Here is a 57,047-nt window from a genome sequence, read left to right as displayed (position 1 = left end):
GGCCGCGGACCCGGGCCGGTGCTGGCAGTCGCACCAGGATCCGCCACGGCACTCATCGTGGTGGCGCTCGCGGCACGACGGGCAGATCATGTCTCCATTGTCACCCATGAAGGCAAATGCCCGGTTCGCCGAGGTCCAGTGCGGATGATCATGGTCCGGGAAACGTTCTGTGCCGTCATAACGGGTATGGGGCAAGGGATGTGCGGGGAACGGGCGGCGGGCCCGCGGGACGACCGGGCGGGGGAGGCGATCGGCACGCCACGCGCGGAGCGGACCAGTGAAGTGGGCGATGCGGCATGTTCCGGGCGCGCAACCCTCTACGGTGGGGCGGTGTGACCACCGTCTCCGACGCAGCGGGCGCCTCCCGGGCTGGGGATCCGCCCTCCGGGAAGGACCCGGGGGGTCCCCGGCAACGCCGGCGGGACCGCCTGGCCTCACGCGTGCACGCCGACGCGCGGGCCGCCGCGGGGATCGCCTGGACGCTGATCAAGGGCACCGCGATCGGCGGGTTCCGCTACCGCGTCACCGGGCTGGCGGCGGAGGCGGCGTTCTTCGCCCTGCTGTCGATGCCGCCCCTCGTCATCGGGCTCATCGGCACGATGGGCCACCTGCGCGGCCTGTTCGGCTCGGAGACGATCGCCGAGGTGCGCTCCTGGGTGATCGAGCACGCCCAGACGGTGCTGACCGGCCCGACCGTCAAGACGGTCGTCGTCCCGCTCATCGACGACGTGATCCGGGGCGGCAGCCCCGACATCGTGTCGGTCAGCTTCCTGATCTCGCTGTGGGCGGGGTCGCGGGCGACGAACGTCTACGTCGACACGATCACGATCGCCTACGGGCTGTCGGGCGTGCGGGGAGTGATCCGCACCCGGGTGCGCGCGTTCGTGCTCTACCTCATCGGGCTGCTGACCCTGATCGTCGTGGTCCCGATGATCGTGGCCGGGCCCGCGCTGGTCCGCCAGGCGCTGCCGGAGAGCACCGAGGCCGTCCAGGCGCTGTACTGGCCGGTCGTGGTGAGCCTGTCGATCATCTTCCTCTCGCTGCTCTATCACATGAGCGTCCCGGTGCGGACGTCCTGGTGGCGCCAGACGCCCGGCGCGGCGCTCGCGCTGCTGATCTGGATCGTGGGCAGCTTCGTCCTGCGGATCTACCTGGCCGGCTCGCTGAGCGGGGTGTCGGTCTACGGCTCGCTGGCCGCCGCGATCGCGCTGCTGGCCTGGCTGTACGTGGCGGCGCTCGCGGTGCTGATCGGGGCGGCCCTGAACGCCGAGATCGACCGGCTGTGGCCGAGCGGGGACACCGCCCGGATCCGCGCCGCGCTGGAGGCACAGGCCGACCAGGTGCCGCGGGACCAGGGAGCGACGGGTAAAAACCACCCCGAATGAGGTCCTGATAAGGGCAAACATGTCGTAACCTCGCGTGACATGACCCCCCGTGAGGAGCCCGGCCGGCTGCGGACCGTGACCGGCACGATCGCGACGTCCGACATCACCGGGCCTGTGCTCTCCCACGAGCACCTCCAGCTGGACCTGCGCTGGCCGGCGCGCCCCCAGCTCGCCACCTCCGACCCGAACCGGTGGCTGGACGAGGAGAAGGCCGTCCAGCGGGAGCTGAACGCCCTGCGCAAGGACCACGGCCTCGGCCTCGTCGTCGACCTCACCTGCTCGGGCATGGGACGCAACGCCGCCGCGCTCGCCCGCATCAGCGCCGGCGCCCGGGTCGCCGTGGTGGCCGGGACGGGCGTGTTCACCGAGCCGTTCCACCCCGCGTTCGTCCGCGAGGTCCTCGCCGGCGGGGCGTCCCCCGCGGTCCCCGGCTTCGAGACCGGCCGCGAGGGCGGGTGCCCGGGCGATTCGGCGGTCGACCGGCTCGCGGAGCGGCTGCTCGCCGAGGTCGGCTTCGGCATGGACGGCACGAACTCGCTGCCCGGGGTCATCGGCGAGATCGGCGCCTGGGGGGAGGCCCCGACCGAGACCGAGGAGCTGTGCCTGCGCGCCGCCGCCCAGGCCGCCCGCTACTCCGGGCTGCCGGTCGCGACCTACGGGCGCGCGGGCCTCGCCCAACTGGAGATTCTCACCTCCGCGGGGCTGCCTCCCGGGCGCGTGGCGGTGGGGCAGCAGGACCGGGTGGACGACCCCGCCCAGCACCGCAAGATCGCCGAGTCCGGCGGCTACGTCTCGTTCGGCACGCTCGGCCTCGCGGGGGAGGACGCCGCCGCCGTCGGCGCCCGCGTCCGCCGCGTCCTGGACCTGCTGGACGCCGGGCACGCCGACCGGGTGCTGCTGAGCACCGGGGTCGCGCGGATGTCCCAGGTCGCCCGCTACGGCGGCGCCGGGTTCGGGTACCTGTTCGAGACGTTCCTGCCCGCGCTGCGCGCCGCCGGCGCCGACGAGGCGACCCTCCGCGCGATCCTGCACGACAACCCCCTGCGGTGGCTCACCGGTTCCTGAGTGGGTAGGGGACCCCCGGAAGGGGGTGCGCCCGATGCCCTGGAACAGGTTCGCGGGCGGAGGCGCCCGGGGGCGGTCCGGAACCGTCCGGCTCCCCTACACCGACCGCGCCGAGGCGGGCCGGGTGCTCGCGGCACGGCTCGCCACGATGGGGCTGGAGGGGGCCGTGGTCCTCGCGCTGCCGCGCGGCGGCGTCCCCGTCGGCCACGAGATCGCGCGGCACCTCCGGGCGCCGCTCGACGTGCTGGTGACCCGCAAGATCGGATACCCGCCGCAGCCGGAGCTCGGCGTCGGCGCGATCGCCGAGGGCGGCGCCCCGGTGTTCGACGACGGCCTGCTGGCGCGCCTCGGGCTCCGCGAGGACGACCTGGCCCCCACGGTGGAGGCCGAGCGCGCCGAGCTGGACCGCCGGGTGGCGGTCTACCGGAGCGGCCGCCCGCTGCCGCCGGTCGCCGGGAGGCCGGTGATCGTGGTGGACGACGGGCTCGCCACCGGCGGCACCGCCCGCGCGGCCGTGCGGGCGGTGCGCGGGCGCGGACCGTCCCGGCTGGTCCTCGCGGTGCCGGTGGGCGCCGCCGAGACCGTCCGGAGCCTGGAGGCGGAGGTGGACGACCTGGTCGTGCCGGTCGCGCCCTGGGACTTCCACGCCGTGGGGCAGTGGTACCGCGACTTCGAACAGCTCAGCGACGCCGACGTGACGGCCTGGCTGCGGCGTGCCGCGCCGCCGGGCGGCGAGTCCCGGGGCGGGCCCGGGGACCCGGGCCGGGAGTGACGCGTGGAGCCGGGTCCGGGCCGCCGGAGGCCGGGACTGAATGGCGTCCGGGAATTTTCGGGAAATGGCCACATCGGCGGGGCCGGTGCGGTAAAAGGGCGTCCCGCCGGAATGTCGTGAACGACGTGACCGGGTTGTGACGCAGATGTGACGAAGAACCCGGGCCCGGTCGCGATGGACCGGGCCCGGGCAACGCAAACGGCCCCGCGGGGCGGGGCCGTGACGTTTTAGGTGGCGTGCCGGGGATCGCGATGGGAGCGTTTCGGCGGCCTGTGCCTTCGTTCAGGCGGCGTTGGCGCGACGCATGCGGCGACGGCGCTCGGACGCGCGCTCGTCCTCGTTCAGGCCGCCCCAGGTGCCGTACTTCTCGGGCCGGGACACCGCGTAGTCCAGGCAGTCCGTACGGACCGGGCAGCCCATGCAGATCTGCTTGGCCTTGCGCTCGCGGATCTCGCGCTCGGGCTGGCGCTCGCCGTCGGGGCCGAAGAAGAGGACGAGGTCTTCCCCCCGGCACGCCGCGGCGTCCTGCCAGCCCCAGCTGGGACGAGGGAGGTTTGCCTGCCGACGTACCTGAGCCATGGAACACCCACCTTGATTGGTTTCGAACAAATTCAGGACATGGACGCTCGACGTACTTCGGATGACAAGAGTCAGAGAAGCGCCGAATGTTCCAACGTCTGGAGTTGCCGCTCTGTTCCCCGTCCGGTTACTCCGGAAACCTGGGGACGTGCGACAGGGAAGCCCTCGAATGGGGCCTCAGAGAGATTACACGAGGGCCGCCTCGTTGAGAAGGGTGAGTTCCCTAACAACGTAGGTTCTCTGGTTCTCCCCGCAGTCGGTCCCGCACGGGTCGGGTTGCCGGACGGCTTCGACGACCACCCGGTAACGGCTCCGCGTCAGAAGAACAACCGCTTCGTGCCGGGTTGTTCCGGGGATCGCGGTGATCGACGCCACGCTCACCTCGTCCACCCCGAGCCGTCCCGTGTGCGCGCGGACGAAGTGCTCCGCCGCCTGCGCGGGCTCCGGGGCTCCCGCCCGTCCGCGCAGCCTGGGGAGGACGACCTCGCCCCGCAGGTAGGCGTCCGCCGCCGCGTTCGCCTCCGCTTCGCTGAGGTCGCCGTACGAGAATCCGTGGGGAAGACATACCAAATTCGCCGCAAATCGGTCACCGCCGACATGGGTGGTTTCCCAGATGAGGCGATCGAAACGCGTCGCGAGAGAACGGGCCAGCGGTGCCCCGGTGCGGGCGCAGCAGGCGTTGCGGCGCCCGTGCGTGCAGACCAGCAGGACCGGCTCGGCCACCCGCTCCCCGAGGCCCGGCGACCGGCCCCTCGCGAGCGCGTCCAGGTCGAGCGCCGCCAGCTCGGCCGGGTCGGCCAGCTCGCGCCCCTCGATCCAGGCCTCGCCCCCGCGGGAGAACCCGGCGTAGACCTGGACGGGCGGGGTGGCGCGGCGGCGGCCCGGCCGGCGGATCAGCTGCGGCCGGACGCCCGCCTTCTTCGCCGCCCGCACGGCGTCGGCGACCGCTCCCGGGCCGGCGAGGTCCTCGACGCGTTCGGGCCAGGGGCCGGGGTGCTCGACGAGCAGCCAGGCGCCCGCCTTCACGGTGGCGGTCGCCAGGCACGGCCGCTCGCCGGTGTGGCTCCCCGGGCAGTGTCCGCAGCTTCTGCCGCGCGTCACGCAGTCCCCCCGCCGATCGTTCGTCCCCGTCGAGCTGAAATCGATTAGGTAAGGGTAACCTAAGGCGCGACGGTCAAACCAGCGGGGTGGCGAGCACCGCTTCCGCCGCGGGCAGGGCGGCCTCCCGGTCGCTCGCCACGAGCCCGATCCGAGTGCGCCGGTCCAGAAGGTCGCCCGCGTCGAGGGCGCCCTCGTGCAGCACTCCCCAGGCCAGCTCCGCGCCGGTCACCGGCAGCCCGGGGACGACCGGCTCCAGCAGCCCCGCGTCCCGCCCGCCGAGCGCGGCCAGCAGCGGCGCCTCGGCGCCGTACCGCTGGACGAGCCGGGCGGGCGCGTCCAGCGCGTCCAGCCGGGCGCGCGGAGCCGCGCCGACGAGGGGCAGCCGCGAGGTGCGGCAGGGACCGGCGGTGAGGCCGCGGGCGCGCACGACCGCGTCCACGGCGTCCTCGGCCATGCGCCGGTAGGTGGTCAGCTTGCCGCCGACGATCGTCACGACGCCGTCCCGCGACGTCAGGACGGCGTGCCGGCGGGAGATGTCGGCGGTGTCGCCCCCGCCACCGAGGTCGAGCAGGGGACGCAGCCCGGCGTACGCGCCGGCCACGTCGGCGCGCCGCACCGGGACGTCCAGCGCCGAGTCCAGGACGTCGAGCAGGAAGCCGATCTCGCCCTCGGTCGGCTCCGGCACGTCCGGGACGGGCCCGTCCGCCGGCTCGTCGGTGAGACCGACGTAGACGCGGCCGTCGCCCTGCGGGAGCACCAGCACGAACCGGTTGCCCGCCCCGGGGATGGGGACGTGCATCGCGGCGGTGAGCCCGCGCAGCGCCTCGGCCCGCAGCACCAGGTGGGTGCCGCGGGACGGGCGCAGCCGCACCCCGTCCACCAGGCCGCCCGCCCACACCCCGGCCGCGTTCACCACCGCACGCGCCCGCACGGTGGTCTCGTGCCCGGTGAGCTCGTCCCGGACGAGGGCGCCGTCGCCGGTCAGCTCGACCGCGCGGCAGCGGGTGAGGATCCGGGCGCCGTGCCCGGCGGCGGTCCGGGCGAGCGCGGTGACGAGGCGGGCGTCGTCGGCGAGCTGCCCGTCCCACGACAGCAGCCCGCCGCGCAGCCCGTGGGGGCGCAGGGCGGGCGCGAGCCGGAGCGTCTCGACCGCCGACAGCCGCCGGGGGCCGGGCAGGACCGACCGCGGGGTGCGGGCGGCGAGCCGCAGCAGGTCCCCGGCGCGCATGCCGCCGCCGGCCAGCAGCGCCTGCGAGCGGGACACCAGCGGGGTCAGCGGCAGCACGAACGGAAGCGCCCGCACGAGGTGCGGGGCGGTGCGCAGCATCAGCGCGCCGCGTTCGACCGCGCTCTCGTGCGCCACGTCCACCTGGCCGGACGCCAGGTAGCGCAGCCCGCCGTGGATCAGCTTGGAGCTCCAGCGCGACGTGCCGAACGCCAGGTCGCGGGCGTCGACCGCGGCGACGGACAGGCCGCGGGACGCGGCGTCCAGCGCGGCGCCCGCCCCGGTGGCGCCGAGGCCGACGACCAGCACGTCCACCACCTCGCCGGGGAGTTCGGCGAGCTCGCGCTCCCGGCGTGCGGCGTTGAGCGAGGTCCGGGGATCGGGTCCGGCTGCGTTCACGGTGCGAGCGTCCTCTCCAGGATGTGGCGGAGTTCGGCGTCGAGGGCGTCGGCGTCGATTCCGGGCTCCAGCGCGTCGATCATGATCTGCGCGGAGAGCCCGAACGACTGGACGACCAGCAGGAGCGCGCGGGCCTGGAGCGCGGGGACGCCGGCCCGGATCGTGCCGTCGCGCTGGCCGGCGGAGATCGACTCCTCGAACCCCGCGAGGAAGGCCCGCTGGCTGGCGCCGCAGCGGTCCAGCAGGTAGGGCAGCAGCAGCTCGGGGTCGACCTCGATGATCTTGCGGAGCAGCGGGTGGTCGCGGAACGTCCGGACGCCGGTGACCAGGCCGTCCACCAGCCTGGGCCGGACGGGGCGGCCGTCGTCGGGGGGCGACAGCGCGTCGCCGATCGCGGTCCACTCGCGGGTCATCAGGTCGGCGACGATGGTGCGGACGTCCGGCCAGCGCCGGTAGAGCGTCATGCGCGAGACGCCGGCCCGCCGCGCGATGTCGGTCAGCGTCGTGCGCCGCACCCCGACCGCGAGCACGCAGTCGCGGGCGGCGTCCAGCACGGTGTCGTCGGCGGTCCGTGCCGCCGTCCTGTTGTGACGATTCGACGTCATGTGTCACAGTGTAAGCCACCAGACGGGCGGGGCGGCGAGGGAGGCGGGCGTGGAGACGCGCGACATGCTGTGGAGCGGCTGGGGCGACCCGGCGAAGGCGGCGCCGCTGCCCGAGCCGATGGTCGGCCTGCTGCGCGACCTGCTCGGCGTGCGGCCCGCCGCGGGGCCGCCGGCCGAGCCGGCCGGCGTCCGGCTCGCCGAGCCCCGGCTGTCCGGGGACGACCTGACCGCGCTCGCCGCCGTCGTGGGGGAGGGCAACGTGCGCGCCGACACCGAGGCGCGGCTCCGCCACACGCGCGGCAAGTCCACGCCCGACCTGCTGCGCATCCGCGCCGGCGACGCCGCCGACGCGCCGGACGCGGTGGTCCTGCCCGGCGACCACGACGAGGTGCTCGCGGTGCTGGAGGCGTGCGCCGGGCGGCGCGTCGCGGTCGTCCCGTTCGGCGGCGGCACCTCGGTCGTCGGCGGGCTGGCGCCGCGGGGCGCGGACGCCTTCGTCGCCCTCGACCTGCGCCGCATGGACCGGCTCGTCGAGCTCGACGAGGTCTCCCGGACGGCCGTCCTGCAGCCCGGCCTGCGCGCCCCGGCGGCCGAGGCGCTGCTCAACGAGCGCGGCTACACGCTCGGGCACTTCCCGCAGTCCTACGAGTGGGCGTCGATCGGCGGGTTCGCGGCGGCGCGGTCGAGCGGGCAGGCGTCCGCCGGGTACGGGCGGTTCGACGACATGGTCGTCGGCCTCACCGCGGCCACCCCCGAGGGGACGCTCGACCTCGGGCGGGCGCCGAAGTCGGCGGCCGGGCCCGACCTGCGGCAGCTCCTCCTCGGCTCGGAGGGCGCGCTCGGCGTGATCACCTCCGTGCGGGTGCGGGTGCATCCCGTCCCGGAGGCCCGGGAGTACGAGGGCTGGCGGTTCGCCTCCTTCGACGAGGGCGCCGCCGCGCTGCGGCGCCTCGCCCAGGACGGCCCCCTCCCCGCGGTCCTGCGGCTGTCCGACGAGACCGAGACCATGGTCGGGCTGGCCGACCCCGCGGCGATCGGCGAGGGCTCCTCCGCCGCCGGGGCCCTGGCCGTCCTGGGCTTCGAGGGGACGTCCGAGCTCGTCGCCGACCGGCGGGCCGGGGCCGCGCGGGTGCTGCGCGAGGCCGGCGGCGAGCCGCTCGGCGCCGGGCCGGGGGAGAAGTGGGAGCGCGGCCGCTTCGACGCCCCCTACCTGCGCGACTCCCTCCTGGACGCCGGCGCCATCGTCGAGACGCTGGAGACCGCCGCCTTCTGGTCGGACGTCCCCGCGCTGTACGAGGCCGTCCGGCAGGCCCTGATCGGAACGCTGTCGGGCGCCGGGACGCCGCCGCTGGTGATGTGCCACATCTCGCACGTGTATCCGACGGGCGCGTCCCTCTACTTCACGGTCGTGTCCGCGCAGGGCGAGGAGCCCGTCGGGCACTGGGCCGCCGCCAAGCGCGCGGCCTGCGACGCGATCCTCGCCGCCGGCGGGACGATCAGCCACCACCACGGGGTGGGCACCGACCACCGCGACTGGTACGCCCGGGAGATCGGGCCGCTCGGCGCCGCCGTGCTGCGCGCCGTCAAGGAGAGGGTCGATCCCGCCGGGATCCTCAACCCGGGCGTCCTCGTCCCGCCCGCGGAAGGAGAGTGAGCTCCGTGCGCGGGAAGGAAGTGAGCGGCGTGCGCGCGTTCACCGCGATCGTCAACCCGGCGGCGGGCGGCGCGTCCGCCTCCTGCCTGATCCCGCTGGCCCGGCTGCTGCGCGACGCGGGCGCCGAGGTCGACGTCGAGTACAGCCGCGGGATGGAGCACGCCGCCGACGCCGCCCGCGCCGCCGCCGAGGCGGGCCGGGTGGTGCTCGGCGTCGGCGGGGACGGCCTGGTCGGCTGCGTCGGCGGGGCCCTGGCCGGGACGGGGGCCCTGTTCGGGATCGTCCCCGCCGGCCGGGGCAACGACTTCGCGCGCCAGCTCGGCGTCCCGTCCGACCCGGAGCGGCTCGCCCGGCTGCTGCTGGAGGGCGAGCCGCGCGCCGTGGACGCCATCGACGCCAACGGGACGGCCGTGCTCGGCAGCGTCTACGCGGGCGTGGACGCGGTCGCCAACGACAACGCCAACAGGACGCGGCTCCTGCGCGGCTCGGCCGCCTACTACGTCGGGGCGCTGCGCGCGATCGCCTCGTGGCGGCACGCCGACTACCTGATCACCGTGGACGGCGAGCGGTACCGGCGGGAGGGTTACACCGTCGTCGCCGCCAACTCGGGCTACTACGGGTTCGGCAAGCACATCGCCCCCGGCGCGCGCGTCGACGACGGCCTGCTCGACGTCGTGCTGATCCGCAAGGCGCCGAGGACGCTGTTCTTCGCCGTCATGCGGGAGCTGGAGGCCGGGACGCACGTCCGGCGGCCCGAGGTGGAGGTCCTGCGCGGCCGCGAGGTCCGGATCGAGCTCGCCGGCGGGTCCGGCAGGACGCTCCCGTACGGGGCGGACGGCGAACTCCCCGGGATCCTGCCGGTCACCGCGCGGGTGATGCCCGGCGCGCTGCGCGTCCTGGCGCCCTGACCGGCACGCCGCCAGGTTTTGCAGGGCGTTTAGGGCGGTTTACGCCCCCATTACGGCTCTCCGGATAGTGTCGGTTACGTCCCGCTACGGGACCTTGGGGCTGTCTGTGGAGGCATCATGGGAAGGCGACTTCACTGCTCGCCGTTCTGGGGGGACTCATGATGACCGCAGGCCCCCTCGTCGTGGTGGCGCCGGTGTCCTTGGGGGTGGCGCCGGCGCCAACCGCGCTTGCCTGACGAAGTGTCTGCTTCCTGGCGTCGTGTCGCCTTGACGGCGTGACCGCCTCCGGAAAGGCTGTGAGCACCCCCTCACGCCCGGAGGCATTCTGTGTCTGCCGAGGTCCCCCCCGGACCCGACAACTCGCGCACCTCCGAGGAAGGCGCCGGCTGGGCCTGCGGCAGGCGGGGAAGCTTCCACGAGCTGCTCCCGGACCGCGTCCCCGACTTCTCCTGGCGCCGCCCCTCGGTGCTCTGGCGATCGCGCAACGACGTGCTGGCGCGCCTGTTCGGCGACCCGGCGAACGCGATCCGCCGTCGCTGCGTGGCGTCCCTGCGCGAGCGCGGCACCCCGGCCGCGTTCACCGTGCACCGCCCGGCGCCGGAGTTCTCCTTCGCGCTGGTCGGCGACACCGGCGAGGGGGACCGGTCGCAGTACGCGGTGGTCCCGCCGCTGCTGCACGCGGCCGCGGGCACCGACTTCATGGTCATCGCCAGCGACGTGATCTACCCGACGGGCGACGCGGGGGACTACCCCGACAAGTTCTTCCGCCCCTACAAGGACTACCCCGCGCCCATCTACGCGGTGCCCGGCAACCACGACTGGTACGACGGCCTGCGCGGCTTCCTGCACGTCTTCTGCGGCCTGGACGAGAACTGCTCGCCGCCCCCGTGGCGCGGCCCGCTCGCCTTCATCCCGCGCCGCCTGTGGCGCCACTCCGGAGCCGTCGACGCGGAGGCGCTCGCCGAGGCCCGCCGGCTGTACCGGGGCGCGCCCGGCCAGCAGGGCGCGCAACCGGGGCCGTACTGGGCGATCGACACCCCCGCGCTGCGCATCATCGGCATCGACACCGGGATCACGGGCCGGCTCGACCGCGACCAGGGGCGCTGGCTCCGGGAGGTCTCCGGGGGGCCGAAACCAAAGTTGCTGGTGACCGGAAAGCCGCTCTACGTGGACGACGACCACCGTCCCGGGGCGATCGAGGGCGGCGGGACGGTCGACGAGATCGTCCAGGACCCGGCGCACCACTACGTGGCCGCGATCGGCGGCGACATCCACAACTACCAGCGCTACCCGGTGCGGACCGGCGACGGCCGGACGATCCAGTACATCGTCTCGGGCGGCGGCGGCGCCTTCATGCACGCGACCCACGTCATCCCGCGGACCCGGGTGGTGGAGGAGGACGAGTTCCGCTGCTACCCGCTGCGCGGCGACTCCCTGTCGCGCTACAGCAAGCTGTACGGCCGGTGGCTGCGGCTCCCGGGGCTCTTCGAGCTCACCCCCGAGGAGGCCACCGCCGCCGTCGAGCACCGGCTCGGGATCAAGCCGGGGCGAGGGTACGACGGCCCCGCGGCGTCGCGCCGCGCGCGCTTCGTCGCCGCCGTCCTCGGCGTGCCGCGGGGCGGCCGCGGCCGCCCCCGCTTCCTGCGGCTCCCCGTCCGCAGGCTGCCGCAGCGGTTCCGGTCGGAGCTGGCCGACTGGGACCGGCCGCCGTTCTTCAAGAGCTTCCTCCGCCTGGACGTGACGGAGTCGCAGCTGCGCATCCGTTGCTTCGCGGCGACGGGGTGCGGCGACCACGAGACGTCGCCGCCGTGCGAGGACGAGGTGACGATCCCGCTGCGCTGACCGGCCGGTTTGGATGATCTGCCAGTCATGGGGCGAAAGTAGGCGATCTTGCCTCGCGGCGTGCCCGGCTGCCGTTACAGTCGTGGCTCACCACACCGGTGAACGGTAACGGACGGTCGGCCGGAAAACGACCGCGTCCTTCAGGAGAGCTTTTCCATGAGTCACCCCCAGCAGGGTCAGGGCCAACAGCAGGCATACCAGGGCGGCTACGCGCCCGCCCACGCGCAGCACCAGGCGCCCGCAGCCGCGGGCACCGGCCTCAACATGAAGCGCCGCAACCCCGTCGGCGCCTGGCTCGGGCTGCCGATCATCACGTTCGGCATCTACGGGCTCGTCTGGTTCTTCAAGGTCCACGACGAGCTGCACCAGTACGACCGGCGCATCGACAACGCCGCCACCAACGCGCTGCTGTCCATGCTGTTCGGCGGCATCACCCTCGGCATCTGGCCGCTCGTCATGTGGGTCAAGCTCGGCGGGCGCATCGCCCAGGCCCAGCGCTCGGCCGGCCTCCAGCCGAGCTGCAGCGGCGGCATGGGCTTCCTGCTCGGCATCTTCGGCTTCGGCGTGCTGTACTACCAGCTCCAGCTGAACAAGGTCATCGACCGCTACGGAGACACCCCCGCCGGCCAGCAGGTGTCGATCCTCTAGGCCTTTTCTCGGCCTTCTCTCCTCCTTCGGGCCTGGCGGCCCTCCATCGTCGATGAAGGCGGGCGATCGCTGGCATCGCTTCGTCTCGCCTTGGCGGCTCGCTTCGCGATCAGATTCTTGCTTCGCTCGAATCTGCCTTCGGACGCGATCGCATGGGGGAGGTCGTCGCCAGCCGAGCTTCAGACGCTGCCTTGAGCAGCGGGCCACGGCCCTGGCCTGCTGATTCGGATCGCGCTCGACCCCCCGTGACCTTGTCACGGGGGGTCTTCGCTTTGTGCAGGAGCTGGATTGTCGGTGGGCGGGGTCAGAATGGGCGGGTGAGGATCGCGGTCGCGGCCGGGGGCGGGCGTGGGGGTGCGTTGCGGGCGGTGGCCGAGGACGGCACGCCCGCGGGGCCCGTCGAGGAGGTTCCCGACCTGGTCCCGGCCATCGCCGAGCGGGAACGCGAGTCGGCGCCGCGCTGGGTGTGGCCGTCCACCGCGCGGCTCTACCCCCGGCTGCTGGAGGCGGGCGTGCGGGTCGCGCGCTGCCACGACCTCGAACTCGTCGAAAGCCTGCTGCTCGGCCATGCCGGGCGGTACGGGGAGCCGCGCTCGGTCCGGGCAGCGTGGGCGCGGCTGCGCGGCGAGCCCGTCCCGGCCGATCCGCCGCCGCCCCGGGAAGACGCCGCGCAGCCGTCGCTGTTCGACGACGACGCCGGGCGGGAGGAGTCCGCCGACGACCTCGGCCAGATCGTCGCGGTGCACGCCGAGCAGCAGCGCGGCATCGCCGGGCTTGACGGGTTCGCGCTGCTCGCGGCGGCCGAGTCGGCCGGTTCGCTGGTGGCCGCCGAGATGGCGCACGACGGGCTGCCCTGGTCGGCGGACGAGCACGACGCGCTGCTCACCGAGATGCTCGGGCCGCGGCCCACGGGCGGTCTGCGGCCCCGCAGGCTGCAGGAGCTCGCCGACCGGATCAGCGCCGCGTTCGGGCCGCGCGTGCACGTCAACCCCGACTCCCCGGCGCAGATCATCCGGGCGTTCGCCTCGGCGGGGCTGCCGATCGCGTCCACGCGGGCGTACGTCCTCCGGCAGGTCGACCACCCCGCCGTGCCCCTGCTGCTGGAGTACAAGGAGCTGTCGCGGCTGCACGCCGCGCACGGCTGGACGTGGCTCGACACGTGGGTGAGCGGCGGCCGGTTCCGTCCCGAGTACGTCGTCGGCGGCGTCGTGTCCGGGCGGTGGGCGACGAGCGGCGGAGGCGCCCTGCAGATCCCGCGCGTGCTGCGCAAGGCCGTCGTCGCCGACCCGGGCTGGGCCCTGGTCGTCGCCGACGCCGCGCAGCTCGAACCCCGGGTGCTGGCGGCGCTCGCCGGCGACCGCGCGTTCTCCGAGGCCGCCGCGCACGGCGACCTCTACGCGGCCCTGTCCGACGCCTTCCGCGACGACGCCGACGGCGCGCGGACCGCGCGCGACAAGGCCAAGATCGCCCTGCTGTCCGCCATGTACGGGGGCGGGACGGCGGACGCGGTGCAGCTCCTCGCCGTCCTGAAGAGCCGGTTCCCGCAGGCGTTCGAGTACGTCGAGACCGCCGCGCGGGCGGGGGAGCGCGGGCTGCTCGTGCGGTCCCGCCTCGGCCGCACGTGCCCGCCGCCCTCGGCCGGGTGGCGCGAGCTGACGTCGGCGGGCGACGACGACGCCGCCCCGGGGCCCCGGGGCGGCACGGCGGCCCAGGCGCTGCGCGGGCGGGGCCGCTTCACCCGCAACTTCGTCGTCCAGGCCACCGCCGCCGACTGGGCGCTCGCGCTCCTCGGCTCCCTGCGCCGCCGCCTCGCCGGGATCGGCCCGCCCCGCCTGGTGTTCTTCCAGCACGACGAGGTCATCGTGCACACCCCCGCCGACCTGGCCGCCGAGGTCGCCGACGCGGTCCGCGCGGCCGCGCGGGAGGCGCGCGGCCTCCTGTTCGGCGACACCCCGGTCGTCTTCCCGATGGAGATCGCGGTCGTCGACCGCTACGCCGACGCCAAGTGAGCGGCCGGCGCGCGGACCGGCTCAGGGCCTCGGCGGGCGGACGGTGAGGAGCAGGCCGGCGGCGGCCGTGCCCGCGGCGGCGATCGTGCAGAACAGGTAGACGGAGGCGTAGTCGCCGAGCGCGGCCCGCTCCGGCAGCAGCGCGGCGAGGACGGCGATGCCGAGCGCGCCGCCGAGCTGCCGCGCCGTGGTGTTGAGCCCGGTGGCGCCGGCGAACCGCAGCGGCCCGGCCGACAGCGCGGCGGCCGAGGCGGTGCCGGTGCTGATCATTCCCATGCCCGTCCCGACCAGGAGGCCGAGCGGGAGCCAGAACGTCGCGAAGTGCGGTTCCGCGGGCAGGGTCGCGATGACCCACGCCCCGGACACGACCATGATCAGCGCGCCGCCGGTCACGGCCGGGCGGACGCCGACGCGGGCGGCGAGGCGGCCCGCCGCGACCGCCGCCGCGGTGGCGGTGAACGCGCCCGGCGTCGAGGCGAACCCCGCCTTCAGGATCGAGTAGTGCCACTCGCCCGTCAGGTAGAGCACGCCGGCGAGCAGCCACGCGTACAGTGCCGTCCCGTACAGGAACGAGGCGGCGTTCGCGGCGGCGAACCGGCGGTCGCGCCACAGCGAGATCTCCAGCGCGGGCACCGGGTGCCGCGCCGACCGCCACAGCGCCAGGGCGACCAGGGCGGCGCCGCCGAGCGGCAGCGCGAGGGTCCGGGCGTCCGTCCAGCCCCAGTCCCGGCTCTGCGTGACGCCGAGCGCGGCCCCGCCGACCCCGGCGGCGAGCAGCAGCGTCCCGGCGAGGTCGGGCAGCCGGCCCGCGCCGCCCGCGGCCCGGGGCAGGCGCCGCCCGCCGAGCAGCATCGCCAGCCCTATCGGCACGTTGATGACGAACAGGGACCGCCAGCCGGACAGGTCGACCAGCACCCCGCCGAGGCCGGGGCCGATCGCGGCGGCGAAGGCGCCCGCCGCGCTCCACAGCCCGATGCTGCGGGCGCGCCGCTCGGGAGGCGTGTCATGCAGCAGCAGCGCGAGGGACGCGGGGATCAGCGCCGCCGCGGCGGCGCCCTGCGCGGCGCGCGTCGCCAGCAGGACGGGCAGGTTCGGCGCGACCGCGCAGGCCAGCGACGCCAGCGTGAACAGGCCGGTGCCCCACAGGTACAGCGACCGCCGGCCGACCAGGTCGGCGACGCGGCCGGCGGGCGCGAGCAGCGCCGCGAACAGCACCGCGTACAGGGTGATCACCCAGGTCAGGCCGGACAGGGTGCTGCCCGGGAAGTCGGTGTGCAGGTCGGCGACGGCCAGGTTCGCGGCGGTGGCGTCGAGCATGGCCAGGAACGTCGCGCCGGCGGCCAGCCAGGGGACGTCCCGGCGCGCGGCGACCGGCCGCGGCGGCGCCGCGCCGGTCTGCGTCTCGGTGGGCATGGGGGGACCTCTCAGGAAAGTAAACGAACGGTCGTACACTCTTTTAGAAGGAGGTTCCGAGTCAAGGGGGCGGGCGCATTGACTTTGAACGAACGGTCGTGCAGATTTAAGGGCGTGACCACCGACGGACGGCTTCTCAAGGGCGAGCAGACGCGCGGCGCGATCCTCGGCCGCGCCGCCGACATCGCCTCGGCGGAGGGCCTGGAGGGCCTGTCGATCGGCCGGCTCGCCACCGAGCTGCGGATCAGCAAGAGCGGCGTGTTCACCCACTTCGGCTCCAAGGAGGAGCTCCAGCTGGCGACGATCCGCAAGGCGGCCGAGGTGTTCCGCCTGCACGTGATCGAGCCCGCGCTCGCCGTCCCCGAGGGGATCGGCCGCGTCCGCGCGCTCCTGGACGCGTGGCAGCGCTACCAGCGCGACCCCGTCTTCCCCGGCGGATGCTTCTTCCACTCCGCGATGGCCGAGTTCGACGCCCGCCCCGGACGCGTCCGCGACGCGATCGCCGTGTCGCAGCGCGACTGGCGCGCCTTCCTGGAGCGCTGCCTCCGCGAGGCGCGCGACCTCGGCGAGATCGACGCCGCGACCGACGTCTCCCAGCTCGCCTTCGAGCTGGACGCCCTCTGCCGCGCGGGCGGCGCGCAGGCCCTGCTCCACGACGACGCGTCCCTCTACGAGCGGGCCTCCCGCGCCATGAGCGCCCGGCTGGCCGCCGTCGCCGCCTCCTGAGCGCACGACCGCCTTACGCGCGGAAAGCCGAAGGCGCGGCGAGGCGACCGCCTCACCGCGCCCGTCAACGCGCGCCGGTCCGCGTCGCCGTCAGCCCGCCGCCGAGAAGGAGGGGCGGGAGTTCAGGGCCTCGACGTCGGAGAACGACGTCTGCCGGTACGCGCCGGTGATCGTGTTCAGCTCGTCGGGCGTCAGCACGTCCTCGATCGAGGAGAAACCGTCGGGCGCCCGCTGGCTGACCGTGTGCAGGATGCGGTCGGCGGGCATGTCCCGGCAGGCCTGGACGATGGCGTTGACCGGCTCGCGGCGCGCCTTGTCGTAGGCGAGCAGCCCCTCGGCGGGGTCGTCGGCGCCGGCCAGCTCGTGCGCCAGGACGCGGGCGTCGAGGATGGCCTGGGAGCCCCCGTTGGAGCCGATCGGGTACATCGGGTGGGCGGCGTCGCCGAGCAGCGTGACGCGGCCGAACGTCCAGCGGTCGACGGGGTCCCGGTCGACCATCGGATACTCCAGGATCTCCGCCGCCTGGGACATCAGCGCGGGGAAGTCGAGCCAGTCGTACTTCCAGTCCGCGAAGTAGGGGAGCACGTCCTCCAGGCGGCCGGCCTTGTTCCAGTCGGGGTCCCAGTCCAGCTGATCGTCGGCGAGCCTGACCTCCGCGGCCCAGTTGAGCAGCGCCTTGCCCCGGCGCTCCACGCGCATGGAGATCGGGTAGACGACGATCTTCGAGGTGGCGTTGCTCCCCATGACGACCATGGTCCGCCCGGTCAGGATGGGGTCGGCCTCGGTGATGCCGCGCCACAGCCTGATGCCGTTCCACAGCGGCGCCGGCTCGTCCGGGTACAGCTGCGCGCGGACGGCGGAGTGCAGGCCGTCCGCGCCGACCAGCGCGTCGGCCGTCACCGTCTCGGCGGTGCCCGACGCCCGGTCGAGCAGGCGGGCCCGCACCTGCGTCCCGTCCTGCTCGAAGCCCTCGAAGACGGTCCCGGTGCGGACGGCGTCCTGGCCGAGTCGCGCGCGGACGGCGTCGAGCAGCATCATCTGCAGCTCGCCGCGGTGGATCGAGTACTGGGGCCAGTTGTAGCCGAGCGCGCGCCCGCGCGGCTCCGCCCAGATCCGGCCGCCGTGCCGGTCGAAGTGCACCATCTCGCCTGTCGGGATGCCGGTCTCGGCCAGCTCGTCGGCGAATCCCAGCTCGGTGAGCTCCCGGACGGCGTGCGGCAGCAGGTTGATGCCGACGCCGAGCGGCAGCAGCCGGTTGGCGGAATCGACGACGAGGGCCTCGACTCCGGCCTCGTGCAGGCTCAGCGCGGTGGTGAGCCCGCCGATGCCCGCCCCCACGATGAGTACGCGCATGAATCACCCTCCGTTGGTCTCGGGCGACCGGGCCCAGGCGGCCCGCCCGCGCCGGTCTCGTTCGTGTCGCCGCACGTGGCGGCCGTTCTCATCGGGCCGGCCTGGTCACACCGGCCGGGACCGGGCGCCGCCGGGACCCCGGTCGCCGTCCCTCCGGCTCACCCGGTGCCGGGCGCGGTGCCCGCGGGCGCCGCGCCCGGCACCTTCGCGCCACCGCGGACCAGCCGTCCGACCTCGGCCCGGAGCCGGACGAACTCCGGGGTCCCGCGGGTCTCGATCTGGTCGCGCGCCGAGGGAAGCTCGACCGGCAGGTCGGCGTGGACGCGGGCGGGCGAGCGGTTCAGTACGACCACTCGGTCACCGACGTAGACGCTCTCGTCGATGTCGTGCGTGACCAGGAGGATCGTCATCTCCCGGGTCCGGTGCATCTGCAGGACGAGGTCCTCCAGGTCCTCCCGGGTCTGCGCGTCCACCGACCCGAACGGCTCGTCCATGAGCAGCAGCGACGGGCGGTAGGCCAGAGCCCGCGCGATCGACGCGCGCTGCTGCATGCCCCCCGACAGCTGCCACGGGTACTTGCGTCCGGCGTCCGCGAGGCCCACGGACTCCAGGGCCTCCTGCGCCGCGGCGCGCCGCTCCGAGCGGCCCTTGCCGCGCCGCCGCAGCGGCAGCGCCACGTTGTCGCGGACGGTCAGCCAGGGGAACAGCGACCGGCTGTAGTCCTGGAACACCACGGCGAGGTCGTCGGGCACGCCGTCGATCGGCTCGCCGTTCAGGGTGAGGGTCCCGGCGGTCGGGCGGATCAGCCCGCCGATGCAGCGCAGCAAGGTGGACTTGCCGCAGCCGGACGGGCCGACGATGCTGAGCAGCTGACCGTCCGGGACGGTGAGGTCGAGCCCGTCGATGGCCCGGTGACCGTCGCCGTAGGAATGGCTGAGGCCGGTTATCTGGAGCACCACGGCCGCCTTTGCTGTGTGTATGTCGTCAGGGTCGGCATTGGGGGCATCGTCAGCTCGCGAGCCTTTTCGCGCCAGTGTGCCAGGAGAGCAGGCGCCGCTCCAGGAGCATGAACACCGCGTTGAACAGGAGCCCGAGCAGGCCCAGCATGACGATCCCCGCCCACATCCGGGGCAGTTCGAACGAGCGCTGGGCGCCGATGAGCTCGGATCCGATGCCCGAGGTGCTGCCGAACAGCTCGGAGATGACCATCAGGATCAGCGCGAACGACAGCGCGACCCGCAGCCCCGCGAAGATCTTGGGGGAGGCCGCCGGGAGCGTGACGGTCAGCAGCCTGCGGACCCTGCCGACGCCGAACACCCGGGCCGTCTCCAGCTGCAGGGGATCCACGGTGCGGACCCCGTCGCAGGTGTTGAGCAGCACCGGCCACACCACGCCGAACGCGATCGTGACGACCTGCATGGTCGCGCCGAGCTGGAACACGATGATGAAGAACGGCACCAGGGTGGGCGGGGGTATCGCGCGCAGGAACTCCAGCACCGGGTTCAGCAGGTCGTACAGGACCCGTGACCTGCCGATCGCCGCGCCCGCCAGGACGCCCGCGGCGCCCGCGACCGCCCATCCCACGAACAGGTGGGTGAGGCTGGTGGAGAAGTCGTCCACCGCCTTGTCCGTGAGGAACGCGTGGGAGGCGGGTCCGGAGAACCACAGCTCGTGCAGCGCGTCGAAGATCGTCGTGGGCGGGGGGAAGTAGGTCTCGTCCACCGCGCGCGTGACCAGTTCCCACAGCACGGCGGCGGCGGCGACGAGCCAGACCCGCCCGGCGAACCCGCGCAGCGCTCGCAGGGCCCTCATGCGATCCCCTCCACGCGAGCGTTGTGCCAGCGGAACGCGATCCGCTCCACCCCGAAGAGGGCCGTGTTGGCCAGCAGTCCCAGCACTCCGGCCCAGCAGGCGCCGGCCAGCAGCAGGTCGGTCCGGCCGCCTCCGGACTGGGTGTCGGAGAGGTAGATCCCCACCCCGTTGATCCCGCCCGCGAGGAGCTCGGTGCTGATCACCACGACGAGGGCGACGGAGGCGGCGATCCGGACGCCGGTGGCGATGAACGGCGAAGCGCTCGGCAGGGAGACGCGCCACAGCACCGACAGCGTCCCGAAGCCGAAGCTGCGCAGGCTCTCCTTGGCGACCGGATCGACGTCGCGGAGCGCGTACAGGGTGTTGATGAGGATCGGCCACAGGCAGGCATAGAAGATCAAGGACATCTTCATCTGCGTGGGGTCGGCGAACAGAATGATGGCGAGCGGGATCAGCGCGACCGAGGGAATGGGGCGCAGCAGTTCGACCAGCGCGCGGGAGGCGGTGCCGAGCACCGGCACCGAGCCGAGCAGCACGCCCAGCGGCACCGCGACGAGCACCGCCAGCGCGAGCCCGCCGGCCCATGCCGTGAGCGTGGCCCCGACGTCGGTGAGGAACTCCCCGTCGACGGCGAGTTTCCCGGCCTCCCGCAGGACGGTCGACGCCGGGGGCAGGGCGGTCTCGTCGACGAGGCCGGTACGGCTCACGACCTCGACGACGGCGACCAGCCCGGCGACCCCGGCGGCGCCGAGAAGGATACGGCGGTACTTCATTAAGAGGAGGTCACCATGAACGACTTGACGTCAAGGGGCTTGTCCAGGTAGCCGAACTGCTGCATCAGGTCGGCCACGCGCTGGAGGCGGGTGGCGTTCAGCGTGGTCGGCCACGTGCCGAAGCTCATGGTGGAGGCGACCTTGGCGTCGATCCCCTTGGCGTAGGTCGGCAGGACGTCCTGGACCAGCTTGCGGTCGGCGGCCATGCCCTGCGCCTTCAGCAGCGCGCGCTGGAAGGCGGCGACCGTCTTGGGGTTCTCCTTGGCGAACTTCTCGGTGGTGGCGAAACCCGCGACCGGGAAGTCCGCGGTCGGGCCGCTGGACAGGTCGGCGACCATGCGGGCGCCCATGGACTGCTGCATCTGGGTGCCGAACGGCTCGATCGCCTGGACGGCCTCGACGCTCTTGGACTTCAGGGCCTGCTCCATGGCGGGCGGGGGGACCTCGACGAAGTTCCTGTCCTCGTCGAATTCGACGCTCTGCGGCTTGCCGGCGGCCCGCACCAGCAGCGTGGCCACGTTGCGCTTGGTGTTGACGGCGATCTTCTTGCCGGCCAGGTCCTTGATCGTGTGGTACGGGGAGTCCTTGCGCACCATCAGCGTGTGCGTCTTCGGCGCGCTCTGCATGCCCTCAACGACGATCTTGGGCTTGAAGCCCGGGTCCTTGGCCCCGGCGGTGAGCAGCGAGACGTAGTTGCTGATGCTGAAGTCCAGCCGGCCGCTCTTCAGGAGCGGGATGCCCGCGGCGCCACCCGGGATGACCTGGGTCTTGACAGTCAGGCCCTCGGCCTTGAACAGTCCCTTGGAGATGGCGAGCTGGACGGGCGCGGTGTCGGCGACGGTCATGTTGCCGAGGGTGATCTCGGACTTCTCCAGACCGTTGGCCGACTTCTTCTCCGAGGAGCCGCAGGCCGCGGCGGAGAGAGCCAGAGCGATCGCTAGCGCGCCGGTGACGGCTGTACGGCGGTGGGAAGCAGGCATGGCAAGGCTCCATTTTGCGGGGGAAGCACGTTGAACCTGATCTTTCAAACGAGGCGGGAGCGTAGCGCACTGTGGGCCTGGCTTGGGTGAGATGCGAGGATTATGTGCAATTATGTGAACATGAGATAACAGTCTGTGACATGGGCATCTTCTGCATCACAAGTCCAGACTTGTGTGATCATTCGGGTTGGCCATGATGGTGGCTCTGTGTTGCAATATCTCGCGCTCGCCCGCAGTGGCGTGGGTGAGCGATGCGACCCGAATCCCGTTCAGGCCACTGTACGCCGCGAGCGATCGACCCCATTGAGAGGTAGCGGAGGGCAGTGCGGAAAGCAGAAGGGGCCGAGATGGCCCCGCAATCCCCCCAGCCAGGCCCGTCTGCCAGGGGCGACGCCCCGAAGCGAAGTTCCCAGGGTGGGCGTTACAAGCTGCGCAACTGGCGAGTGCGCACGCGTCTGTTCGCCCTCATCGCGGTGCCCACGATCGTGGCCGCGTTCTTCGCGGGTTACCGGGTCTCGGTGTCGTTGGACAACGCCGAGGCCTACAGCCGGACCGGCCAGCTGGCTACGCTCGGTAACCAGCTGACCGCGCTCGCGCACGACGTGGAGGCCGAGCGCGACGCGATGGCGGAACGGGCGGCGGGAGGCGGGCGCACCGGCGGCGCCGACATCCTCGCCGCGCGGCAGGAGGCGGTGGACGCCGACGCCCGCAAGGTGCGCGCCGCCGCGGCGGACGTCGAGACGTACTCCTCCGGCCTGCGGCTGGCGGTCGGCAACGTCCTCAACCGGGTGGACGACCTGCCCGCGCTGCGCACGGCGGCCGTCCGCCTCGCACCCGGGGTGATCATCGACAAGTACACCGAGTTCGTCGACGACTTCACCTCCTTCCATGTCCTGGTCTCCCAGGACGCCCCCACGGCCGAGCTCGCGCAGAGCGCGCTGGCGCTGGCCGACCTGGCGAACGCCAAGGACGCCGCGTCCCGCGAACGGGCCCTGCTCGCCTCCGCGCTCTGGGAGGGGCGGTTCGAGCCGCTCGACCGCGCCGCGGTCGACGACGCCCGTGCGGACATGGACACCAGCATCAACGCCTTTCGGAGCTCGGCGACGCCGGCCCAGCTGAGGCTGTTCGAGGACACCGTCACCGGTCCCGAGCTGGACCGCGCGGAGGTCACCCGGCTGCAGACGCTGGCCGTCGCCGACTCCTCCCGGCAACTGCGGGTCAGGCTCGGCGCCCGCACGGCCCGGTCGTGGACGTCGGACTCGACCGCGCGGGTCGACAAGCTGCGGACGGTCGAGAAGAGCATCGCCGCCGACCTCGCCGCCAAGGCGGACGACGCCCGTGCCGGCGCGCAGACGGCGGCGATCCGGGACGGCGTGCTGCTGTTCCTCGTCCTCGCGGTCGTCCTGGCGACCCTGATCGTGATGGCCCGCTCGCTGGTGCGGCCGCTGCGCCGGCTGCAGTCCGGCGCGCTGGACGTGGCCAACACGCGGCTGCCCGGCCTGGTCGACCGGCTGCGCGACCCCGAGGCCGCCGCGGGCGGCATCGAGGTCAAGCCGATCGAGATCGACTCCACCGACGAGATCGGCCAGGTGGCGCGGGCGTTCGACGAGGTCCACCGCGAGGCGGTCCGGCTCGCCGCCGACGAGGCCGTGCTGCGCGGCAACATCAACGCGATGTTCGTCAACCTCTCCCGCCGAAGCCAGTCCCTGATCGAGCGGCAGCTGCGGCTGATCGAGGAGCTGGAGCAGAGCGAGCGCGACGAGGAGCAGCTCGGCAACCTGTTCCGGCTGGACCACCTGGCCACCCGCATGCGTCGCAACTGCGAGAACCTCCTCGTCCTCGGCGGCCAGGAGCAGGTGCGCCGGTGGAACCAGCCCGTCCCGCTGATCGACGTCGTCCGCGCGTCGCTGTCCGAGGTCGAGCAGTACGAGCGCGTGGCGCTGCGGGTTCAGGGCGACATGACGGTCGCCGGCCCGGTCGTCAACGACCTCGTCCACCTGCTGGCCGAGCTGGTGGAGAACGCCACCGTGTTCTCGTCCGAGAACACCAAGGTGACGGTCTCGGGGCAGATGCTGAGCGGCGGCGGCTGCATGCTGCAGATCACCGACAACGGCGTCGGCATGTCGCCCGAGGAACTGGAGCAGGCCAACTGGCGCCTGGCGAACCCGCCCGTCATCGACTTCTCCGCGGCGCGCCGCATGGGCCTGTTCGTGGTCGGCCGCCTGGCCGTCCGGCACGGGATCCGCGTCGAGCTGCGGGCCGCCCAGGGCGGCGGCCTCACCGCGTTCGTGGTGCTGCCGGACGCGGTCGTCACGCCGGGCGAGTCCGGCGGCATCGGCAGCCGCCCCGGCCTCGCCCCCCGCGAGGCCGGCTCCCACGGCCAGCTCGCCGCGCTCACCACCACCACCGCCGCCGAGCCGCCCGGGGGCGGGTTCCGGCAGGACGACTACGGCCCCGCCGCCATGGGCGGCGGCACCGGACCGCATCCCATGGCGGGCGGCACGGGCGCGCACCCCATGGTCGGCGGCACCGGACCGCTGCGTCCCGTGCGCGGCGCCACCGGCCCGCAGCCGAGCATCACCGAGACCGGTCCGATCCCGGCCCAGGGCGTGCACGACCCCTACGGCACCGGCGCGCATCCCGCGGTCCCGCCCGCCGAGCGGCGCCCCTCGCGGGACCGGCGCGCCCCCGCGGGCGACCCCTACGGGACCGGCGAGCGCCAGCCGCGCAGGCCGGGGGAGCTGCCGGTCCGGGAGCCGGGCACGCACCTGCAGGGCCGCCCCTCCGACGGAGGGTCCTCGAACGGGCTCTTCCAGCCGCGCGGCGAGCGCTCGCAGGAGGTGGAGGACGCCCCCGCCAACGGCGCCTACCCGCCGGGCGGGCGGACGGGCCCCCAGCCGGTCGTCCCGGAGGCGCAGCCGCTGGTGCCCGAGTCCGGCGGCGGGCGGCACATCCCCTGGGAGACCGGGCCGCTGGAGCAGGTCGGCCCGAACCCCGGCCAGGCGCCCGCCCCGTACGCCGAGGACATCCCGGCGATGTCCGCTCCGGACGTCCCGCCCATGTCCGCTCCCCACGTGCCGGAGGCCCCGGTGCACGAGCCGCCACCCGTTCCCCAGCCGGCCGTGCGGGCCGCGGCGGCCGCACAGCCGGAGCCGAAGGCCCCGCCGCGGCTGCCCGAGCGCTCGCCCATCTTCGACGCGATGCAGTCGGAGTGGTTCCAGCGCAGGACGGGCGGCGGGTCCGGCGAGGACCTCGGCAAGGGCTGGGAGTCCCCGGCGGACGCGGGCTTCCGCGCCGCCGAGGCGGCCCGCGAGCCGGTGGCGACGAGCCGCACCACCGTCGGACTGCCCAAGCGGGTGCCCGGCAAGAACCGCATCCCCGGTGCGGTGGGCCGCGGAGCGCAGGACGCGCCCCGGCCGCCGGCGGCCCCGCTGGGCCGCCCTGCGCCCGGAGGGGGCGGCCTGGAGGGACCGCAGGCGCCGACGCAGGGCCTGCCGGTCGTCGGCCAGGCGCCGGGGCAGCCGCAGGGACAGCAGCAGGGTCACGGCCAGTCGGCCGACGTCGTACGCAACCGCTTTGCGAGCCTGCAGCGCGGCGTCCACCGCGGACGCCATGAGGCACGCGGCGCAGGCACGTCAGGTGAAGCGCCGTCCCAGGGTGACGGCGAGACAGGAGGCACCCGGTGAGCGGGCAGGATCTCAACTGGTTGGTGACGAACTTCGCGGACCGTGTCGCGAAGGTCGCGCACGCCGTCGTGGTCTCCTCGGACGGGCTGCCGATGGCCTACTCGGCGGGCTTCCCGCCCGAGCGGGCGGACCAGCTTTCGGCGATCGCCTCGGGGCTGATGAGCCTGACCCAGGGTGCGGCGAAGATCTTCGACGCCGGCGGGGTCAACCAGACCGTCGTGGAGATGGACCGCGGGCTGCTGTTCGTCATGTCCATCACGAACGGGTCGGTGTTCGCGGTGCTGGCGGCGCCCGACTGCGATCTCGGGCTGGTGGCCTACGAGATGACGCTCCTGGTGGAGCGGGTGGGACGGGTGCTGACTCCCGCCCTGCGCGCCCAGGAGCAGCCCCCGTACTCGGGGCCTTCCGTGACCGAGATGGGCGCCGGGCCCGCCCGCTATTGACCGTGACTGACTCTGACGGAGGTCGGCGACATGGATCGAGGCAGTCCCTTCGGGGGCGGTCCCGGAGGCGGCGGCCGCTGGCCGGGTGACCAGGGGCGGGCCCCCGTGCAGGGCAGGCCCCCCGAGCGCGACGACAACGACGGCAGCTCGCTCGTGCGCCCGTACGCGGTCACCGGCGGGCGCACCAGGCCGCGCTACGACCTGGCCATCGAGGCGCTGGTCACCGCGGCGCCCTACCCGCCGCGGGACGTGGCCGTGCTGACCCCGGAGTACCGGGCGATCATGGACCTGTGCCGGTCGGCCCGCTCGGTCGCCGAGGTGTCCGCGCTGCTGCGCCTGCCGCTCGGGGTCGCGCGCGTCCTCGTGGCCGACATGGCCGTCGAGGGGCTGCTGCGGCTGCACCAGTCGCAGTCCCCCACCACCGCCGGCGGACAGCCGGACCTCCGCTTGCTAGAAAGGGTGCTCAGTGGCCTTCGGAAGCTCTGACCAGGTCCCGGGGCCGCACGGCGGGGAGGCCGAGCTGACCTCGGTCAAGATCGTCGTCGGTGGCGGCTTCGGCGTCGGCAAGACCACCTTCGTCGGCTCCGTTTCGGAGATCATGCCGCTCACCACCGAGGCGGTGATGACGGCGGCCAGCGCCGACGTGGACGACCTGTCGGCCGTCCCGGACAAGACGACCACCACGGTCGCGATGGACTTCGGCCGCGTGTCGCTGGACAGCGAGCTGATCCTCTACCTGTTCGGCACGCCCGGGCAGCACCGCTTCTGGTTCATGTGGGACGACCTGGTCCGCGGCGCGATCGGCGCCGTCGTGCTGGTCGACACCCGCCGGCTGGAGGACTGCTTCGCCGCGGTGGACTACTTCGAGGAGCTCGGCCTGCCGTTCGTGGTGGGGGTCAACGGGTTCCACGGCGAGTTCCAGTACGCCGTCGAGGACATCCGCGACGCCCTGTCGATCAGCGCGCACGTGCCGATCGTGCAGTGCGACGCGCGGAGCCGCGAGTCCACCAAGCAGGTGCTGATCACGCTGGTCAAGCACGCGATGACGGTGCACGCCGCCGGAGCCCACGCGGGCGCCCCCGCGCAGGGCGCCCCCGGCGGGCAGCTCGGCACCACGTCCCCCAGCTGGACCTAGACGCCGCGCGCGGGGGGCGCGGCGCGGTCCGGCCGGTGGCTACGGTCGCGTAGGTCGTGTGCACGATGCATGATTGTTCGTCGTGATCGAGCATGAATCCGCTCTGGGGGTTGCGATGAGCGAAGTGGAGAAGATCGGAACGTTCGTGGCCGTCGGCGACAGCTTCACCGAGGGCATGAACGACCCCTACCCGGGCGAGACCGACGTCTTCCGCGGCTGGGCCGACCGGCTCGCCGAGCACATCGCCGTGCTGAACCCGGACCTGCGCTACGCCAACCTGGCCGTCCGCGGGAAGCTCGTGCGGCAGATCGTGGACGAGCAGGTGCCGATCGCCGTCGGGCTCTCGCCCGACCTGGTGACGCTGTGCGCGGGCGGCAACGACATGATCCGTCCGGGCGCGGACCCCGACGCGGCCGCCGTCGTGTTCGACGACGCGGTCCGGCGGCTGCGCGCCACCGGCTCGCGCGTCGTGGTCTTCACCGGGTTCGACCCGCGCGGGCTGCGCTCGGGCGGCCGCATCCGGGGCAAGGCCGCCACCTACAACATGCACCTGCGCGCGATCGCCGACCACCGCGGCTGCTCGGTGGTGGACCTGTGGCCGCTGCGCGTCTTCCACGACCCGCGCGCCTGGTACGAGGACCGCCTGCACCTGTCGCCCGAGGGGCACCGGCGCATGGCGCTCTACGTCGCCGGGGTGGTCGGGGTCCCGGTCGAGGGCGACTGGCGCGAGCCCTGGCCGCCTCTCGACCCCGCCGACTGGCTCACGATGAGGCGCCAGGACGTCCACTGGGCCCGGACCTACCTGCTGCCGTGGATCGGCCGCCGGGCCACGGGCCGCTCCTCCGGCGACGGCCGCGGCCCCAAGCGCCCCACCCCCCTCCCGCTCTAGGGCGGGAGGGGGGTGGGGCTCGCCGGCCCTAGGCGCGGTCGGGCTCGGCCGCCAGCGCCTCCTGGAGGGTCCTCTTGACGGGGATGCGCCGGTGCAGCCCCGTGATCTCCAGGGCGCGGCGGACGATGGGCCGGGGGCCGGCGAGGACGAGGCTGCCGCCCGCCGCGGTGGCGGCCTTGTAGCAGGCGACGATGACCGAGAGGCCGCCCGAGTCCATGAACTCGAGGTCGGTGAGGTCCAGCACGAGGTGGTCGCCGTGCTCGCGGCGGGCCTCGTCGAGGTGGACGCGCAGCTCCTGCGAGCCCGCGGCGTCGAGTTCTCCGCACAGCCTGAGGACGGCGCGTCCGCCGTCCGGCCGTGTGGTCACTTCCAAAGGTGACACGGGGGGTTCCCCTCTTGTGTGCTGCTTTGGCCGGAATCACCCGGCAAATATTTTCCGTTCGACAACTATCGCGGACGCCGGGCCGCCTGCCAACCCGCCGCAACAGGGGTGTGCGTGATCGTGACGCGCCGTAAGGTGCTTGTCGGATGTGATTGCCTCGACGATCCGCTGCGTAGGAGACGACCCCAGGTGAGTTCCCCCCGGCTGCCGGACCATCTCGAAGTGCTGCTCACTGAGGAGCCGGTCCTCGACGTGTACGCCTACGGCCCCTGGCGCGTGCCCGACGGCCTGTACGAGGAGATGCGCGAGCGCGCGGTCGCCTACAACACCGACCAGCGCGCCGTCGTGCTGACGCGGCAGCTCAGCGACTTCTACGGAAGCGGCACCAGCGCGGCGGGGGCGGAGCAGTGGTCCCTGCTGACGTTCCTGCTGGGCGCGTCGGCGCTGCGCGGCGGGTCGCGGGGCGACGTCGACTACGAGCTGCTGTCGGCGTTCCTGGCGACGCCCGAGTCGGCCGTGCGGGACCCGTTGGCGTGGTTCAGCCAGGGCGGGCGGTGGCGCCCGCCGGGCCTGTGGCTGCCCGAGCCGGCCGGGGACGACCGGGAGCGGCGCGCGGTGATGTTCGAGCTGGCGCGCGCCGGGCTGGACGTCTTCGAGGGCCTGGAGCCGCTGGAGCGGCGCCGGCGGACGCTGATGGACCTGTTCGACCGGCGCGCCGCCGACCCCGCGCTGCGCGAGGCGGACATGACCGTCCCCAACCGTCGGCTGGAGGACGTCTGGGTCTCCGGCCTGACCGAGGAGGAGCTGGCCGTCCTGCCCGAGCTGGCCGGGCCGGTGGGCTACCTCGGCTGGGTGTGCGAGGGGCTGGACGCCGCGCACGAGAGGCTGGCCGGGGCCGTCGCCGACACGGCCGAGCCCGACACCGCGCTGGCGCGCCTGCTGCTGGCGGCGGACGCCGCGGTCGTCCCGGCCGAACTGGCGGTCGTGCTGGGCACCACCCGCTACGAGAACGTGGAGGAGCGGTTCCGCGCCGCCCGCGAGGGCTTCGCCGCCGAGGCGTGGCAGTCCGACGTGCGGGCATGGCTCGCGCGCGGCCTGGTCGCGGGCGAGGCGGACGCGGCCCGCGCCTGGCTGGACATGGCGGTGCGGTTCACCGGCGCGACGCAGGGCCTGCCGGAGGCGCCGGTCATCCCGCGCTCCCGGGTGCCGGTGCGCCCGTTCCAGGCCGACCTGCGGCGGCTGTTCACCGTCCGGCGGGTCTTCAACACGCTGAAGTTCGGCTCCGGCGAGGACGGCCGGCGGGACGCCGCCGACCCCGCCGAACGGGCCGAACCCGCCGAGGAGGGCGGGCCGCCGCTGGTCGGGCAGCCGGAGCTTTCGCGCGCGGTGCAGGACGCCGTGGCGGAGCGGCTGGCCGGGCGGCGGCCGGTCCGGCTGCTCGTCGCGGGCCCGGAGGGCACCGGCAAGGGCACCGCCGCCGAGATCGTCGAGGCCGCCCTCGGCGAGGGCGGAGCCGTCCGCGAGGCGCTGTGGATCTCCGACCAGGTCTTCGCCTCGCTCGGCGTGAGCGACGCCGTCCTGTGGCTGCAGGCCCGCGTCCGCGACTGCCTGGAGGCCCGCATGCTCCTGGTCGTGGACGACCTGGAGAAGCTCGCCGCGCACGAGCGGTGCGGCGCCGCCGCGGCCGAGGAGCTGCGGCGCCTCATGGCGCGCTCGCCGTCCCTCAACGTCGTCGCCCTGTGCCGCCCCGGCGGCGACCGGCGGCTCTTCGACGCCAACCCCGCGCTGGTCCGGGCGTTCGACGTCGCCCGCACCCGCGACTTCGCCGAGGACGACTTCGCCGAGCTGTTCGCCCTGGCCGTCGCCCGGCGCGGCGCGCGCGCCGGCGCGGAGGTCGCCGCGGCCGCCGGCGCCCTGCTCCGCCGCACCCCGCCGATGCTGAACCTGCGCGGCGCCCGGCTGGTGGAGCACATGGCGGGCCAGGCCGTCGCCGCGGCGGACCGGCGGGCCCGGGAGGACGGGACGGGCGACGGACCCCTGGAGATCACCGCCGCGGACCTGCCGCAGCGGCTCATCGCCGGCCGTCCCGCCGAGTCCGACCCGCTCGCCGAGCTGGCCGCCTGCGTCGGCATCGAGCCCGTCAAGCGGGAGGTCGACGCGCTCGTCGCCGAGGCCAAGGCCGCCCGGCTGCGCCGCGAGGCGGGCATGACGGCGCGGACCCGGCTGCGGCACCTGGTCTTCACCGGCAACACCGGCACGGGCAAGGGCAAGGTCGCGCGGATCCTCGGCCGGATCTACGCCGACCTCGGCGTGCTGTCGTCCGGCCACACGGTCGAGGTGGAGCGCGCCGACCTGCTCGGCGAGTACGCCAGCGAGAGCGTCCTGCGCGTCCGCAGGGCGGTGGAGCAGGCCCACGGCGGCGTCCTGGTCGTCCGCGACGCGCACGCCCTGGTGTCGGCGGCGGCCGACGCGGCGCGCGGCCGCGAGGTGCTCGACGTGCTGCTGACGAGCGTCCAGGCGCACACCGAGGACCTCGTCGTCGTGCTGACCGGCCCGGCGGCGGAGATGAACGGGCTGCTGAAGGCCCACCCCGACCTCGCCGCCGCCTTCCCCCGCACGCTCCGCTTCCCCGACCTCACCGACGCGGAGCTGGTGGAGGTGTTCACCGCCAAGGCCGCCGACTCGGGGTTCGAGCTGGCCCCCGGCGTCCTGGACAAGGTGCGCGCGCTCGTCGAGGCGGCGCCGCGCGAGCGCGGGGTCGGCAACGTCCGCATCATGACGAACCTGCTCGAACGGGCCGTCGCGGGGCAGGGGCGCCGCGTCCTGGCCGACGGGATCGTCGACGAGGACGAGTCGCTCGACGTGATCCTGCCGGAGGACGTCCCCGACACCCTCACCCGCGGCCGCGACGACGTCCCCGGCGACCCGCTGGCGGAGGTCGAGCGGCTGATCGGCCTGGCCGACATCAAGCGGGAGGTGGCGGCGCTGGTCGCCGAGGTCCGCGCCGAGCAGCTGCGGCGCGACGCCAAGGTGTCGCCGGCGCCCCCGGCGCGGCACATGGTGTTCTCCGGCAACCCGGGCACGGCCAAGACGACGATCGCGCGGCTCATCGCGGCCGTGTTCGCCCGGCTCGGGCTGCTGTCGTCCGGGCACCTGGTGGAGGTCAGCCGCGCCGACCTCGTCGCCGAGTTCATCGGGCAGACCGCGCCGCGCGTGCGGGACGCGGTCGGCCGCGCCCTCGGCGGCGTGCTGTTCGTGGACGAGGCCTACACGCTGGCGTCCGGCGGCGGCGACCGGCGCGACTTCGGCCACGAGGCGATCGCCGAGCTGCTGCGGCTGATGGAGGAGCACCGCGGCGACCTGGTGGTCATCGTGGCCGGCTACGACGCCGAGATGGAGCGCTTCCTGGACGCCAACCCCGGGCTGAAGTCGCGGTTCCCGAAGCGGCTGCGCTTCCCCGACTACTCCGACGACGAACTCGTCACGATCTTCGAGTTCATGGCGGCGGAGGACGGGTTCGCGCTCGCCCCCGGCATCCTGGAGGGGCTCCGCCGCCTCGTCGCGGCCCAGCCGCGCGGCTCCTCGTTCGGCAACGCCCGGCTCGTCCGCAACCTGCTGGAGGCGACGATCTCCCGGCAGGCCCAGCGCATCACCGCCAAGGAGGACGCGGCGGCAGGCGAGATCGACCCCGCCGAGGTCGCGCTGCTGCGCCCCGAGGACCTGCCCGAGGCCCCGCCCCGCGAGGAGGAGGGAGGGTTCGGCCTCTACATCTAGCCGGGCGGCGCCGGAACGGCCGGCGGGGCGCTCCCGCCGGGAGAAGGCCGTCGTGCGCACGTGCACGGTCGTGCGCGCGTACTACCGGCCGGCGGCAGCATGCGCTTTAAGGGGGACGGTGTCCGGTTCTTTCCTCCCAGAGCGCGGTGATTTGTCGGTGTGGACAATCATGCGCCGGACGGACGCGCGGCACGCCCGGGTTGTCTAGGGTCTACGGCATGACCGACGGCTGGCCGCAGGGCCGGACACGCAAGGAGGGCGACCCCGTGGGGCGCAGCAGGGAGAACTCCGCACGCGCGGAGCACCACCACGCCGCCTACGGGCGGGACACCTACGGGGACCCCTACGACGACCCGTACGCCGGCGACCAGCTCGCCGGGGGACGGGCCGACCAGGGCGGCCCCCACGGCGGCGGGCCCTACCGGCGGCGGCGCCGGCGGCGCTGGCCGCGGGTGCTCGGCGGCCTCCTCGCCGTGCTCCTGGTGGTCGTCGTCGGCGGCTACTTCTACCTGGACTCCCGGCTGAAGCGCGAGTCCGTCCTCGTGGACTACGCGGGCCGGGTCGCCGACACCCCGGGGACGAACTGGCTGATCGTCGGCTCCGACAGCCGCGAGGGCCTGTCGAAGGACGACCAGAAGCGCCTCGCGACCGGGTTCGCCTCCGGGCGCCGCACCGACTCGATGATGCTGTTGCACTACGGCTCCGGGGGGACGTCCCTCATCAGCCTGCCGCGCGACTCCTACCTCCCGATCCCCGGGCACGGCTCGAACAAGCTGAACGCGGCGTTCGCCTTCGGCGGGCCCAAGCTGCTCGTGCAGACCGTGGAGAAGGCCACCGGGCTCCGCATCGACCACTACGCCGAGATCGGCTTCGGCGGCTTCGTGGGCGTCGTGGACGCCGTCGGCGGCGTCGACATCTGCGTCAAGGAGAACATCAAGGACCGCAAGGCGGGGCTGAACCTCAAGGCCGGATGCCAGACGCTGGACGGCGGCGAGGCGCTCGGCTACGTCCGGACCCGCGCCTTCGCCCGCGCCGACCTCGAACGCGTGGAGCACCAGCGGCAGTTCTTCGGCGCGCTGATGAAGAAGGCCACGAGTCCGGGCACGATGCTCAACCCGTTCCGCAGCGTCCCGCTGGCCATGAACGCCACCAGCAACTTCCTGGTGGACGACGGCGACCACCTGTACGACCTGGTCCGCATGATGTGGGCGATGAAGGGCGTCAGCGGCGGCGGCGGCGTCACGACGACCGTCCCGATCGGGGGCGCGGGGAGCTCGGCATCCGCCGGGTCCTACATCACCTGGGACAGGTCCAAGGCCTCCACGCTCTTCGGCGCGCTGAAGCAGGACCAGGAGATCCCGCCGAGCGTCATCACGAAGTGACGTCCCGGCCCGGAGCCTCGCCCCCCGGCGCGAGGTGACGGGCCGGACGCTCGAATAGAGTCGGATCATGTCCGAACAGACGCCGGACGGCGGGAATCTGGACGACCTGACGTCCAAGGAGCTGTACGAGCGAGCGGTGGGCGTCGCCAAGGAGCGGCGCGACGTCGGCTTCGTGTGGGACCTGCTGCGGGCCATCCCGGCCGCCGCGGCGGCCACGGGGGAGGTCGGCCGCGCCGAGTTCGACCTCCTCCACGGCCTGTCGCTCCTGGAGGAGTTCACGCACGCGGGGGAGGGCGAGATGGCCGACGCCCTGCGGCCCTTCTACATCGACTATCTCCACCGGCACGCCAAGGGGACCTGACCTGCTCTTTGTCCCCTCTTGATCTCTCTTAGGCCACCCTGGGGAATCACTGAGAGTAAGTGATCGACCGCAGAGGGTGGTTGAAGTGAACAAGAAGCACATGAAGATCGCCGCCATCGCCTTCACGGCGTGGTACGTCATCAGCAGGCCCGAGGGGGCGGCGCATCTCGTCAACGGCGCCCTGAGCGGGCTCGGCAACGCCGCCGAGTCGTTGTCGCAGTTCATGAGCGCCATCCCGAACTGAACGCCGGGTCCCGGGCCCCGTACCCCCGCCGGTGCGGGGCTTCTCTTCGCGACGCCACCATGAAGTTGCCCGTACGTCACAGTAAAATCGCGCTTTGCGGGCAGACGCGGCTGGGCACAATGGAGATCGGGTCGATTGTGTCGCGCGCTACGGACAGGGATGGCGTTACGGATGAAGAAGAACCTCCGCTATGTGGCGATCGCCTTCGTCATCTTCTACTTGCTGAGCTCACCGACGGATGCGGCAGGAGTGGTCAACAACGCCTTCAGTGAGTTGGGCAACGCGGGCAACCAGCTCGCCGCCTTCGTGAACGCCTTGGGCAACTGACCGGCGCCCCGAGGGCGTGAGGGCGGCCGGCGGCGGGAACCACCCGCCCGCCGGCGGCGTCAGCGGCGAGGACGCGGCCGATCCGCGGAGCGATCTCCTAGGATCGGCCCCATGTCTGTCTTCGACGTAGAGATCGAGGGCCTGCGCGGCGGGCCCGCGGACCTCGAGCAGTACCGGGGCAAGGCCGTCCTGGTCGTCAATGTCGCCTCCAAGTGCGGCCTCACCCCGCAGTACTCCGGCCTGGAGCGGCTGCAGGAGACGTACGCCGGACGGGGCTTCACCGTCCTCGGCGTCCCCTGCAACCAGTTCATGGGGCAGGAGCCCGGCAGCTCCGAGGAGATCGCCGAGTTCTGCTCGGCGACCTACGGGGTCACGTTCCCGATGACCGAGAAGGTCGAGGTCAACGGCGAGGGCCGGCACCCGCTGTACCGGGAGCTCGTCGGCGTCCCCGACGCCGAGGGCCACACCGGCGACATCCGGTGGAACTTCGAGAAGTTCCTGATCGCTCCGGACGGCGCCGTCGCGGCCCGCTTCGCGCCCCAGACCGAGCCGGAGTCCGCCGAGGTCGTCACCGCCATCGAGAGGGCCCTTCCGGCCTGACCGGGAACGCGCCCTCCGGCCGGGGGGCGCGTTCGCCGGGGGTGTGAATCGCGCCACACCGCGCGGGCGTTGCCTCGTATTCGATGGCCCGTCTAACTTGTGGATTCGCGACAGGACGTGGAGGTGCCCCCATGGGCGGATGGACGGCCGGAGACATCCCCGATCTGCGCGGGCGGCGGGCGATCGTCACCGGGGCCAACAGCGGCATCGGCTACCACACCGCGCTCCAGTTCGCCCGGCACGGCGCGTCCGTCGTGCTGGCCTGCCGCAGCGCCGAGCGCGGCCGGGCCGCCCTGGAGCGGATGAAGGCCGCCGCGCCGCAGGGCGACCTCGTCCTGGGCTCCCTCGACCTCGCCGACCTGGCGTCCGTGCGGGAGTTCGCGGCCCGGCACGGCGAGGCGCCGCTCGACATCCTGGTCAACAACGCCGGGGTGATGGCGATCCCGCGCCGCTCCACCGCCGACGGCTTCGAGATGCAGTTCGGCACGAACCACCTCGGCCACTTCGCGCTCACCGGCCTCCTGCTGACCGCGCTGCGCGCCGCCCCGTCCGCCCGCGTCGTCACCGTCACCTCGGGCTTCGCCTGGACGGGCCGTATCGACTTCGACGACCTGCAGGGCGAGCGCCGGTACCGCAAGTGGACCGCCTACGGCCAGGCCAAGCTCGCCAACCTGGTCTTCGCCAAGGAGCTCGACCGGCGCGTCCCGGAGGTGACCAGCGTCGCCGCCCACCCCGGTTACGCCGCGACGAACCTGCAGCAGGCGGGGCCGCGCATGCAGGGCAACACGCTCATGGAGAAGGCCACCGGGCTGGGCAACGCGGTGATGGCGCAGTCGGCCGCCGCGGGCGCGCTCCCGTCCCTCTACGCCGCGACGGCGCCGGACGTGCGCGGCGGGGCCTGCTACGGCCCCCGCCTGTTCCAGTACCGGGGCGCTCCGGCCAAGGTCGTCACGCCCCGGCAGGCGGACCGTCCCGGCCTGGGCGAGCGCCTCTGGGACGTGTCCGAGAACCTCACGGGCGTCACCTACGCCCAGGCGAAGGCCTAGCGCCGCCCGCCGCGGCCCGGGAGGTCACGGCCCCCGGTCGATGTCCCAGTCGAGGGTGGCGGGGACGGAGCCTTCGAGGGTGAGGAGCCAGCGCTTGACCTCGACGCCGGAGCCCCCGCTGTAGCCGCCGAGCCCGTTCGAGGCGACGACGCGGTGGCAGGGGACGATCAGAGGGATCGGGTTGGAGCCCATGACCTGGCCGATGACCTGGGCGTGGACGCCGGTGCCGCTGCGCTCTCCCAGGTCGCCGTAGGTGAGGACCTGCCCGTAGGGGACGGTCTCGTACAGCGTGGAGAGCACCTGCCGCTGGACGTCGGACGTCAGTCGCCAGTCGATGGGCAGCTCGAAGTGCTTCAGGTCGCCGGTGAAGTAGTCCCGCAGGGCCGCCAGGGCCGGGGCGAGGCGGGCGGGGGCGTCCACGACGGGCAGCGCGGTCGCCTTGGCGGTGCGGGCGCGCGCGGCCGGGGTGTCGCGGAAGTGCAGCGAGACGACCCCCGTCTCGGTCTCGCCGACGAGCAGGCGGCCGAGCACGGTGTCGACCGTTCCGAACGCCAGGGTCTCGGTCATCGTTCAGCGCTCCTTCCGCCGGGCTCAGCGTCCCACACCGGACCGGCTCCTCTTCCAACACCGGCCTGGCCCATCACGTTGCGAGCGTGCGGTGCAGGCGGGCGGACTCCTTCACCAGGCGGCTGGAACCGCCGCGGGCGGCCACGTCCTCAAGGCCCGGGACGGCGTCCCGGGCGCCGGTCGTCTCCGCCAGGCGGGTCGCCAGGGCGATGAGGTCGGGGACCCCGGTCACGGCGCGCTCGCCGGGGGCGGGGAGCGCGTGCGGGAGGGCCGCGGCGAGGATCGCCCAGACTCCGGCGTGCCCGCCGCCGTCGGCGGCCGCCGTGAGGGCCTTCACCGCGCGGGGGAGGGTGAGGCGCTTCAGGGCGGCGAGCCGTCCGAGCGCCGTGCCCGTCTCGGCCGCCGGCAGGTCGCCCCGGGCGCTGAGGACGAGCAGCGCCTCGACGGCGTCCGCGCGCTCGTTCTGGCTCCGGTGGGCGAGCGCGCAGGCGAGCAGCGTCCCGGTGGCGGAGCCGGTGGGCCCGTCGGCCCCGGCCAGGTCGAGCATGACGGCGCCCTGGCCCAGCTCCTCCTCGCTCGCGCCCGCCAGGTCGGGGGCGAGATGCGCGGCGGTCACCTCGCGGTGGGACGGCAGGACCGACGGCCAGAACCCCTGGGCCGCGTGGATCCCCGCCGTTCCGAAGTCCGTCCAGCCGTCCTCGGGGAAGCCGCACAGGTGGGCGATGTCGGAGTCGCCGGGAACGTCCACCGTGGACAGGATCCGGGTCGGCAGGCGCAGCGTGCGGCCGCGGACGCTCGCGAGGGGCTTGTCGAGGACCGTGCACTCGACTGCGGGATCGGCGAGCCCGCCGTCCGCCAGCCAGGCCGCGAGGGACCGGCCCGCCTTGGACTCCAGCCGCCGCGCGCGTCCCACCGCGGCCGGGTCGATCTCGCGCGGCACGCGCAGCATCGCCTGGGTGAGGTCGGCCCGCCCCGGTTCCGCGCCCGCCGCCTCGATCCGTTCGAGCCGCGCGACCAGCACGTCCGGGTCGACGTGGCCGCTGCCCTCGGTCGGGGTCGCGAGGAGGACGGGCACCTTCCCGACCACGGACGCGATCTCGTGCCTGCGCAGGGTGAGGAAGCGCTCCATCTGCGGGCTGAACACCGTCCCGGCCGCGCGGGACCGCCCCTTCAGGAGGGAGGCGAGCGCATCCCTGAGGCCGTGCGATTTCGGCGGGTGCAGGAGGCTCCGCACCGGCAGCGCGATCCAGCTCGCCTTCACGTAGGCGCGCCAGTACCCGTGGCGGTCGGAGTCGGTGAGCCAGGGGGCGACGTCGCCGGCTGGTTTCCGGAGTGCCGCGCGCGTCGCCTCCGGGTCGCGGTAGGCGAACTCGACGAGCGCGGCCAGGAAGCGTTCGGACGTGCGCCACTCCTCGTCGGCGCGCAACAGGACCGCGAACTCCTCGGCCAGCTCGTCGAGGGAGCCGATCGGGGCGGGCGCCTCGCGCGGGGTGAAGGGCGGCGGTCCCGGGGACCGCTCGGAGTCGTCGGTCGCCTCGACCGCGCCGAACGCCGCGGCGACGGGCTCGCGCAGGACGGCGGGCAGGTCGCGGGCGGCGGCACGGACCTCCTCGTGGACGGCCCCGCTCGCGTGGGCGGCGTGCTTGGCGGTGATCGCGACGGCGCGTTCGCGCAGGTCGAGCGCGTCGGAGTGGAAGACGGCCGTGACGGCGCGCAGCGTGGCGTCGACCCGGTCGCGTTTGCGGGCCGTGCGGTCGAGCCAGATCAGCGCGGCCTGGACGAGCTTCTTCTCGGGACGGAACAGCAGCGCGTCCGCGGCCTCGTCGAACAGCGCGGCGTCGAGCCCGTCCTGGTCGTCGACGCGGCGGACCTGGCGCAGGGCGAGTCCCGCGACGGTCGAGGGCGCGGCCGGGAGCAGGCGGACGTAGTCGCGCACGCGGGCGGCCGTCTCGTCGTCGTCGGGCTCCAGCGTGTCGTGCAGCGCGATGAACCAGCGGAGGTCGCGGGCGGTGCCGCCGCGCAGGAAGCGGCGGACGCAGCCGTCGAGCAGGACCGCGCGGTCGAGCCGCCCGGTCGCGGCCAGGCCGGCGAGGGCGCCTGCCCAGCCGCCTATGCGGGGACGGTTCCACTGGGGCCTCGCCCCGTCGTCGGCGAGGGCGCCTCCCACGGCCTCCACGTCGAACAGCCTCGGGACGAGCGCGTCCAGGAACGGGTCGCCGGCGTCGGGGAGGTCGCGCTCGGTCACCCAGCCGACCACGAAACCGTCCGACTCGGGGACCGTCCCGGCCGACTCGGCCAGCACCGCCGCCATGTGCCACAGCAGCGACTCGCCGCCGGAGACGCGGAACCGGTCGGCGACGCGCCGGGCGACCTCGGCGCGCCACTCGTCCGGGCGCGTGGACGTGACCGCGCGCAGCGCCTCGCAGGTCCGGGCGGGGCCGTCCTGGGTCCACCACACGCGCAGGTCGCGGCGGCACAGCCACGCGGCCGCGGCCGCCGGCCCGCCGAGCGTGCCGGCGCCGGCGACCAGCAGCGGCTCCAGCGTCATGTGGGGCAGCTCGCCGTGGCGCGTCGCGGCGCGCATCGCCTTCAGGCGGTCGGGCAGGTCCTTGGCGACGGCGCGGCGGGCGTCGTCGTCGAGCTCGGCGACCAGGCGCGCCGTCAGCTCCACGTCGCCGGCGTGGAGCGCCTTCTGGAGGTCGTCCTCGCGGGCGCTCATCGGGCCGCCTCCGCGCTCGCCTCGCGGCGGACGATCCGGGCGGCGAGGACGTGCTTGCACGGGCCGCGCCCGCCCCGGTGGTCGTACCACCACGGGCAGGTGCAGGTGGCGCGGTCGCCGTCGAAGCGGACCTGGCGCTCGCCGCCGTTGCCGGAGACGACCGCCGCGTCCTCGGCGGTGAACCGCACGGCGCCCTCCTCGACCAGCGCGCGCGCCGAACGCAGCCGCGGGTTGAGGTCGGCCACCCGCGCCGGGTCGTAGGGCAGTTCGCGGTGGAAGTACGCGGCCTCGGCGGTGTCGAAGCCGACGCGGCCGGACGTCCCGAGCTGGACCAGCGCCGCCTTCGTCCGCGCGAGCGGGAGCCCCGACCGCTCGGCCAGGAGGCCCGGCTCCACGCGCGGCTCGAAGGACAGCAGGGCGCCGAGCAGGTCGGCGTCCCCCGCCGCCTCGTCGGTCGAGACGGCGTCCAGCACGGCGCCCTCCCCGGAGAAGCCGCGCGAGTGCTGCGGCGACAGGGTCAGGACGTACCGCATGCCGGGCAGCTCCAGCTCCCAGACGCTCGACACCGGCCCGCTCCCGCCGGCGACGGGCGGCCCGTAGACGCGGAGCGCCTTCGCGAAGCGGAGCAGCGGCAGCAGCGTCCGCAGCCGGTCGGGCCCCGCCAGGCAGACCGCCCCGGGAGACGGGCGCGCCGCGACCCGCAGCGTCCGGCCCGCGGGGACGACCCACAGCGGCCCGCGCCCCCCGCGGGGCAGGGACCGCAGGAACCGCACCGCGTCGGGCCCGGCCAGCTCCCCGCGCGGGTCGAACCCGGCCGTGATGACCTGGACCTCGGCGAAGCCGCGCAGCCAGCGGTCGGGGAGCGGGACCTTCTTCTCCACCACGGCCCCGTCCATCGTGGTGACGGCCATCTCCCCGGCGCCGACCGCCAGGTGCAGCGGGTCGGACCCGCCCACGCGGGCGAGCGCCTCGCGCAGCGGCCCGTTCACGTCCACGTTCGTCGTGCCGCGCTCGTGGACCTCGCCGTCCAGCGCCGGCTCCAGCACGTCCAGCCGGGCGTACACGCCGCCGCAGGCGGAGAAGGACTCCATCCGGATCCGGTCGCCGTTGCACGTGACGACCGGATCCCGGAACGAGGTGGGACGCGGCTGGTAGTACCGGGTCTGCGCGACGTCGGCCAGGGCGAGCAGTCCGGCCGCCGCGGCCCCCGGCTGCGTGAGCACGCCGCTGAAGAAGTGCGGGTGCGCCTGCGGCCCGCTGCTGGTCGTCCCGCCGGACGTGGAGAGCCCCAGGAGCCCTTCGTCCAGCCCGGACGGGCTCGTGTACCGGTACGACTGCGCGGCCCCTGCCGCCATCGTGCTGCTCGCCATGCCGGAAACGTAGGGCCTCAGACTGACAAATCAGGCCGAATTCGCGATCAGGAGATCTGGTCGGGGAAGAGCAGCGCCAGTTCGCGCGGGTGGGCGGCGATGAGGCGCAGCTCGTCGTCGGTCAGCGGGCGGCCCGTCTGGGCGTTGCAGAGCTGGACGAGCCGGAAGGCCAGGTCCTCGTCGGCGGGCTCGGCGCCGAGGCCGTCCATCACGTGCCGGAAGCCCGCCTTGCCGCCGTACTCGCCGGTCAGCACGACGCGGCCGGGACGGGCGTGCCAGTCGTCGGGGAAGGGGCCGAGCGTCGCCTCGTCGTACAGCTCGTAGTTGCCGTGGTCCTTCAGCGCGCCGTCCGCGTGGATGCCGGACTCGTGCGCGAACGCGTTCCGTCCCACGCCGACCTGGTTGGCGGGCAGCGGCTGGCCGAACGCGTAGCTCGCCCACAGCGCGAAGCGGCGCGCCCACGCGAGGTCGATCGGATCGCCGATCTCGGCGCGCCCCTCAAGGCCGAAGCCGTGGCGGAACGCCAGGATCGTCGACAGCAGGTCGGCGTTGCCCGAGCGCTCGCCGATGCCGTTCACGCACGTGTTGATCCAGGTGTCCTGGCCGGCCTCCAGGGCGCCGAGCGCGCCGCTCACGGAGTTGGCGACGGCCATGCCGAGGTCGTTGTGGCAGTGGGTCTCGACCGGCATCGCGACGGCGGAGGCGAGCACTGCGAAGCGCTCCCTGATGCGCTCCGGCGTGTCGCCGCCGATCGTGTCGCAGTACCGGACGCGGTCGGCGCCGGCCTCCTTCGCGGCGAGCGCGAACTCGGTGAGGAAGCCCTCGTCGGTGCGCGAGCCGTCCTCGGCGTTGACCCCGACCGTCCGCGCGCCGCCCGCCTTGGCCGCGCGGACCGCCGCGACGGTCTCCCGGATGATCGCGTCGCGGTCGAGGCGGCCCCGGAACTTGTTGGCGATCATGTAGTCGGACGTCGAGATGGACAGGTTGTAGTGCGCGAGCCCGGTCCCTCCGGCCCGCACCCGGGCGGCCTTCTCCACGTCCGCCGCGACGCCCCGGCACCACCCCGAAAGGCGCAGGTCCCCGAACGCGCCCGCCTCCGCCAGCGCGATCTGCGCCCGGACGTAGGGGACCTCGTGGAACAGGAACGGGAAGCCGATCTCCGACTGCGCCACGCCCAGCCGCCCCAGGTAGAAGTTGACCATCGTCTTGCCGAACTTGGACAGGCCCGTCCGGGCCGTCTGGACGCCGTCGCGGTTGGTGACGTCCAGGAAGTGAATCTGTGGCATGGCCCCAGATTGACACCGGCAATCCTGTGTATCAATATTGACGAAAATCAATGTACGGAGATGAGGATGGTGGACGAAGAGCAGCTCGGCGGGTGGATCGACGCCAAGGCCGCGGCCGAGCGGCTCGGTGTGAAGCCCGCCACGCTCTACGCGTACGTGAGCCGGGGCGTGCTGCGGCGCCGGCAGGCGCCGGACGGCCGCCGCAGCCTGTTCGAGGCCGCACAGGTGGAGGAGCTGGCCCGGCGCGGCAGGCCCCGCCGCCCGCCGGGGCCGGGCGAGCTGGCGATCGAGTCGGCGATCACCGCGCTCGGCGCCGACCGCCACTACTACCGGGGCCGCGACGCCCTGGAGATGGCCGGGAGCCGGACGTTCGAGGAGGTCGCCGCCTGGCTGTGGCAGGGGCGCGACGAGCCCGGGGAGCCCGAGGAAGGCGCCGAGCCCTGGCGGGCCAGGGCGGACGGCGTCGCCGCGGCCGTCGCGGCCCAGTCCGGCCTGCCGCCGGGGCTCCTCCCGCTCGACCGCCTCCACCTGATCGCGGCCGCGCTCGCCGCGACCGACCCGCTGCGCCACCACCTCGATCCCGAGGGCGTCGTCGCGACCGGGCGGGCGCTGATCGCCGGGCTCGTCGAGGCCCTGCCCGCCGCGAACCGGGCCCCCGGCGGCGGACGGGGCGGCGAGGGGAGCGGCGGACGTATCGCCGAGCGGCTCTGGAACCGGCTGTGCCCGCACCCGCCCGGGGACGCGGGGCTGCTGCGCGCGTTCGAGGCCGCCATGATCCTGCTGGCCGACCACGAGCTCGCCGCCTCCACCGTCGCGGCGCGGGTCGCCGCGTCCGTGCGCGCCGACCCCTACGCGGTCGTCGCGTCCGGGCTCGGAGTGCTGAGCGGCCCGCTGCACGGCGGCGCGTCCTACGGCGCGGAACGCCTGATCGCGGAAGTCGCCGACCCGGAGGCGGCGTCCCGCGTGGTCGGGGAGCGGCTGCGCGGCGGCGAGCCCGTGCCGGGGTTCGGGCACGCGGTCTACAAGTCCGGCGACGGGCGCGCCGCGCTGCTGATGGACCTCGTCCGGGCCGCGGCGCCCGGCCACGACCGGCTCGCCGCCGCGGAGGCCGTGCTCGCCGAGGCCGCCCGGCGCCGCCTGCCCGAGCCCAACGTCGACTTCTCCCTGGCGGCGCTCGGCGCCGTCGCCGGGCTCGTCCCGGGGGCCGGCGAGGCCGTCTTCGCCGTCGCCCGCACCGCCGGGTGGCTCGCGCACGCGCTGGAGGAGTACGGGCGGCGCGGCCCGCTGCGCCCCCGCGCCGTCTACGTGGGCCCGGAGCCCTCCTGACGGCCCGGCGCGCCGGGCCGGGGTCGCGGTCGGGGGCCGCCGGACCGGGGGTAGGCTCGGTGACGTGCGACGGTTCCTCACCCCCGGCTGGCTCGGGCTTCACGCGCTCGCCATCGTGCTGTGCGGCGCGTTCCTCGGCTTCGGCTGGTGGCAGTTCGACCGGGCCCAGGGCGGCAACGACCGCAGCTGGGCCTACACGTTCGAGTGGCCGATCTTCGCGATCTTCGTGATCGTGATGTGGGTCAAGATGATCCGGGACGAGCGGGCCGGGGTGCGGCCCGCGCCGAGGACCATCGAGGAGCCCGCCGAGGCCGAGGTCAAGCGGGAGATCATCCGGCAGCAGGAGGAAGAGGACCCCGCGCTCGCGGCGTACAACCGCTACCTCGCGCGGCTCAACTCCGAGAGCCGCGGGCGCGGCTGACCCGCGTCCCGCACACCCCGCCCATGGGGGTCCGCCCCGCCCGAGGGGCCGCCGAACGAAAGGTGCGTTTGCTGTGGAAGGCGCGGTGGCCAGGTACCGGATCCTGGCGCTGGTGGTCGGCACGCTGCTGGTGCTGCTGGTCATCGGCATGATCCTCAAGTACGGCCCCACCGACATGCCGGCGCTCGCGGGCATCGTGGCGCCCGTCCACGGCTTCCTCTACATGGTCTACCTGGCGGTCGCCTACGACCTGTGGCGGCGCACCGGCTGGCCGCTGGGCCGGATGGTGATGATCGTGCTCGGCGGCGTCGTGCCGCTGATGACCTTCTTCGTCGAGCGCAGGGTGGTCCGCGACGCGCGGGAACTGCGGCCCGCGAAGGCCGAGGCGAACGTCTGACGACCCCTGGGGGTGGCGCGCGGCGCCCGTCTCGCCTAATGTTTGACTGAGTCAAACGTTAGGAGGCGGGCATGGAGGCGACCCGGGAGGACGTCGGCACGATCCGCGCGTTCAACCGCTTCTACACCGGCGTGATCGGGGTGCTCGGCGAGGGGGTCGTCCGGTCGCCGTACTCGCTGACCGAGGCCAGGGTGATCTTCGAGCTGGCGCAGCGCGAGGACAGCGAGGTGCTGGCCCTGCGCCGCGCCCTCGATCTCGACGCGGGCTATCTCAGCCGGATGCTGGCCCGGTTCGAGACCGACGGCCTCGTCGCGCGGGAACGCGCGCCGGGGGACGCCCGGCGCCAGATCGTCCGGCTCACCCCGCGCGGCCGCGAGGTGTTCGCCCTGCTGGACGAGCGGTCCGTCGCCGAGATCCGCGAGCTGCTGGACGGCCTGGACCCGGTCGACCGCCGCCGCCTGCTCGCGGCGATGCGCACCGTCCAGGACGTCCTCGGGGAGCGCCCCCGCGGAGCCGAGTTCGTTCTGCGCCCGCTGCGCCCCGGCGACCTCGGCTGGGTGGTGGAGCGCAACGGCGCCCTCTACGACGCGGAGTGCGGCTGGGACCGCACCTACGAGGCCCTGGTCGCCTCCGTCGTCGCCGACTACGTGCGCGGGCACGACCCGGAGCGGGAGAACGCCTGGATCGCCGAGTCGGACGGGGAGCGGCTGGGCGCCGTGTTCTGCGTCCGGCGGGAGGACGACGTCGCGCAGCTCCGGCTGCTGCACGTCGAGCCGCGGGCCCGCGGGACGGGCGTCGGGGCGGCGCTGGTCGGCGCCTGCGTGGACTTCGCCGCCGAGGCGGGCTACTCCGAGATCATGCTGTGGACGACGGCGCTGCAGCGTCCCGCGCACCGCCTCTACGAGCGGGCCGGGTTCGTCCTGGAGGAGCAGGAGGACCCGGTGGAGCGCTTCGGGGACGTCGTGCACGGGCAGGTCTGGCGTAGGAAGCTGTGAACAGGGCCCGTGGAGGGTGTCGCTCCTCCACGGGCCCTGCTCCGCAGCGATCCCTGACTGCGTCGGCGGCCGGGACGGGGGTCGGACGGAGTACCGGCCGCCTGAACTCACCGGCTGCGCGCCGGTTCGAATCGGGTCTCGGGCCCACCTCCTTCCCGTGCCGCGCCGGGCGCGGGCGCTCGCCCGGCGGTCGGGAGAGGGCGCCTGCGCGGCGCCCGGATGCCTGCGGCCGGACCGGCGGCGCGGCTGCGCGCCGCGGCCGGTCCGGCCAGTGGGGGCGCCGGTGCCGCGGGGGCGAGCGGCACGGGGCCCGGGGGAGGGAGGCGGCGCGGGGACGGTCCGGTACGGCCGAGGACCCGAGGTGTGTCGCCGTGCCCGCCCTCCGCGGCACCCGCCGGGGGGCGGGGGCGGCCGCGGCGCGGTACGTCGCGAACGTTCTCGGCCGTACGGACCGGGCCGCGCGGGGAACGGGACGCGGAGGCGGCCCGGTTCGCGTGTTCGCCACGGTTCATCTGCCGCCTCCTGACGTTCTACCTGGGGCTTTGCCGCCCGAGTACCTGCCGTTCACCCTGCGTCACGATCTCGTTGCGTTAGGTACCCTCGCGTCATGCGCACGTAAACCGGCCCCCAGGCAAAGAATCAAGATCGCGAAGGGGCCTTTGCCTCCGCGTTGCCCCGCCGGCCCGCGGGTGCGGGGCGGCCGGGACGGCGCAGCAGGTGCCGGGCGAGCGCGACGCCGGCCAGCAGGGCGACGAGCGCGCACACGGCCGTCCAGCCGAACCGCGTGCAGGCGGCCGCTCCGAGCCACGATCCGGTGCTGCCGCCGAGGAACGCGCACGTCATGTAGGCGGTGTTGACGCGGCTGCGGGCGTCCGGGCGCAGCGCGAAGATCCGCGCCTGGTTCGCGATCATGCCGGACTGCAGCGCGACGTCCAGCAGCAGCGTCCCGGCGCCGAGCGCCGCGAGCCCCGGCGCCCCGCCGAGGGCGCCCAGCGCCAGCACCCCGGCCGCCGCGAGCGTCCCGGTGATCGCGACGAGGCTGACCGGGTCCGGGCCCCGCCGGTCCACCCGGCGTCCCGCGGCGGGCATCGCGGCCATGGTGCCGGCGCTGACCAGCGCGAGGACGCCGACCGCCTGCGCCCCGAGCCCGTACCCGGGGCCCGTGAGATACAGCGCGAGGCCCGTCCAGACGGCCTGGAACCCGCCGAAGAGCGTCGCCTGGTAGAGGCACGACCGCCGCAGCTCCGGTTCCTCGCGCAGCAGCCGCAGCGGCGCGGCCAGCAGCGCCGGGTAGGACTGCCGCGACGGCGGGACGGTCGCCGGCAGCGTGAACGCCAGCGCCGCCGCGATCGCCAGGGTGGCGACGGCGGCGATCAGGTACGGGGCCCGCCAGCCGAGCCACTCGCCGGCGAACCCGCCGAACGTGCGGGCCAGCAGGATGCCGCCGATCGAGCCGGCCAGCAGCGTCCCCATGACCGCGCCGCGCCGCTCGGCGCCCACCAGGCCGGCCGCCATCGGCGCGATGACCTGCGCGACGACGGTCGTGACCCCGGTCACGGCGCTCGCGCAGATCAGCGCCGCCAGCCCGGGCGCGGCCGCCGCGCCGAGCATCGCCGCGCCGGTGACGGCGAGCATCGCCACGATCAGCGGACGGTGCGGGAACCGGTCGCCGAGCGGCACCAGCAGGAAGTTTCCGGCTCCGTACCCGAACTGCGCCGCGGTCACCACCAGCGCCGCCGAGTCCGGCGCCACGTGCAGCCCGGACGCGATGAGCGGGCTCACCGCCTGCGGGAAGTAGATGTTCCCCACGGCGACGCCGCAGGTCAGAGAGAGAAGGAAGAGCGTGCGGCGGTCGATCGAGGCGTCCGCCGCGGGCAGGGGAGAAGACAAGGATGCTCCACGTCGAGTCGACACCGGCGCGGAATCCGCGCAGGCCGGGAGAGCGGGGGATCGACCCCCCGCCGGAATCGCCTCGGCGTCGTGGAGCGGTGCCGGCCTAAGCCGCCGCGCGCCTCGTCGCCGAGACGCCGGTAGTGGCCTTGCCGGAAGCGGTGTACACGCGCGACCTCCCGTAGCGCATCCAAGATCTTCGCGCCGACCCTGGCATGCGCCCGACCCCGCCCGCAACGGGTTTTCCGTGAGCCTCAGCGCGCGTGGGGCTCGTCCATGTTCCAGGCGGCGGGCAGGTCGCCCCCGCATACGGCGCAGACGTAGTGGTCGTCCTTCACGATGTTGCGCTGGCGGCACCGCCGGCACCGTCGGAACACGATCGGGTGGGTGAACTCGGGGGGACGTTCGAGGCCGGCCCGGTCGAGGGCCGCCGCGACGGCCGTCCAGGAGGACGGGTCGGGGCAGTAGCCGGTCGACTGGTTGCTGATCTCGCTGACCGTCCAGGCGCCCCCGCTCGCGGCGAACGTGATCTCACCCGCGCCCAGCACGGGTTCGCGGCCCGCGCAGGCGACGTGTTCGCTGCGCTGCGGGGCCAGGCGCAGCGTCCCGCCCAGGTCGACCACGTAGGTGAACGGTTCCCCCGCGTCCTGCGCGGTCTGCCCCGCCAGCCAGACGGCGAGGTCGCCCGGCGACCCGATCGCCTGGCCGCGCCGCCCGGGCCGTGCCTGCTCGAGGATGTCGGCAGGGCCGACATAACGGTATTCGCGCACCCTCACCGGGCCCAGGGCAGCGCCGAAGGCGGACACGGCCGGCGCGACCGTGCGCCATGCGCATCGGCGCGGGCTGGTGAAGGGGTCACCGGCAACCACACGGCGGCCGGCGGCAGCCCGCGGACCCGCCTTCGCCATCCGCCGCGCTCAGCGCCCGCAGTTCGCTCCATGCGCCGAGCCTGCCACGTCCGGGCACGGTCGCGTCAGACCGCCCCGGTCCAGAACGGACGGCCGTCCCGGACCGGGGCGACGAGGGGTCAGGACCACTGCAGGGACGAGGACCGGTCGTTCATCAGATCGCCGATGTAGGACCGGGTCGGCTCGAACACGGTGCGGATGCCGCCGAAGTCCGGGTTCTCGAAGTGGGACACGAAGCAGTTGCCGAAGGTCATGAACGACGAGATCGTGTCGTCGAAGCCGACCGCCGCCAGGTTCGAGTAGACGAAGTCCACGTCACCAGTGGTGGCCGTGCACGGGTGGGTTCCCGTGAACACCCTGCTGGAGCCGCCGAAGTCGGCGTGTTGGTACTCGATGGAGACCACGATGGCGTCCTGGACGGCGACCCGCGCGTGCTTCTTGCCGTCGGCCGTCGAGTCGAGGTGGTGGTTGAACGTCTGGTCGGACACCGCGGCGGCCGGGTCGAGGGGAGCGTCGGCGACCCGGCCGCCGGTGGCGTCCGCGATGGCCTGGCGGAAGGTGCGGTGGCAGCTCGTCCGCCCCCGCTCGCCCAGGTGGACCACGCAGTGCCGTCCGGGCGCCTGAGCCCGCGCGCCGGTCGCCGCCGCGGCCGCCGGCCGCGCTCCGAGGGCTAACGCCGCACTGGAGTGGGCGCCGAGCACCAGCCCGGCTGCCGCCGCGATCGCGGTGATTCTGGTCGTCATGTTCATCGGATGTTCCCGCCGTTCCGCCGTTCTGGCCCTCGGGGGACGCGACCCGCGGCCGGGAGACCGTCGGTCGCTGTCTGTTGCTCGAACTTTACTGAGAGTGTTCGCGCGATGGCCTGTGGCTGGAAGGTGCCGCTTCCGTATCGCGTGATGGCGTCGGTGCTGCCGCTGCGGCTTCTCGCACCCCAGAGGCGCCGGCCGAGTCCCAGGGCGGCGGCTCGGGATGTGATCGCTGAGAGCGAACGTTGCTGCGGAAACAAAATGCTGCTCCGTTTTCTTGAGTGTGAGTGACTCAATCTTGCGGTTGGGTGTCCTACTGAGTTGGAGCTGAGCATGAGCGAGACCCTGACGCTGCCGGTGCTGCCCCTGGAGGACGGGGTCGTTCTGCCCGGCATGGTGGTGCCCCTGGACCTGTCGGAGAGCGGCGAGGTCCGGGCCGCCGTCGAGGCCGCGCGGGCGGTGGCGCAGACCAAGGGGCCGGGCATCCGGTCGGCGGCCAAGCCGCGCGTGCTGCTGGTGCCCCGGCTGAACGGGCAGTACGCCGGCATCGGCACGCTCGGCGTGATCGAGCAGGAGGGGCGGCTGCCCGGCGGTGAGCCGGGCGCGGTCGTCCGCGGCGTGCAGCGGGTGCGGATCGGCACCGGGACGACCGGGCCGGGCGCGGCGCTGTGGGTCGAGGGGACGGCGGTGGAGGCGCCGCCGGCGACCGGGCGGGCGCAGGAGCTGGCGAAGGAGTACAAGGGGCTGGTCAGCGCGATCCTGCAGAAGCGGGGCGCCTGGCAGGTCGTGGACGTCGTGCAGCAGATCGACGACCCCTCCACGCTGGCCGACAACGCCGGGTACGCGCCGTACCTCACCGACGAGCAGAAGATCGAGGTCCTGGAGACCGTCGACCTCGTGGAGCGGCTCACCCTGGTGATCGGGTGGGCGCGCGACCACCTCGCCGAGCTGGACGTGGCGGAGACCATCCGCAAGGACGTCCAGGAGGGCATGGAGAAGACGCAGCGGGAGTTCCTGCTGCGCCAGCAGCAGGAGGCCATCCGCAAGGAGCTGGCCGAGCTGAACGGCGACCCGGCCGACGAGGAGGACGACTACCGGGCCCGGATCGAGGCCGCGAACCTTCCCGAGAAGGTGCGCGAGGCGGCGCTGAAGGAGGTCGACAAGCTGGAGCGGTCGTCCGACGCCTCGCCCGAGGGCGGCTGGATCCGCACCTGGCTGGACACCGTCCTCGACATCCCGTGGAACGAGCGGACCGAGGACGCCTACGACATCGCGGGCGCCCGGGAGATCCTGGACGCCGACCACGCCGGTCTCGACGACGTCAAGGAGCGCATCGTCGAGTACCTGGCCGTGCGCAAGCGGCGCGAGGAGCGCGGCCTGGGCGTCGTGGGCGGACGCAGGAGCGGCGCGGTGCTGGCGCTGACCGGCCCTCCCGGAGTCGGCAAGACGTCGCTGGGCGAGTCGGTCGCGCGGGCCATGGGACGCGAGTTCGTCCGGGTCGCCCTGGGCGGCGTCCGGGACGAGGCCGAGATCCGGGGGCACCGCCGCACGTACGTGGGCGCCCTTCCGGGGCGCATCGTCCGGGCCATCCGCGAGGCGGGGACGATGAACCCCGTCGTCCTGCTGGACGAGGTCGACAAGGTCGGCGCCGACTACCGGGGCGACCCGACCGCGGCGCTGCTGGAGGTCCTCGACCCCGAGCAGAACCACACCTTCCGGGACCACTACCTGGAGGTGGAGCTCGACCTGAGCGACGTGCTGTTCCTCGCCACCGCGAACGTGGTGGAGGCGATCCCCGGGCCGCTGCTCGACCGGATGGAGCTGGTGCAGCTGGACGGCTACACCGAGCACGAGAAGGTCACCATCGCCCGCGACCACCTGCTGCCGCGCCAGCTCGACAAGGCGGGGCTGGAGGCGTCCGAGGTGGCCTTCGGCGACGACGCGCTGCGGCTCCTGGCGGCCGAGTACACCCGGGAGGCCGGCGTCCGGTCCCTGGACCGCTCGATCGCGCGGGTGCTGCGCAAGGTCGCGGCCAACGTCGCGCTCGGGAAGGCGGCGCTGCCCGTCCGGATCGGCGCGGACGACCTGAAGGACTACCTCGGCCGGCCGCGGTTCACCCCGGAGGTCGAGCTGAGCAGGAACGAGCGCCGCACCGGCGTGCCGGGCGTGGCCACGGGCCTCGCGGTCACCGGCGCGGGCGGCGACGTGCTCTACATCGAGGCGTCGCTGGCCGACCGGGAGACCGGCGACACCGGCGTGACGCTCACCGGCCAGCTCGGCGACGTCATGAAGGAGTCGGCGCGCATCGCGCTCAGCTACCTGCGCTCGCGCGGCGCGGAGCTGGAGCTGCCGGTCGGCGACCTGAAGGACCGCGGCGTGCACGTCCACGTGCCCGCCGGGGCGATCCCGAAGGACGGCCCGAGCGCGGGCATCACGATGACGACGGCGCTGGCGTCGCTGCTGTCGGGACGCCCGGTGCGCTCGGACGTGGCGATGACCGGTGAGGTGTCGCTGACCGGGCGGGTGCTGCCGATCGGCGGGCTGAAGCAGAAGCTGCTGGCCGCGTCGAGGCTCGGCATCACCACCGCGATCGTGCCGAAGCGCAACGAGCCGGACCTGGAGGACGTCCCGGCCGAGGTGCTCGACACGATGACGGTGTTCGCCGTCAGCGACGTCCGCGAGGTGCTGGACCTGGCCCTGGAGCCCGCCACCACCCCGGTCGCCGTCTGATCGCGGCGCACGGAACGCCCGTGCCGGGTTCGTCCCGGCACGGGCGTTCTGACTTCAATGGACTATCTGGTCGCCCGAAACCCGGGACCGTGCATGGACCGCGGCGGACGGGGCAGACCGCGCCGCGTGTTGGTCGAGATGTGGCAGCCCGCAGCAGCGGGCGAGAGGGTCCCTTGGTACGTCGTCGCCCTGCGCGCGTTGGTCGTCATCATCGCGTTGGGCTTTCTTGGCGTCTTCTTCTATTTCGCGTTCAGGCTCACGCTGACGCCCGTCCATGACAACGGGCAGGCGGGCGGGAACACCGATCCCGGCAGGTCGCTCCGGTTCTATATGGACCGCCCGACGAAGGAGGCCCTCCTCCAGATCGGCGGCAACGTGATACTCCTGGCGCCGCTGGGAGTGCTCCTGCCCCTGGTCTGGACGACCCTCCGCGGCCCCTTGCGGCTGGCGCTGGTGAGCGGCATGCTCTCGCTGGCCATCGAGACGGTCCAGGGGACGTTCGTGATGGGACGGGCCTTCGACGTGGACGACGTCATCCTGAACGTCATCGGTGTCGTGCTCGCCTACCTGCTCCTGGGCCGGCGGCTCTCCAGGACCCTCCGCGGCCGTTAGCAGGGGGTCAGGCGGAAGACCCTGAGCTGCCGCTCGGTGCGTTCCACGTAGCGGTCGTAGACGGGCCAGACGGCGGTGAGGCGAGGCCAGATCTCCTTGCGCTCGACGTCGTCCAGGAGGCGGGCGGTGACCGGGACGATGCGGCCCTGGAAGCTGACCTGCGCGCCGGGGTTCTTCAGGAGGTTGCCCGTCCAGGCGGGGTGCTTCTCCCGGCCGAAGTTGGATCCGACGACGTACCAGCCGCCCTCCCGGTCGGGCAGGCACGCGAGCGGCGTCTGCCGTTGGAGGCCGCTGACGGCGCCGGTCGTCGTCAGCACGAGGCTCGGCACGAGGAGCTGGCCGAGCATGAGCCGTCCGCCGGTGAGCCGGTGCAGCGTCCGGTCGACGGGCGGGACGATCTTGGGCCCCACCCGGGAGAACCATTCGGCGCCCGAGACCCGGTGGAAGACCGGGCCGAAGGTGCGCTGGACGAGGGTCGGCATCGGGGCCTCCTTGGCGGCGAGCCGTCCGGCCCGGCGCGGATTCAGATGGCCGCTCTCGGCCAGCCAGCGCAGGCCGTCGGCGACGGTCTCCTCGACGGGGCGCAGCGTGAGCCCGAGGGCGTCCAGGACGGGGCGGTCGTCGGTCGGCACCAGCGTGACCATGAACTCGGCGGCGTCGCGGGTGAGCGGGTAGTCGAAGCGGCGGACGCGCTTGGCCGCGTCGAGGACGGAGCCCAGCGCGAGCATGACGCGGCTGGGCACGCGGACGCGGCGGCACCGGACGCCGGTGAGGCGGTCGCACAGGTCGGCGTACTGCGGCCAGGTCAGGTAGTGGCCGCCGAGCACCCAGCGGCTGGGGCCCTGCCGCGCCTCGACGGAACGTGCCAACGCCTCGCCGAGGTCGCGGACGTCGACGACCGAGACGCCGCCGCCCGGAAGCGGCCACACCTTGCCGAGCGCGGCGGCGAGGCCCTCCATCAGCGCGTCCAGCGTCGGCTGGTTCGGGCCGCACACGCCGCCGGGGTAGACGATGGTGACCGGCGCGCCGTCCTCCTGGAGGCCGCGCACGTAGTGCTCGGCCGCAAGCTTGGACCGGCCGTAGTCGGTCCGGGGGCTCGCCAGGGCGCCGTCCGCGGTGATGACGGGGCCGGACGGCGGGACGAACACCGCGATCGTCGACACGTGGACCACCGGCGCCAGGCCCTGCGCGACGGCGCCGCCGACCACGTTGCGGGTGCCCCGGACGTTCACCTCCACCAGGTCGCCGCCGCCTCCGGTCACCCCGATGGCCGCGGCGGTGTGGATCGCGGCGTCGCAGCCGCGGAGCGCCTCGGCGACCGCGTCCTCGTCCAGCATGTCGCCGGGGACGAGTTCGACGTCCCCGGGGTCGACGCCGACCGCGCGCAGGACCTGCGCCGCTCTGGCAGGGTCGCGGACCAGCGCGCGGGGCCGGTGCCCGGCGGCGAGCAGGGCGCGGACGGCGTGGGACCCGACGAACCCGGAGGCGCCGGTGACGAAGATCCGCATAGGGCAAAACTAGCGCTTGGTATGCCTCCGGCGACAGCCGAGCCCCCGAGTAAGGGCCGGGATTTCGGACACCTCCATTACCGGAGAGGCGGACGGTCGGGGCGTTGACGCTTCTGGAACGCTCCATCAGACTCGTGTCTCCATCTGACCGCCCACCGGGAGGGGATCGATGAGGATCGGACTGGCCGGCGCGGGGCGCATCGGTGCGCGCCACGCCGCCGCGTTGCGAGAGTTGCCCGAGGTCGAGGCGGTGGTCGTCGCGGACGCCGCACCGGGGCGCGCCCTGGATCTGGCCGCGCGCCTGGGCGGGGGACCGTCCGAGGTCACCGCGCTGGAGACCGTCGAGGGGCTTTTCTCCGCCGGACTGGACGGCCTGGTCGTCGCGGCGGCCACGGACGCGCACGCGGCCCTGGTGGAGCGCGCCGTGGCGGCGCGAACCCCCGTCTTCTGCGAGAAGCCGCTCGCGTCCGATATTGATGGAACGTTCCAAATCGTCCGGGCGGCGGCCGGCGGCGGCGTTCCGGTGCAGGTCGGGTTCCAGCGCCGGTTCGACGCCGGGAACGCGGCGGCGCGCGAGGCCCTCGCGTCCGGGAGGCTCGGCTGGCTGCACACCGTCCGCTCGTGCAGCTTCGACCCGGCGCCGCCGCCGGCCGAGTACGTCCCCACCTCCGGCGGGCTGTTCCGCGACTGCCTCATCCACGACCTGGACCTCATCCGGTTCGTCACGGGCCGCGAGGTCGTCCGCGTGATGGCGGTGGGCGCCAACCGGGGTGACGACTTCTTCCGCGAGGCCGGGGACGTCGACACGGGTTCGGCGATGCTCGTCCTGGACGACGGGGCGCTCGGCCAGGTCTCGGCCACCCGCTACAACGCCGCCGGGTACGACGCGCGCCTGGAACTGTTCGGGTCCAAGGACAGCGTCATCGCCGGCCTGGACGACCGGACGCCCGCGACCGCGCTCCCGGACGGGGACCAGCCCAGGGCGCCCTACGGCGGTTTCATGGAGCGCTTCACCGACGCCTACGACGCCGAACTGCGGGCCTTCGCGGACGTCGTGGCGGGCCGCCGCGCCAATCCGTGCCCGCCGGAAGAGGCGCTGGAGGCGTTCTACCTCGCCGAGGCGTGCGAGCTGTCCATGCGGCAAGGGCGGATGGTGGCCGTCGAGGAGGTGCGGCGGTGAGGATCGCCGGCGCGCCGATCTCGTGGGGCGTGTGCGAGGTGCCCGGCTGGGGCCACCAGATGGAACCGGACCGGGTGCTCGCCGAGATGCGCGACCTCGGCCTCGCCGCCACGGAACTGGGGCCGGACGGCTTCCTCCCCAGGGCCGCGCAGGAGCGGGACGAACTGCTGACCTCGTTCGGCCTGGGTCTCGTAGGGGCGTTCGTGCCCGTCGTTCTGCACGACCCCGCGTTCGACCCGCTGCCCGTGGTCGAGCAGGCGCTGGACGACATCGACGGTGTCCTCGTCCTGGCCGCCGCGACCGGACTCGACGGATACGACGAGCGCCCCGTCCTCGACACCAAGGCGTGGGCGGCGCTGCTCGCGAACCTCGACGCGATCGCCGCGCGCGCCGCCGAGCGCGGCAGGCTCGCCACTCTGCATCCTCACGTCGGGACGGTCGTGGAGCGGCGCGCCGAGGTCGAACGCGTGCTGGGCGGATGCAGCATCCCGCTCTGCCTCGACACAGGGCACCTCTTGGTCGGCGGGACCGATCCGGTGTGGCTGGCGCGTTTCGCGGCGCCGCGCATAGCGCATGTCCATCTGAAGGACGTGGACGTGGGCCTTGCCCAACAGGTACTCAAGGGAGACATCACGTACACGAGCGCGGTGCGGGACGGTCTGTACAGGCCGCTCGGGGACGGCGACATCGACATCCCCGACATCATCCGGACCTTGGAGGTCTCCGGTTACGAAGGCTGGTGGGTGATGGAGCAGGACACCGTCCTCACCGGCGAACCCGCGCGGGACGCCGGACCGTGCGGCGACGTCCGCAGGAGCCTCGACTACCTCGCCGGGGTGGCCCGATGACGTTCGACCTCATCACGATGGGGCGGGTCAGCGTCGACGTCTATCCGAACCAGGTGGGCACGCCGCTGGAGGACGTCGAGTCGTTCGGCAAGTACCTCGGCGGCAGCCCGACCAACGTCGCCGTGGCGGCGGCCAGGTACGGCCGCAGGACCGCCGTCGTCACGCGGACGGGGGAGGACCCCTTCGGCCGGTTCGTCCACAAGGCCCTTCGGGGCTACGGCGTGGACGACCGGTTCGTCACCGCCGTCCCCGGCCTGCCGACCCCGCTGGCCTTCTGCGAGATCTTCCCGCCCGACGACTTCCCGCTGTACTTCTACCGATACCCCAAGGCTCCCGACCTGGAGATCCGTCCGGACGAGCTCGACCTCGACGCGATCCGCTCGGCGCGCATCGTCTGGGCCACGGTCACGGGCCTCTCCCAGGAGCCCAGCAGGGAGGCGACCCTGACCGCGCTGGGGGAGCACCCCGGGCAGACCGTCATCGACCTCGACTACCGGCCGATGCTGTGGGACGACCCGTCGGAGGCCCCGCACTGGGCGGGCCTCGCCTTGGAACGGGCGAAGGTCGCGGTCGGAAACCTGGAGGAGTGCGAGGTCGCCGTGGGGGAGCGGGAGCCGCGCGCCGCCGCCCGCGCGATCCTGGCCCGCGGCCCGGAGCTCGCCATCGTGAAGATGGGCCCGGAAGGCGTCCTCGCGGCGACGGCCGACGAGGTCGTGGAGGTGCCCCCCGTCAAGGTGGACGTCGTCAACGGACTCGGCGCCGGAGACGCGTTCGGCGGCGCCGTCTGCCACGGCCTCCTCGCCGGATGGGACCTGCGGCGGCTCGTCGGGTTCGCGGGCGCCGCGGGGGCGATCGTCGCGTCCCGTATCGCCTGCTCCGACGCGATGCCCACGCAAGACGAGGTCGACGAACTCCTCAAGGAGCCACGATGAAGTACCACCTCCCCGCCGGAACCGCCGCGGAAGCCCCGTACGGGCTCGTCGTGACCCCCGAGTCGGCCGGCTGGGCCTATTCGGGGCTGCGGGTTCTGGAGCTGCCGGAAGGCGGCTCCCACACGTTCGACACCGGTGAGTTCGAGACGATCGTGCTGCCGCTGGCGGGGTCGTGCGCCGTGGAGTGCGACGGCGAGCGGTTCGAGCTGGAGGGCCGCGAGGACGTCTTCGCCCGGGTCAGCGACTTCGCCTACGTGCCGCGCGACGCCCGGGTGACCGTCCGCGGCGGCGGGCGGTTCGCGCTGGCGGGCGCCCGGTGCGAGCGGCGGCTCGCACCGCGCTACGGACCGGCGGAGAAGGTCCCGGTGGAGTTGCGGGGCGCGGGGTCGGCGAGCCGGCAGGTCAACAACTTCGGGACGCCGGAGGGGTTCCCGTTCGCCGAGAAGCTGATCGCGTGCGAGGTGCTGACGCCGGCCGGGTGCTGGTCGTCGTTCCCGCCGCACAAGCATGACGAGCAGAGGCCCGGCGAGTCGGTCCTGGAGGAGATCTACTACTTCGAGGTCGCCCGGGACGGCATGGCCTACCAGCGCGTCTACGGCTCGCCGGGACGTCCGATCGACGTGCTGGCGGAGGTCCGCAGCGGCGACGCCGTGCTGATCCCGCACGGCTGGCACGGTCCGTCGATGGCGCCGCCGGGGCACGACCTGTACTACCTGAACGTGATGGCCGGGCCGTCGCCGGAGCGCGCGTGGCGCATCTGCGACGACCCGGCGCACGCCTGGATCCGCGACACCTGGGAAGGGCAGCCGGTGGACCCCCGGCTGCCCCTGACCTCGCCGGAGGGACACTCGTGAGACTCACCGTGGCGCAGGCGCTGGTGCGTTTCCTGTCGGTGCAGTTCAGCGAGCGGGATGGTGTGGAGCGGCGGTTCTTCGCGGGGTGTTTCGGGATTTTCGGGCATGGCAATGTGGCCGGGATGGGGCAGGCGCTGCTGGAGTCCGGTGGTGGGCTGCCGTATTTCATGGCGCGTAACGAGCAGGCGATGGTGCATGCGGCGGCGGGGTTCGCGCGGATGAGTGATCGGCTTTCGACGT

50 protein-coding genes and 1 pseudogene are annotated in these 57,047 nt (G+C 73.9%); 32 read left to right on the top strand and 19 right to left on the bottom strand.

Translation table 11 applies throughout. From position 1 onward, the window contains the following. The first annotated feature begins 440 nt into the window (after window positions 1-440). The 3 genes from ABD944_RS35960 to ABD944_RS35950 are packed head-to-tail and all read left to right on the top strand — an operon-like array spanning window position 441 to window position 3,222. A complete protein-coding gene (locus tag ABD944_RS35960) occupies window positions 441-1,385 on the top strand; it encodes a YihY/virulence factor BrkB family protein (RefSeq protein WP_345184657.1) in 945 nt (314 codons plus the stop codon). Window positions 1,386-1,424: 39 nt separating this feature from the next. After that, complete coding sequence (locus tag ABD944_RS35955) at window positions 1,425-2,450, top strand: phosphotriesterase family protein (protein ID WP_345184655.1); 1,026 nt, start codon at window positions 1,425-1,427, stop codon at window positions 2,448-2,450. 34 nt (window positions 2,451-2,484) lie between these two features. Continuing rightward, window positions 2,485-3,222, top strand: coding sequence for a phosphoribosyltransferase (locus ABD944_RS35950; protein ID WP_345184653.1), 738 nt, complete (start codon window positions 2,485-2,487; stop codon window positions 3,220-3,222). A gap of 282 nt (window positions 3,223-3,504) precedes the next feature. Here the strand turns inward: ABD944_RS35950 and ABD944_RS35945 are convergent, their stop codons facing one another. The 4 genes from ABD944_RS35945 to ABD944_RS35930 all read right to left on the bottom strand — a co-directional run bounded on the left by ABD944_RS35945 (window position 3,505) and on the right by ABD944_RS35930 (window position 7,131). Further along, a complete protein-coding gene (locus tag ABD944_RS35945) occupies window positions 3,505-3,801 on the bottom strand; it encodes a WhiB family transcriptional regulator (protein WP_075901375.1) in 297 nt (98 codons plus the stop codon). Between the two features lie 186 nt (window positions 3,802-3,987). Continuing rightward, a complete protein-coding gene (locus ABD944_RS35940; RefSeq protein ID WP_345184651.1) occupies window positions 3,988-4,902 on the bottom strand; it encodes a ferredoxin family protein in 915 nt (304 codons plus the stop codon). Between the two features lie 73 nt (window positions 4,903-4,975). Beyond that, window positions 4,976-6,526 carry a glycerol-3-phosphate dehydrogenase/oxidase gene (locus tag ABD944_RS35935; protein ID WP_345184648.1) on the bottom strand — a complete coding sequence of 517 codons (1,551 nt, stop codon included), beginning with the start codon at window positions 6,524-6,526 and terminating at the stop codon, window positions 4,976-4,978. Next, complete coding sequence (locus tag ABD944_RS35930; protein WP_345184646.1) at window positions 6,523-7,131, bottom strand: TetR/AcrR family transcriptional regulator; 609 nt, start codon at window positions 7,129-7,131, stop codon at window positions 6,523-6,525. Before ABD944_RS35930 ends, ABD944_RS35935 begins: the two co-directional genes overlap by 4 nt. 64 nt (window positions 7,132-7,195) lie before the next feature. On the opposite strand from ABD944_RS35930, the gene ABD944_RS35925 reads away from it, so the two are divergent. The 5 genes from ABD944_RS35925 (at window position 7,196) to ABD944_RS35905 (ending at window position 14,192) form a co-directional block, all read left to right on the top strand. After that, a complete protein-coding gene (locus tag ABD944_RS35925) occupies window positions 7,196-8,785 on the top strand; it encodes an FAD-binding oxidoreductase (protein ID WP_345184671.1) in 1,590 nt (529 codons plus the stop codon). A 5-nt stretch (window positions 8,786-8,790) separates the two neighbouring features. Then, window positions 8,791-9,693, top strand: a complete 903-nt coding sequence (locus ABD944_RS35920) for a diacylglycerol kinase family protein (RefSeq protein ID WP_345184644.1) — start codon at window positions 8,791-8,793, stop codon at window positions 9,691-9,693. 327 nt (window positions 9,694-10,020) lie between these two features. Continuing rightward, window positions 10,021-11,535, top strand: coding sequence for a metallophosphoesterase family protein (locus tag ABD944_RS35915; protein ID WP_345184642.1), 1,515 nt, complete (start codon window positions 10,021-10,023; stop codon window positions 11,533-11,535). 156 nt (window positions 11,536-11,691) lie between these two features. Beyond that, window positions 11,692-12,183 carry a DUF4234 domain-containing protein gene (locus ABD944_RS35910; protein ID WP_345184640.1) on the top strand — a complete coding sequence of 164 codons (492 nt, stop codon included), beginning with the start codon at window positions 11,692-11,694 and terminating at the stop codon, window positions 12,181-12,183. A 317-nt stretch (window positions 12,184-12,500) separates the two neighbouring features. Further along, window positions 12,501-14,192, top strand: a complete 1,692-nt coding sequence (locus ABD944_RS35905; RefSeq protein ID WP_345184638.1) for a bifunctional 3'-5' exonuclease/DNA polymerase — start codon at window positions 12,501-12,503, stop codon at window positions 14,190-14,192. A gap of 21 nt (window positions 14,193-14,213) precedes the next feature. On the opposite strand, the gene ABD944_RS35900 is transcribed toward ABD944_RS35905, so the two are convergent. Continuing rightward, window positions 14,214-15,605, bottom strand: coding sequence for an MFS transporter (locus ABD944_RS35900; protein ID WP_345184636.1), 1,392 nt, complete (start codon window positions 15,603-15,605; stop codon window positions 14,214-14,216). 114 nt (window positions 15,606-15,719) lie between these two features. Here ABD944_RS35900 and ABD944_RS35895 point away from each other — a divergent pair, with 114 nt between their 5' ends. Continuing rightward, window positions 15,720-16,331, top strand: a complete 612-nt coding sequence (locus ABD944_RS35895) for a TetR/AcrR family transcriptional regulator (protein WP_345184633.1) — start codon at window positions 15,720-15,722, stop codon at window positions 16,329-16,331. 90 nt (window positions 16,332-16,421) lie between these two features. Here ABD944_RS35895 and ABD944_RS35890 read toward each other — a convergent pair whose 3' ends face one another. The 5 genes from ABD944_RS35890 to ABD944_RS35870 form a co-directional block, all read right to left on the bottom strand. Further along, entirely contained in the window at window positions 16,422-17,684 is a 1,263-nt protein-coding gene (locus ABD944_RS35890; RefSeq protein WP_345184631.1) for a flavin-dependent oxidoreductase, read from the bottom strand. A 158-nt stretch (window positions 17,685-17,842) separates the two neighbouring features. Beyond that, window positions 17,843-18,640, bottom strand: a complete 798-nt coding sequence (locus ABD944_RS35885) for an ABC transporter ATP-binding protein (protein ID WP_345184629.1) — start codon at window positions 18,638-18,640, stop codon at window positions 17,843-17,845. A 52-nt stretch (window positions 18,641-18,692) separates the two neighbouring features. Further along, window positions 18,693-19,496: an ABC transporter permease gene (locus ABD944_RS35880; RefSeq protein WP_345184627.1), complete on the bottom strand. Its 804-nt coding sequence runs from the start codon at window positions 19,494-19,496 to the stop codon at window positions 18,693-18,695. Then, the gene (locus ABD944_RS35875; protein ID WP_345184624.1) at window positions 19,493-20,269 is read right to left on the bottom strand and encodes an ABC transporter permease; all 777 of its coding nucleotides are present in this window, start codon (window positions 20,267-20,269) and stop codon (window positions 19,493-19,495) included. The genes ABD944_RS35880 and ABD944_RS35875 overlap by 4 nt, the downstream gene beginning before the upstream one ends. Continuing rightward, window positions 20,269-21,249 (bottom strand): ABC transporter substrate-binding protein, encoded by a 981-nt coding sequence (locus tag ABD944_RS35870; protein ID WP_345184622.1) that lies wholly within the window; start codon window positions 21,247-21,249, stop codon window positions 20,269-20,271. Before ABD944_RS35870 ends, ABD944_RS35875 begins: the two co-directional genes overlap by 1 nt. A 443-nt stretch (window positions 21,250-21,692) precedes the next feature. Between ABD944_RS35870 and ABD944_RS35865 the strand changes: the two genes are divergently transcribed. The 5 genes from ABD944_RS35865 to ABD944_RS35845 all read left to right on the top strand — a co-directional run bounded on the left by ABD944_RS35865 (window position 21,693) and on the right by ABD944_RS35845 (window position 27,402). Then, window positions 21,693-24,935 carry a sensor histidine kinase gene (locus tag ABD944_RS35865; protein ID WP_345184620.1) on the top strand — a complete coding sequence of 1,081 codons (3,243 nt, stop codon included), beginning with the start codon at window positions 21,693-21,695 and terminating at the stop codon, window positions 24,933-24,935. Beyond that, the gene (locus ABD944_RS35860) at window positions 24,932-25,378 is read left to right on the top strand and encodes a roadblock/LC7 domain-containing protein (RefSeq protein ID WP_179836164.1); all 447 of its coding nucleotides are present in this window, start codon (window positions 24,932-24,934) and stop codon (window positions 25,376-25,378) included. Before ABD944_RS35865 ends, ABD944_RS35860 begins: the two co-directional genes overlap by 4 nt. A 30-nt stretch (window positions 25,379-25,408) precedes the next feature. Then, window positions 25,409-25,864, top strand: coding sequence for a DUF742 domain-containing protein (locus ABD944_RS35855; protein WP_345184616.1), 456 nt, complete (start codon window positions 25,409-25,411; stop codon window positions 25,862-25,864). A gap of 34 nt (window positions 25,865-25,898) precedes the next feature. Beyond that, window positions 25,899-26,513 (top strand): GTP-binding protein, encoded by a 615-nt coding sequence (locus ABD944_RS35850; protein WP_345184669.1) that lies wholly within the window; start codon window positions 25,899-25,901, stop codon window positions 26,511-26,513. 115 nt (window positions 26,514-26,628) lie between these two features. Continuing rightward, window positions 26,629-27,402, top strand: coding sequence for an SGNH/GDSL hydrolase family protein (locus ABD944_RS35845; protein WP_345184614.1), 774 nt, complete (start codon window positions 26,629-26,631; stop codon window positions 27,400-27,402). Between the two features lie 28 nt (window positions 27,403-27,430). Here the strand turns inward: ABD944_RS35845 and ABD944_RS35840 are convergent, their stop codons facing one another. Further along, window positions 27,431-27,769 (bottom strand): STAS domain-containing protein, encoded by a 339-nt coding sequence (locus tag ABD944_RS35840; RefSeq protein ID WP_345184612.1) that lies wholly within the window; start codon window positions 27,767-27,769, stop codon window positions 27,431-27,433. Window positions 27,770-27,973: 204 nt separating this feature from the next. Between ABD944_RS35840 and ABD944_RS35835 the strand changes: the two genes are divergently transcribed. The 7 genes from ABD944_RS35835 to ABD944_RS35805 all read left to right on the top strand — a co-directional run bounded on the left by ABD944_RS35835 (window position 27,974) and on the right by ABD944_RS35805 (window position 35,518). Further along, the gene (locus tag ABD944_RS35835) at window positions 27,974-31,558 is read left to right on the top strand and encodes an AAA family ATPase (protein WP_345184609.1); all 3,585 of its coding nucleotides are present in this window, start codon (window positions 27,974-27,976) and stop codon (window positions 31,556-31,558) included. A gap of 218 nt (window positions 31,559-31,776) precedes the next feature. Then, entirely contained in the window at window positions 31,777-32,940 is a 1,164-nt protein-coding gene (locus tag ABD944_RS35830) for an LCP family protein (RefSeq protein ID WP_345184607.1), read from the top strand. Between the two features lie 67 nt (window positions 32,941-33,007). Next, a complete protein-coding gene (locus tag ABD944_RS35825; RefSeq protein ID WP_345184605.1) occupies window positions 33,008-33,301 on the top strand; it encodes a hypothetical protein in 294 nt (97 codons plus the stop codon). 85 nt (window positions 33,302-33,386) lie between these two features. Further along, entirely contained in the window at window positions 33,387-33,545 is a 159-nt protein-coding gene (locus tag ABD944_RS35820; protein WP_179278923.1) for a hypothetical protein, read from the top strand. 171 nt (window positions 33,546-33,716) lie between these two features. Further along, window positions 33,717-33,872 (top strand): hypothetical protein, encoded by a 156-nt coding sequence (locus ABD944_RS35815; RefSeq protein WP_185025660.1) that lies wholly within the window; start codon window positions 33,717-33,719, stop codon window positions 33,870-33,872. A 111-nt stretch (window positions 33,873-33,983) separates the two neighbouring features. Continuing rightward, window positions 33,984-34,472 (top strand): glutathione peroxidase, encoded by a 489-nt coding sequence (locus tag ABD944_RS35810; protein ID WP_345184601.1) that lies wholly within the window; start codon window positions 33,984-33,986, stop codon window positions 34,470-34,472. Window positions 34,473-34,603: 131 nt separating this feature from the next. Then, window positions 34,604-35,518, top strand: coding sequence for an oxidoreductase (locus tag ABD944_RS35805; RefSeq protein ID WP_345184599.1), 915 nt, complete (start codon window positions 34,604-34,606; stop codon window positions 35,516-35,518). A 24-nt stretch (window positions 35,519-35,542) separates the two neighbouring features. Here the strand turns inward: ABD944_RS35805 and ABD944_RS35800 are convergent, their stop codons facing one another. The 4 genes from ABD944_RS35800 to ABD944_RS35785 all read right to left on the bottom strand — a co-directional run bounded on the left by ABD944_RS35800 (window position 35,543) and on the right by ABD944_RS35785 (window position 41,460). Further along, a complete protein-coding gene (locus ABD944_RS35800; protein WP_345184596.1) occupies window positions 35,543-36,085 on the bottom strand; it encodes a methylated-DNA--[protein]-cysteine S-methyltransferase in 543 nt (180 codons plus the stop codon). A gap of 73 nt (window positions 36,086-36,158) precedes the next feature. After that, on the bottom strand, window positions 36,159-38,804 hold the full coding sequence (locus ABD944_RS35795; RefSeq protein ID WP_345184594.1) for a DUF7824 domain-containing protein: 2,646 nt from the start codon (window positions 38,802-38,804) through the stop codon (window positions 36,159-36,161). Continuing rightward, window positions 38,801-40,174 carry an SWIM zinc finger family protein gene (locus ABD944_RS35790; RefSeq protein WP_345184592.1) on the bottom strand — a complete coding sequence of 458 codons (1,374 nt, stop codon included), beginning with the start codon at window positions 40,172-40,174 and terminating at the stop codon, window positions 38,801-38,803. The genes ABD944_RS35795 and ABD944_RS35790 overlap by 4 nt, the downstream gene beginning before the upstream one ends. Window positions 40,175-40,221: 47 nt before the next feature. Beyond that, window positions 40,222-41,460, bottom strand: coding sequence for a LeuA family protein (locus ABD944_RS35785; RefSeq protein ID WP_345184590.1), 1,239 nt, complete (start codon window positions 41,458-41,460; stop codon window positions 40,222-40,224). A gap of 66 nt (window positions 41,461-41,526) precedes the next feature. Between ABD944_RS35785 and ABD944_RS35780 the strand changes: the two genes are divergently transcribed. The 4 genes from ABD944_RS35780 to ABD944_RS35765 all read left to right on the top strand — a co-directional run bounded on the left by ABD944_RS35780 (window position 41,527) and on the right by ABD944_RS35765 (window position 44,599). After that, entirely contained in the window at window positions 41,527-42,786 is a 1,260-nt protein-coding gene (locus ABD944_RS35780) for a citrate/2-methylcitrate synthase (protein WP_345184587.1), read from the top strand. Window positions 42,787-42,850: 64 nt separating this feature from the next. Further along, window positions 42,851-43,207, top strand: coding sequence for a hypothetical protein (locus ABD944_RS35775; RefSeq protein ID WP_345184583.1), 357 nt, complete (start codon window positions 42,851-42,853; stop codon window positions 43,205-43,207). A gap of 73 nt (window positions 43,208-43,280) precedes the next feature. Continuing rightward, the gene (locus ABD944_RS35770; protein WP_345184581.1) at window positions 43,281-43,604 is read left to right on the top strand and encodes a DUF3817 domain-containing protein; all 324 of its coding nucleotides are present in this window, start codon (window positions 43,281-43,283) and stop codon (window positions 43,602-43,604) included. Between the two features lie 71 nt (window positions 43,605-43,675). Beyond that, window positions 43,676-44,599, top strand: coding sequence for a bifunctional helix-turn-helix transcriptional regulator/GNAT family N-acetyltransferase (locus ABD944_RS35765; RefSeq protein ID WP_345184579.1), 924 nt, complete (start codon window positions 43,676-43,678; stop codon window positions 44,597-44,599). A gap of 639 nt (window positions 44,600-45,238) precedes the next feature. Here the strand turns inward: ABD944_RS35765 and ABD944_RS35760 are convergent. The 3 genes from ABD944_RS35760 to ABD944_RS35750 form a co-directional block, all read right to left on the bottom strand. Then, entirely contained in the window at window positions 45,239-46,489 is a 1,251-nt protein-coding gene (locus ABD944_RS35760; protein ID WP_345184574.1) for an MFS transporter, read from the bottom strand. A gap of 254 nt (window positions 46,490-46,743) precedes the next feature. Then, window positions 46,744-47,265, bottom strand: a complete 522-nt coding sequence (locus tag ABD944_RS35755) for a hypothetical protein (RefSeq protein WP_345184572.1) — start codon at window positions 47,263-47,265, stop codon at window positions 46,744-46,746. Window positions 47,266-47,516: 251 nt separating this feature from the next. Next, the gene (locus tag ABD944_RS35750) at window positions 47,517-48,140 is read right to left on the bottom strand and encodes a hypothetical protein (RefSeq protein WP_345184570.1); all 624 of its coding nucleotides are present in this window, start codon (window positions 48,138-48,140) and stop codon (window positions 47,517-47,519) included. A 336-nt stretch (window positions 48,141-48,476) separates the two neighbouring features. Here ABD944_RS35750 and lon point away from each other — a divergent pair, with 336 nt between their 5' ends. Together lon and ABD944_RS35740 are read left to right on the top strand one after the other, a co-directional pair. Beyond that, window positions 48,477-50,873 (top strand): endopeptidase La, encoded by a 2,397-nt coding sequence (lon, locus tag ABD944_RS35745; protein WP_345184567.1) that lies wholly within the window; start codon window positions 48,477-48,479, stop codon window positions 50,871-50,873. A 126-nt stretch (window positions 50,874-50,999) separates the two neighbouring features. After that, entirely contained in the window at window positions 51,000-51,485 is a 486-nt protein-coding gene (locus ABD944_RS35740) for a VanZ family protein (RefSeq protein WP_345184565.1), read from the top strand. On the opposite strand, the gene ABD944_RS35735 is transcribed toward ABD944_RS35740, so the two are convergent. Then, on the bottom strand, window positions 51,482-52,993 hold the full coding sequence (locus tag ABD944_RS35735) for a nitroreductase family deazaflavin-dependent oxidoreductase (protein ID WP_345184563.1): 1,512 nt from the start codon (window positions 52,991-52,993) through the stop codon (window positions 51,482-51,484). The two genes, ABD944_RS35740 and ABD944_RS35735, sit on opposite strands and share 4 nt — an antisense overlap. Window positions 52,994-53,162: 169 nt before the next feature. Between ABD944_RS35735 and ABD944_RS35730 the strand changes: the two genes are divergently transcribed. The 5 genes and pseudogenes from ABD944_RS35730 to ABD944_RS35710 form a co-directional block, all read left to right on the top strand. Continuing rightward, the gene (locus tag ABD944_RS35730) at window positions 53,163-54,173 is read left to right on the top strand and encodes a Gfo/Idh/MocA family protein (protein ID WP_345184561.1); all 1,011 of its coding nucleotides are present in this window, start codon (window positions 53,163-53,165) and stop codon (window positions 54,171-54,173) included. After that, complete coding sequence (locus tag ABD944_RS35725; protein ID WP_345184558.1) at window positions 54,170-55,021, top strand: TIM barrel protein; 852 nt, start codon at window positions 54,170-54,172, stop codon at window positions 55,019-55,021. Before ABD944_RS35730 ends, ABD944_RS35725 begins: the two co-directional genes overlap by 4 nt. Beyond that, window positions 55,018-55,953, top strand: a complete 936-nt coding sequence (iolC, locus tag ABD944_RS35720) for a 5-dehydro-2-deoxygluconokinase (RefSeq protein ID WP_345184556.1) — start codon at window positions 55,018-55,020, stop codon at window positions 55,951-55,953. The genes ABD944_RS35725 and iolC overlap by 4 nt, the downstream gene beginning before the upstream one ends. Further along, on the top strand, window positions 55,950-56,807 hold the full coding sequence (gene iolB, locus ABD944_RS35715) for a 5-deoxy-glucuronate isomerase (protein ID WP_345184554.1): 858 nt from the start codon (window positions 55,950-55,952) through the stop codon (window positions 56,805-56,807). Before iolC ends, iolB begins: the two co-directional genes overlap by 4 nt. After that, window positions 56,804-57,047, top strand: a pseudogene (locus ABD944_RS35710) (thiamine pyrophosphate-binding protein); the annotation flags it as partial. The gene iolB and the pseudogene ABD944_RS35710, both read left to right, overlap by 4 nt.

Origin of the sequence: Actinomadura verrucosospora, assembly GCF_039540335.1 — a bacterium.
Taxonomy (GTDB): Bacteria; Actinomycetota; Actinomycetes; order Streptosporangiales; family Streptosporangiaceae; genus Spirillospora; species Spirillospora verrucosospora.
The sequence above is the reverse complement of the archived record's forward strand: the minus strand, read 5'-3'. Positions and strand labels throughout refer to the sequence as shown.

Bases quoted from the DNA above. Each gene is read 5' to 3' on its own strand.
- ABD944_RS35955 (WP_345184655.1), top strand. From the start codon at position 1,425: ATGACCCCCCGTGAGGAGCCCGGCCGGCTGCGGACCGTGACCGGCACG.
- ABD944_RS35950 (WP_345184653.1), top strand. From the start codon at position 2,485: ATGCCCTGGAACAGGTTCGCGGGCGGAGGCGCCCGGGGGCGGTCCGGA.
- ABD944_RS35945 (WP_075901375.1), bottom strand. From the start codon at position 3,801: ATGGCTCAGGTACGTCGGCAGGCAAACCTCCCTCGTCCCAGCTGGGGC.
- ABD944_RS35930 (WP_345184646.1), bottom strand. From the start codon at position 7,131: ATGACGTCGAATCGTCACAACAGGACGGCGGCACGGACCGCCGACGAC.
- ABD944_RS35925 (WP_345184671.1), top strand. From the start codon at position 7,196: ATGCTGTGGAGCGGCTGGGGCGACCCGGCGAAGGCGGCGCCGCTGCCC.
- ABD944_RS35910 (WP_345184640.1), top strand. From the start codon at position 11,692: ATGAGTCACCCCCAGCAGGGTCAGGGCCAACAGCAGGCATACCAGGGC.
- ABD944_RS35900 (WP_345184636.1), bottom strand. From the start codon at position 15,605: ATGCCCACCGAGACGCAGACCGGCGCGGCGCCGCCGCGGCCGGTCGCC.
- ABD944_RS35890 (WP_345184631.1), bottom strand. From the start codon at position 17,684: ATGCGCGTACTCATCGTGGGGGCGGGCATCGGCGGGCTCACCACCGCG.
- ABD944_RS35880 (WP_345184627.1), bottom strand. From the start codon at position 19,496: ATGAGGGCCCTGCGAGCGCTGCGCGGGTTCGCCGGGCGGGTCTGGCTC.
- ABD944_RS35875 (WP_345184624.1), bottom strand. From the start codon at position 20,269: ATGAAGTACCGCCGTATCCTTCTCGGCGCCGCCGGGGTCGCCGGGCTG.
- ABD944_RS35870 (WP_345184622.1), bottom strand. From the start codon at position 21,249: ATGCCTGCTTCCCACCGCCGTACAGCCGTCACCGGCGCGCTAGCGATC.
- ABD944_RS35855 (WP_345184616.1), top strand. From the start codon at position 25,409: ATGGATCGAGGCAGTCCCTTCGGGGGCGGTCCCGGAGGCGGCGGCCGC.
- ABD944_RS35845 (WP_345184614.1), top strand. From the start codon at position 26,629: ATGAGCGAAGTGGAGAAGATCGGAACGTTCGTGGCCGTCGGCGACAGC.
- ABD944_RS35830 (WP_345184607.1), top strand. From the start codon at position 31,777: ATGACCGACGGCTGGCCGCAGGGCCGGACACGCAAGGAGGGCGACCCC.
- ABD944_RS35825 (WP_345184605.1), top strand. From the start codon at position 33,008: ATGTCCGAACAGACGCCGGACGGCGGGAATCTGGACGACCTGACGTCC.
- ABD944_RS35815 (WP_185025660.1), top strand. From the start codon at position 33,717: ATGAAGAAGAACCTCCGCTATGTGGCGATCGCCTTCGTCATCTTCTAC.
- ABD944_RS35810 (WP_345184601.1), top strand. From the start codon at position 33,984: ATGTCTGTCTTCGACGTAGAGATCGAGGGCCTGCGCGGCGGGCCCGCG.
- ABD944_RS35805 (WP_345184599.1), top strand. From the start codon at position 34,604: ATGGGCGGATGGACGGCCGGAGACATCCCCGATCTGCGCGGGCGGCGG.
- ABD944_RS35800 (WP_345184596.1), bottom strand. From the start codon at position 36,085: ATGACCGAGACCCTGGCGTTCGGAACGGTCGACACCGTGCTCGGCCGC.
- ABD944_RS35795 (WP_345184594.1), bottom strand. From the start codon at position 38,804: ATGAGCGCCCGCGAGGACGACCTCCAGAAGGCGCTCCACGCCGGCGAC.
- ABD944_RS35790 (WP_345184592.1), bottom strand. From the start codon at position 40,174: ATGGCGAGCAGCACGATGGCGGCAGGGGCCGCGCAGTCGTACCGGTAC.
- ABD944_RS35785 (WP_345184590.1), bottom strand. From the start codon at position 41,460: ATGCCACAGATTCACTTCCTGGACGTCACCAACCGCGACGGCGTCCAG.
- ABD944_RS35780 (WP_345184587.1), top strand. From the start codon at position 41,527: ATGGTGGACGAAGAGCAGCTCGGCGGGTGGATCGACGCCAAGGCCGCG.
- ABD944_RS35765 (WP_345184579.1), top strand. From the start codon at position 43,676: ATGGAGGCGACCCGGGAGGACGTCGGCACGATCCGCGCGTTCAACCGC.
- ABD944_RS35750 (WP_345184570.1), bottom strand. From the start codon at position 48,140: ATGACGACCAGAATCACCGCGATCGCGGCGGCAGCCGGGCTGGTGCTC.
- lon (WP_345184567.1), top strand. From the start codon at position 48,477: ATGAGCGAGACCCTGACGCTGCCGGTGCTGCCCCTGGAGGACGGGGTC.
- ABD944_RS35735 (WP_345184563.1), bottom strand. From the start codon at position 52,993: ATGCGGATCTTCGTCACCGGCGCCTCCGGGTTCGTCGGGTCCCACGCC.
- ABD944_RS35730 (WP_345184561.1), top strand. From the start codon at position 53,163: ATGAGGATCGGACTGGCCGGCGCGGGGCGCATCGGTGCGCGCCACGCC.
- iolC (WP_345184556.1), top strand. From the start codon at position 55,018: ATGACGTTCGACCTCATCACGATGGGGCGGGTCAGCGTCGACGTCTAT.
- iolB (WP_345184554.1), top strand. From the start codon at position 55,950: ATGAAGTACCACCTCCCCGCCGGAACCGCCGCGGAAGCCCCGTACGGG.